General features: G+C 44.7%; 57 protein-coding genes and 2 pseudogenes (1 of these 59 running past the window's edge). 28 read left to right on the top strand and 31 right to left on the bottom strand.

Annotated features, from left to right (window positions below):
- On the bottom strand, positions 1-366 hold the 5' portion of the coding sequence (locus ACE1CD_RS16605; RefSeq protein WP_374825569.1) for a PRC-barrel domain-containing protein. The gene continues 48 nt to the left of window position 1, outside the view; 366 of the gene's 414 nt are visible here — the first part of the coding sequence; the start codon lies at positions 364-366; its stop codon lies off the left edge, out of view.
- 228 nt (positions 367-594) lie between these two features.
- Here ACE1CD_RS16605 and ACE1CD_RS16600 point away from each other — a divergent pair, with 228 nt between their 5' ends.
- From ACE1CD_RS16600 to ACE1CD_RS16590, 3 genes and pseudogenes are all read left to right on the top strand, one after another.
- Entirely contained in the window at positions 595-1,257 is a 663-nt protein-coding gene (locus ACE1CD_RS16600) for a bifunctional 4-hydroxy-2-oxoglutarate aldolase/2-dehydro-3-deoxy-phosphogluconate aldolase (RefSeq protein ID WP_374794016.1), read from the top strand.
- Positions 1,258-1,809: 552 nt separating this feature from the next.
- Positions 1,810-2,196: pseudogene (locus ACE1CD_RS16595) on the top strand (L,D-transpeptidase); the annotation flags it as partial.
- A gap of 142 nt (positions 2,197-2,338) precedes the next feature.
- Positions 2,339-2,914 (top strand): L,D-transpeptidase, encoded by a 576-nt coding sequence (locus ACE1CD_RS16590; protein ID WP_374794015.1) that lies wholly within the window; start codon positions 2,339-2,341, stop codon positions 2,912-2,914.
- Between the two features lie 217 nt (positions 2,915-3,131).
- Here the strand turns inward: ACE1CD_RS16590 and ACE1CD_RS16585 are convergent, their stop codons facing one another.
- The 4 genes from ACE1CD_RS16585 to ACE1CD_RS16570 all read right to left on the bottom strand — a co-directional run bounded on the left by ACE1CD_RS16585 (position 3,132) and on the right by ACE1CD_RS16570 (position 7,312).
- Positions 3,132-3,998, bottom strand: coding sequence for a hypothetical protein (locus ACE1CD_RS16585; protein WP_374825567.1), 867 nt, complete (start codon positions 3,996-3,998; stop codon positions 3,132-3,134).
- Between the two features lie 105 nt (positions 3,999-4,103).
- The gene (locus ACE1CD_RS16580; protein ID WP_374825565.1) at positions 4,104-5,702 is read right to left on the bottom strand and encodes an Hsp70 family protein; all 1,599 of its coding nucleotides are present in this window, start codon (positions 5,700-5,702) and stop codon (positions 4,104-4,106) included.
- A 225-nt stretch (positions 5,703-5,927) separates the two neighbouring features.
- Positions 5,928-6,527: a hypothetical protein gene (locus tag ACE1CD_RS16575; RefSeq protein WP_374825563.1), complete on the bottom strand. Its 600-nt coding sequence runs from the start codon at positions 6,525-6,527 to the stop codon at positions 5,928-5,930.
- A gap of 131 nt (positions 6,528-6,658) precedes the next feature.
- On the bottom strand, positions 6,659-7,312 hold the full coding sequence (locus tag ACE1CD_RS16570; RefSeq protein ID WP_374794011.1) for an alpha/beta hydrolase family protein: 654 nt from the start codon (positions 7,310-7,312) through the stop codon (positions 6,659-6,661).
- 507 nt (positions 7,313-7,819) lie between these two features.
- Here ACE1CD_RS16570 and ACE1CD_RS16565 point away from each other — a divergent pair.
- Entirely contained in the window at positions 7,820-8,047 is a 228-nt protein-coding gene (locus tag ACE1CD_RS16565; protein ID WP_374794010.1) for a hypothetical protein, read from the top strand.
- Here ACE1CD_RS16565 and ACE1CD_RS16560 read toward each other — a convergent pair.
- Positions 8,027-8,803, bottom strand: a complete 777-nt coding sequence (locus ACE1CD_RS16560) for a class I SAM-dependent methyltransferase (protein WP_374794009.1) — start codon at positions 8,801-8,803, stop codon at positions 8,027-8,029. The two genes, ACE1CD_RS16565 and ACE1CD_RS16560, sit on opposite strands and share 21 nt — an antisense overlap.
- A gap of 362 nt (positions 8,804-9,165) precedes the next feature.
- On the opposite strand from ACE1CD_RS16560, the gene iscB reads away from it, so the two are divergent.
- The 12 genes from iscB to ACE1CD_RS16500 all read left to right on the top strand — a co-directional run bounded on the left by iscB (position 9,166) and on the right by ACE1CD_RS16500 (position 22,660).
- Positions 9,166-10,440, top strand: a complete 1,275-nt coding sequence (gene iscB, locus ACE1CD_RS16555; protein ID WP_374794008.1) for an RNA-guided endonuclease IscB — start codon at positions 9,166-9,168, stop codon at positions 10,438-10,440.
- A gap of 330 nt (positions 10,441-10,770) precedes the next feature.
- Positions 10,771-11,025 carry a hypothetical protein gene (locus ACE1CD_RS16550; RefSeq protein ID WP_374794007.1) on the top strand — a complete coding sequence of 85 codons (255 nt, stop codon included), beginning with the start codon at positions 10,771-10,773 and terminating at the stop codon, positions 11,023-11,025.
- A 143-nt stretch (positions 11,026-11,168) separates the two neighbouring features.
- Positions 11,169-15,377, top strand: a complete 4,209-nt coding sequence (locus ACE1CD_RS16545; RefSeq protein ID WP_374825561.1) for a PAS domain S-box protein — start codon at positions 11,169-11,171, stop codon at positions 15,375-15,377.
- Between the two features lie 25 nt (positions 15,378-15,402).
- Positions 15,403-15,510 (top strand): zinc ribbon domain-containing protein, encoded by a 108-nt coding sequence (locus ACE1CD_RS16540; protein WP_374794005.1) that lies wholly within the window; start codon positions 15,403-15,405, stop codon positions 15,508-15,510.
- 301 nt (positions 15,511-15,811) lie between these two features.
- On the top strand, positions 15,812-16,555 hold the full coding sequence (locus ACE1CD_RS16535; protein ID WP_374825559.1) for an energy-coupling factor ABC transporter permease: 744 nt from the start codon (positions 15,812-15,814) through the stop codon (positions 16,553-16,555).
- A gap of 48 nt (positions 16,556-16,603) precedes the next feature.
- Positions 16,604-16,987, top strand: coding sequence for a PDGLE domain-containing protein (locus ACE1CD_RS16530; RefSeq protein WP_374794003.1), 384 nt, complete (start codon positions 16,604-16,606; stop codon positions 16,985-16,987).
- A gap of 40 nt (positions 16,988-17,027) precedes the next feature.
- On the top strand, positions 17,028-17,807 hold the full coding sequence (gene cbiQ / locus ACE1CD_RS16525; RefSeq protein ID WP_374794002.1) for a cobalt ECF transporter T component CbiQ: 780 nt from the start codon (positions 17,028-17,030) through the stop codon (positions 17,805-17,807).
- A gap of 53 nt (positions 17,808-17,860) precedes the next feature.
- Entirely contained in the window at positions 17,861-18,655 is a 795-nt protein-coding gene (locus ACE1CD_RS16520; protein ID WP_374794001.1) for an energy-coupling factor ABC transporter ATP-binding protein, read from the top strand.
- A 72-nt stretch (positions 18,656-18,727) separates the two neighbouring features.
- Positions 18,728-19,729: a multicopper oxidase domain-containing protein gene (locus tag ACE1CD_RS16515; protein ID WP_374794000.1), complete on the top strand. Its 1,002-nt coding sequence runs from the start codon at positions 18,728-18,730 to the stop codon at positions 19,727-19,729.
- A 290-nt stretch (positions 19,730-20,019) separates the two neighbouring features.
- Positions 20,020-21,063 carry a ComEA family DNA-binding protein gene (locus tag ACE1CD_RS16510; RefSeq protein ID WP_374793999.1) on the top strand — a complete coding sequence of 348 codons (1,044 nt, stop codon included), beginning with the start codon at positions 20,020-20,022 and terminating at the stop codon, positions 21,061-21,063.
- 78 nt (positions 21,064-21,141) lie between these two features.
- A complete protein-coding gene (locus ACE1CD_RS16505; protein WP_374793998.1) occupies positions 21,142-21,576 on the top strand; it encodes a bacterioferritin in 435 nt (144 codons plus the stop codon).
- Between the two features lie 112 nt (positions 21,577-21,688).
- Positions 21,689-22,660: an FTR1 family protein gene (locus tag ACE1CD_RS16500; RefSeq protein WP_374825557.1), complete on the top strand. Its 972-nt coding sequence runs from the start codon at positions 21,689-21,691 to the stop codon at positions 22,658-22,660.
- Between the two features lie 33 nt (positions 22,661-22,693).
- Here the strand turns inward: ACE1CD_RS16500 and ACE1CD_RS16495 are convergent, their stop codons facing one another.
- Positions 22,694-22,882, bottom strand: coding sequence for a CsbD family protein (locus ACE1CD_RS16495; protein WP_190465008.1), 189 nt, complete (start codon positions 22,880-22,882; stop codon positions 22,694-22,696).
- A 422-nt stretch (positions 22,883-23,304) separates the two neighbouring features.
- Entirely contained in the window at positions 23,305-23,418 is a 114-nt protein-coding gene (gene petG, locus ACE1CD_RS16490) for a cytochrome b6-f complex subunit V (RefSeq protein ID WP_190465007.1), read from the bottom strand.
- Positions 23,419-23,630: 212 nt separating this feature from the next.
- Between petG and ACE1CD_RS16485 the strand changes: the two genes are divergently transcribed.
- Complete coding sequence (locus tag ACE1CD_RS16485; RefSeq protein ID WP_374793996.1) at positions 23,631-24,035, top strand: c-type cytochrome; 405 nt, start codon at positions 23,631-23,633, stop codon at positions 24,033-24,035.
- A gap of 111 nt (positions 24,036-24,146) precedes the next feature.
- Here ACE1CD_RS16485 and ACE1CD_RS16480 read toward each other — a convergent pair whose 3' ends face one another.
- From ACE1CD_RS16480 to ACE1CD_RS16465, 4 genes are all read right to left on the bottom strand, one after another.
- Entirely contained in the window at positions 24,147-25,871 is a 1,725-nt protein-coding gene (locus ACE1CD_RS16480; RefSeq protein WP_374825555.1) for an ABC transporter ATP-binding protein, read from the bottom strand.
- A 350-nt stretch (positions 25,872-26,221) separates the two neighbouring features.
- Positions 26,222-26,596: a hypothetical protein gene (locus ACE1CD_RS16475; protein ID WP_374793994.1), complete on the bottom strand. Its 375-nt coding sequence runs from the start codon at positions 26,594-26,596 to the stop codon at positions 26,222-26,224.
- Positions 26,597-26,676: 80 nt separating this feature from the next.
- Complete coding sequence (locus ACE1CD_RS16470; RefSeq protein WP_374793993.1) at positions 26,677-26,943, bottom strand: hypothetical protein; 267 nt, start codon at positions 26,941-26,943, stop codon at positions 26,677-26,679.
- 35 nt (positions 26,944-26,978) lie between these two features.
- Positions 26,979-27,242 (bottom strand): hypothetical protein, encoded by a 264-nt coding sequence (locus ACE1CD_RS16465; RefSeq protein WP_374825553.1) that lies wholly within the window; start codon positions 27,240-27,242, stop codon positions 26,979-26,981.
- A gap of 70 nt (positions 27,243-27,312) precedes the next feature.
- On the opposite strand from ACE1CD_RS16465, the gene ahcY reads away from it, so the two are divergent.
- The 6 genes from ahcY to ACE1CD_RS16435 all read left to right on the top strand — a co-directional run bounded on the left by ahcY (position 27,313) and on the right by ACE1CD_RS16435 (position 35,812).
- Complete coding sequence (ahcY, locus tag ACE1CD_RS16460) at positions 27,313-28,590, top strand: adenosylhomocysteinase (RefSeq protein WP_374793991.1); 1,278 nt, start codon at positions 27,313-27,315, stop codon at positions 28,588-28,590.
- An 85-nt stretch (positions 28,591-28,675) separates the two neighbouring features.
- The gene (locus ACE1CD_RS16455; protein WP_374825551.1) at positions 28,676-29,353 is read left to right on the top strand and encodes a DedA family protein; all 678 of its coding nucleotides are present in this window, start codon (positions 28,676-28,678) and stop codon (positions 29,351-29,353) included.
- A gap of 86 nt (positions 29,354-29,439) precedes the next feature.
- Positions 29,440-32,178, top strand: coding sequence for a pentapeptide repeat-containing protein (locus tag ACE1CD_RS16450; protein WP_374825549.1), 2,739 nt, complete (start codon positions 29,440-29,442; stop codon positions 32,176-32,178).
- A 54-nt stretch (positions 32,179-32,232) separates the two neighbouring features.
- Complete coding sequence (locus ACE1CD_RS16445) at positions 32,233-33,513, top strand: DNA methyltransferase (protein WP_374793988.1); 1,281 nt, start codon at positions 32,233-32,235, stop codon at positions 33,511-33,513.
- Positions 33,497-34,567, top strand: a complete 1,071-nt coding sequence (locus tag ACE1CD_RS16440) for a hypothetical protein (protein WP_374825547.1) — start codon at positions 33,497-33,499, stop codon at positions 34,565-34,567. The genes ACE1CD_RS16445 and ACE1CD_RS16440 overlap by 17 nt, the downstream gene beginning before the upstream one ends.
- Before the next feature lie 81 nt (positions 34,568-34,648).
- Entirely contained in the window at positions 34,649-35,812 is a 1,164-nt protein-coding gene (locus tag ACE1CD_RS16435) for a DNA cytosine methyltransferase (protein WP_374793986.1), read from the top strand.
- Between the two features lie 132 nt (positions 35,813-35,944).
- Here the strand turns inward: ACE1CD_RS16435 and ACE1CD_RS16430 are convergent, their stop codons facing one another.
- The 9 genes and pseudogenes from ACE1CD_RS16430 to ACE1CD_RS16390 form a co-directional block, all read right to left on the bottom strand.
- Complete coding sequence (locus tag ACE1CD_RS16430; RefSeq protein WP_374825545.1) at positions 35,945-36,931, bottom strand: Rieske 2Fe-2S domain-containing protein; 987 nt, start codon at positions 36,929-36,931, stop codon at positions 35,945-35,947.
- A 469-nt stretch (positions 36,932-37,400) separates the two neighbouring features.
- The gene (locus tag ACE1CD_RS16425) at positions 37,401-38,588 is read right to left on the bottom strand and encodes a TRC40/GET3/ArsA family transport-energizing ATPase (RefSeq protein WP_374825543.1); all 1,188 of its coding nucleotides are present in this window, start codon (positions 38,586-38,588) and stop codon (positions 37,401-37,403) included.
- A 258-nt stretch (positions 38,589-38,846) separates the two neighbouring features.
- Complete coding sequence (locus ACE1CD_RS16420; RefSeq protein WP_374793983.1) at positions 38,847-39,236, bottom strand: DUF2358 domain-containing protein; 390 nt, start codon at positions 39,234-39,236, stop codon at positions 38,847-38,849.
- Positions 39,237-40,211 (bottom strand): FkbM family methyltransferase, encoded by a 975-nt coding sequence (locus tag ACE1CD_RS16415; RefSeq protein WP_374825541.1) that lies wholly within the window; start codon positions 40,209-40,211, stop codon positions 39,237-39,239.
- A 90-nt stretch (positions 40,212-40,301) separates the two neighbouring features.
- Positions 40,302-40,580, bottom strand: a complete 279-nt coding sequence (locus ACE1CD_RS16410; RefSeq protein ID WP_374825540.1) for a hypothetical protein — start codon at positions 40,578-40,580, stop codon at positions 40,302-40,304.
- Positions 40,581-41,555, bottom strand: a complete 975-nt coding sequence (locus ACE1CD_RS16405) for an FkbM family methyltransferase (RefSeq protein ID WP_374825538.1) — start codon at positions 41,553-41,555, stop codon at positions 40,581-40,583.
- Between the two features lie 146 nt (positions 41,556-41,701).
- On the bottom strand, positions 41,702-42,268 hold the full coding sequence (locus ACE1CD_RS16400) for a hypothetical protein (RefSeq protein ID WP_374793979.1): 567 nt from the start codon (positions 42,266-42,268) through the stop codon (positions 41,702-41,704).
- A 1,828-nt stretch (positions 42,269-44,096) separates the two neighbouring features.
- A pseudogene (locus ACE1CD_RS16395) lies at positions 44,097-44,939 on the bottom strand (DUF4912 domain-containing protein); the annotation flags it as partial.
- Between the two features lie 923 nt (positions 44,940-45,862).
- The gene (locus ACE1CD_RS16390) at positions 45,863-48,376 is read right to left on the bottom strand and encodes an IMS domain-containing protein (RefSeq protein WP_374825536.1); all 2,514 of its coding nucleotides are present in this window, start codon (positions 48,374-48,376) and stop codon (positions 45,863-45,865) included.
- Positions 48,377-49,023: 647 nt separating this feature from the next.
- Between ACE1CD_RS16390 and pdhA the strand changes: the two genes are divergently transcribed.
- A complete protein-coding gene (gene pdhA, locus ACE1CD_RS16385) occupies positions 49,024-50,058 on the top strand; it encodes a pyruvate dehydrogenase (acetyl-transferring) E1 component subunit alpha (protein WP_374825534.1) in 1,035 nt (344 codons plus the stop codon).
- Between the two features lie 580 nt (positions 50,059-50,638).
- On the opposite strand, the gene ACE1CD_RS16380 is transcribed toward pdhA, so the two are convergent.
- Positions 50,639-50,974: a hypothetical protein gene (locus ACE1CD_RS16380; RefSeq protein ID WP_374793975.1), complete on the bottom strand. Its 336-nt coding sequence runs from the start codon at positions 50,972-50,974 to the stop codon at positions 50,639-50,641.
- A 22-nt stretch (positions 50,975-50,996) separates the two neighbouring features.
- Entirely contained in the window at positions 50,997-51,188 is a 192-nt protein-coding gene (locus tag ACE1CD_RS16375; protein ID WP_374825532.1) for a hypothetical protein, read from the bottom strand.
- 139 nt (positions 51,189-51,327) lie between these two features.
- On the opposite strand from ACE1CD_RS16375, the gene ACE1CD_RS16370 reads away from it, so the two are divergent.
- Positions 51,328-51,597, top strand: coding sequence for a type II toxin-antitoxin system Phd/YefM family antitoxin (locus tag ACE1CD_RS16370; protein ID WP_374825530.1), 270 nt, complete (start codon positions 51,328-51,330; stop codon positions 51,595-51,597).
- Positions 51,584-51,862: a type II toxin-antitoxin system RelE/ParE family toxin gene (locus tag ACE1CD_RS16365; RefSeq protein WP_374793972.1), complete on the top strand. Its 279-nt coding sequence runs from the start codon at positions 51,584-51,586 to the stop codon at positions 51,860-51,862. Before ACE1CD_RS16370 ends, ACE1CD_RS16365 begins: the two co-directional genes overlap by 14 nt.
- A gap of 17 nt (positions 51,863-51,879) precedes the next feature.
- On the opposite strand, the gene ACE1CD_RS16360 is transcribed toward ACE1CD_RS16365, so the two are convergent.
- Positions 51,880-52,119 carry a type II toxin-antitoxin system HicA family toxin gene (locus ACE1CD_RS16360; RefSeq protein WP_374825528.1) on the bottom strand — a complete coding sequence of 80 codons (240 nt, stop codon included), beginning with the start codon at positions 52,117-52,119 and terminating at the stop codon, positions 51,880-51,882.
- The gene (locus ACE1CD_RS16355; protein ID WP_374793970.1) at positions 52,119-52,343 is read right to left on the bottom strand and encodes a type II toxin-antitoxin system HicB family antitoxin; all 225 of its coding nucleotides are present in this window, start codon (positions 52,341-52,343) and stop codon (positions 52,119-52,121) included. The genes ACE1CD_RS16360 and ACE1CD_RS16355 overlap by 1 nt, the downstream gene beginning before the upstream one ends.
- Positions 52,344-52,410: 67 nt before the next feature.
- Here ACE1CD_RS16355 and ACE1CD_RS16350 point away from each other — a divergent pair, with 67 nt between their 5' ends.
- Positions 52,411-52,623: a hypothetical protein gene (locus ACE1CD_RS16350; protein ID WP_374825526.1), complete on the top strand. Its 213-nt coding sequence runs from the start codon at positions 52,411-52,413 to the stop codon at positions 52,621-52,623.
- Here ACE1CD_RS16350 and ACE1CD_RS16345 read toward each other — a convergent pair.
- The 6 genes from ACE1CD_RS16345 to coaD form a co-directional block, all read right to left on the bottom strand.
- Entirely contained in the window at positions 52,620-52,829 is a 210-nt protein-coding gene (locus ACE1CD_RS16345; RefSeq protein WP_374825524.1) for a CopG family antitoxin, read from the bottom strand. The two genes, ACE1CD_RS16350 and ACE1CD_RS16345, sit on opposite strands and share 4 nt — an antisense overlap.
- Before the next feature lie 48 nt (positions 52,830-52,877).
- Positions 52,878-53,363: a hypothetical protein gene (locus ACE1CD_RS16340; RefSeq protein WP_374825522.1), complete on the bottom strand. Its 486-nt coding sequence runs from the start codon at positions 53,361-53,363 to the stop codon at positions 52,878-52,880.
- Positions 53,344-53,529, bottom strand: coding sequence for a hypothetical protein (locus ACE1CD_RS16335; protein ID WP_374825587.1), 186 nt, complete (start codon positions 53,527-53,529; stop codon positions 53,344-53,346). The genes ACE1CD_RS16340 and ACE1CD_RS16335 overlap by 20 nt, the downstream gene beginning before the upstream one ends.
- Positions 53,530-53,948: 419 nt before the next feature.
- The gene (locus tag ACE1CD_RS16330) at positions 53,949-55,229 is read right to left on the bottom strand and encodes a lipid-A-disaccharide synthase-related protein (protein WP_374794060.1); all 1,281 of its coding nucleotides are present in this window, start codon (positions 55,227-55,229) and stop codon (positions 53,949-53,951) included.
- A gap of 161 nt (positions 55,230-55,390) precedes the next feature.
- Entirely contained in the window at positions 55,391-56,098 is a 708-nt protein-coding gene (locus ACE1CD_RS16325; protein WP_374793964.1) for a DivIVA domain-containing protein, read from the bottom strand.
- Entirely contained in the window at positions 56,008-56,562 is a 555-nt protein-coding gene (gene coaD, locus ACE1CD_RS16320) for a pantetheine-phosphate adenylyltransferase (protein WP_374793963.1), read from the bottom strand. Before coaD ends, ACE1CD_RS16325 begins: the two co-directional genes overlap by 91 nt.
- A gap of 470 nt (positions 56,563-57,032) precedes the next feature.
- On the opposite strand from coaD, the gene ACE1CD_RS16315 reads away from it, so the two are divergent.
- On the top strand, positions 57,033-57,347 hold a 315-nt coding region (locus tag ACE1CD_RS16315; RefSeq protein ID WP_374825520.1), incomplete at its 3' end, for an RNA-guided endonuclease InsQ/TnpB family protein.

The following is a 57,347-nucleotide window of genomic DNA, read 5'->3' as shown; positions in this document are numbered from 1 at the left end:
AGCATTTGGCATCTCATAAATTAGCCTGACTTGCTGTTCGTAATCTTCATCCACCTGTGCGGTACTGTAGTAAGTTGGTAAGTACTGGACTTTTTGTTTGTTAATGCCATCGGCATAAACTCGTCGTTCTTCGTAATCGACAAGGCAACTATTTATGGGAAGTAAAACTTTCTTGGCGAAACCCCAACGGCTTGTGTCGATAACTAAATATTGGAAACGACCGTCCCAATCGACAAGAGCATCTAGTACTATGCCAATTTCACTATCAGTTCCACTTGCATAGACAGCAAGACCTTTGATATCATCGCCACCGAAAAGTTTTTTGCGGTAATTGGGATAAAACTCGTCTATGCGTAAAAATGCCATAAAATATTTCCTTGAATTCTTTCAGAAATAAGCTAACAAAATGCCTATGCCGAAGCCATCTTTCGGGAGAATGATTGCTCAAGGCCGGCATAATTAGCTCTGCTCCTTTGGCAACCAAAATGTCTTATATAAAAAGATATATTGTGCATTGTTTATGGTTTATGCTAAAAAAAACAATTAGCAATTAGCAAGTTCCCATAAGAATATGCCTAAACGTAGATGTGGAGAATGTCTAATCAGTATTGGATAAAGCTGTTGCAGCAACAGCGAGCGATCGCAGTCATTCGGGCCCAAGAGTTAGAATTAGGTCGCCAGATGGCGCTGGCGGTAGCCGCTGGGGGAATGAGTTCGATCGAGATTACGTGGAACAGCCACAAAGCACCGGAGCTAATTGCACAGTTGCGTTCGGAGCTGCCGGAGTGTACGATCGGCACCGGCACTCTGCTAAACTTGGAGCAAATGCAGCAGGCGATCGCATCTGGTGCCCAATTCCTCTTCACCCCACACGTTAACTTAACTTTAATTGAGGCGGCGGTGGATGCCGGAGTGCCCATCGTACCGGGGGCGCTTTCGCCAACAGAAATTGTTACCGCACACCAAGCAGGAGCTAGTTGTGTGAAAGTATTTCCGATTCAAGCAGTGGGAGGAGCAAGCTACATCCGCAGTTTGCAAGGGCCGCTGGGTCATATTCCCCTGATTCCCACCGGTGGCGTCACGCTGGAAAATGCGACAGAATTTTTACAGGCGGGTGCGATCGCAGTAGGACTTGCCGGCGAGCTATTTCCCCAGCAGCTAGTCGCCGCGAGAGATTGGGAAGGGATACGCGGTAAGGCATCCCGCTTGCGCGATCTTATAAAGAACTGGAAAGGTGCGGCAACAGTTACCAAATAACTCTACCAGCTGATATACCATTACTAAAAAGCGCTATATCTGCTGCTGCGATCGGCTAAAAATTTCATTTGCTAAAAGCAAACTTTCTGTCGTGAGGAGGATGCGATCGTGAATAAAATATTTTCTTCTTTTTGGTGGCGTTGTTCGGGAGCTTTATTGGTCAGTGTGGCAATCTCCCTAATTGCATTTTCTGCTTGGTCAAAACCAAAAGAGTCCGTTTCAAGACCGAGACAGTCTTTGACAACACCAAGACAGCCCTTAACTAGATCGAGACAGCCATTATCAAGACCAACTCAGTCCACCGTAAGATTGAGACAGCCTTCTTCTAGATTGAGACAGTCTTCTTCCACATTAAGACAATCCGCTTCCCGATTGAGACAGTCTTCTTCTACACAAAGACAATCCGCTTCCCGATCGAGACAATATTATCCCGCATCGAGACAATCCTCTTCCAGATTCAGGCAGCCCTATACAACACCAAGACAGTCATTCTCTAAACCAAGACAATTTAAACCCACACCCCCCGTCACTACAATTGTATTGCGGGATAAAATTGCCAATAAAATTTTAGAGATGCAAGAATCAGAAAAACGCTGGATTGAAATCGATCTTTCCAACCAAAGACTGATTGCTTGGGAAGGAAAAGAACCCGTGCGTGCTGTGATTGTTTCCACTGGCAAGCCATCAACTCCCACCCGCGTCGGTACTTTTGCCGTGCAAACTAAGTTCGCATCTACCCGCATGACCGGGCCGGGATATGATGTTACCAATGTACCTCACACTATGTATTATTCCGGGGGCTATGCCGTTCACGGCGCTTACTGGCATAACCGTTTTGGCACGCCAGTCAGCCACGGCTGCGTCAATGTAGCTCTCGATCATGCCGAATGGCTGTTCCAGTGGGCACCAGTGGGAACTCCCGTGATTGTGCATGAATAACGCCAAAAGTAATGGGTAGAAAGGCAAAATCAAAGATGAGAAAATTCTTTTTTTGCCTTTTCAATTTGTAACTTTAAATTTGAAAATTTTAACGGTTTTTGAGAAAGTTATGTTGTAACCTAGAGCCAGGAGGAAGTGAACTATGGAAACCATAATTCGTTCTGTTTTTTTACGTAGATCCGGAACTTTCTGGGCAGGTCTGGCGCTCGTACTGGTAACTTTATTTTCCTGGTCAATGCCAACAGAAGCGGCATCTAGGTCGGGAAGACAAGCGCAGTTACAGCGAAACGAAATTAGTAACTCAGTTGGGAAGTCCCGTTCTAAACGCTATAAAACCAAACGCGCTAAAGTGAGGAGCGCAGGCGGAAAGGGTCGCTGGATTGAAGTTAACTTAGCAAGCCAACGCTTAACTGCTTGGGAAAATGGCAGAGCGGTTTATTCCTCTCGCATTTCCAGTGGCAAGCGATCGACTCCCACTCGTCGGGGAACCTATGCTATTCAAAGAAAATACCGCGCTAAAACTATGCGAGGGCCGGGGTACGTAGCGCCTAATGTTCCTTATACAATGTTCTACTCTGGTGGGTATGCGATTCACGGCGCTTATTGGCACAACCGATTTGGCACGCCAGTCAGCCACGGTTGCGTTAACCTGCCTGTAGGAGTATCCCGCAACATATATAACTGGGCTTCCGTGGGGACAAGGGTCGTAGTCCGTTAAAAAGTCAAAAGTCAAAAGTCAAAAGTCAAAAGTCAAAATTAATATTTTCTTTTGGCTTTTAACTTTTGGCTTCTTCAGGACTTAGATCCTATGACACAAGCAGGTACTTTTACTCCTGGATGTAGAGTCAATTCATGAATTGACTCTACATCTGTAGTAACTCAAGTTGCTAGTTACGTGCGCGGGCAAAACAAATAGATCGAGGGGGTCAATTGCGTTAACTCCCCAAACCAGCTTCTCTTAGTGCTTGTGCGAGTGCCTCGGTCAGATTTAATGAAAGCGCCCATCTTTGGAGATACTCGAAATCGAGTCGTTCCCCTTGCAGCTTCAACACACCCAAAATATCTCGCCACTGTTTCTGGGATTCGTTGTTAGTCATCCGAAACCAAACGAGTTTTTGCAATATCGTGTCTTCGGGTGTGCAGACATAAAAAGATTTACTAATATCCCCGTCTGGATAGTGAAGCTGACGGCGAGACATTTTGGAACGGGAGAACTCGTCATCCTTCATCACAAAAATGTCTGCTTTTTCTGTTGTGGTCAGGTGGATAACATTAAACGATGAAGCCCTCCCACTCACGGCGTCTTCCACAGCCACTTCACTGATGTAAAACTGTTCTGCCAATGCGTTAATTAGTGGTATAATCTGGCTAGTTTGGATGTTTATTACTATATCCACGTCTTGAGTGAGTCTTACCTCCCCTTGTAGAGAGCTAGCAACAGAACCTCCTACATAATAAGGGATATTCAGTGAGGTCAAGACAGACGCTAGTTGGTTTGCTAGCCAAATTGGGTCTTCTATCATCAATTCTCCCAGGTATTTCCATCCAGATAAAAAATCAGCCCATTCTTGCCCTAAGCGTTTTCTGATGTAATGTTGTCTCACTGTATCTTTTGAAGCGTTAGGGAACTGACTTTTAATGCCCATCAAAGCTAATGTTGCCCCCCGTTTGGCCACCCGCTTGAAGAGAGCTTCTTTTTGCCCTGGTGTCATCTTTCGCCAGAGATTGAACTGCACTTGCTCAGCTTCGATCGAAGTATCTATAGACTGTGTTCGGTAGTCAAGTGCGGCAATAACTGCCATAGCGATCGCCTCCTTTAATTGTTCTAAGATTAGTTGTCGATTTTTATAAATAGTCCATATCTGGCGGTAATTCTACAAAGTGATTGAGTTGATTAGATTTAATGTTTAGTTCAGCTGCACTACAGGTCGATCGTCTAACAAAGTTTGCTTGCTGAGCATATCTTCGACGGTCATCCTCAGAAAGCGTCGGTCATCTACCTGAAACAGAACTTTGATGCGATCGTTCCCTGGATAGCCAGGGGGTGTCAACTGCGCGATCGTCCTGGCTCCTTCGCGATCGTTAAGAGGTTGCACTTGAGTTTGACCGCTGGCCATATTGCGAGTAATCAGACGATCGCCATCAAAATAAACTTCTGTAGCGCTGTTGCTTTCGGTTCCCAATTCGCCGATAATTAATTCTATGCTGGGTTGGTTTTCTACGGAAGCACCCAAGACTAATTCGACCGGTTCGCTCATCGGATAAGGTTGCCCAGCTTTTATTAAAGGGTGCCAATTGTGTCGTTTGTTGCGTCTATCCCAGTAGCGAATTCCGTAACTGTGATAGAGAAAGTCTTTGAGTTCGATCCCTTGAGCTAGTTGCAAAGCACCTTGCGCGATCGCTTCAAAAGGTTTTTCGCAGCGAATTTTGGTTGCCTGGAAATATTGCTGCACCCAAGTTTGCACAGATGGGATTTGTACCGTACCGCCAACTAATAAAACTGCATCGATATCCGCAACTTCTAAACCTTGCCGTCTTGCTTGCTGTAGCACTTGAGTCATTGACTCATCCAAGCGATCGAAAAACTTGTGTTCTTTGAGGATATCTTCAAAGCGATCGCGGTCTAATTGCAGATCGTAGGTTTCAAAAGTTTCATCATTAAAGTATACTTCACTTGCCTGTCTTTGTAAAGACAATTGCATTTTTAAGCGTTCTGCCAAACGAGTTGTCAGCGGTGTTGACACCAAACCTTGCGTTTTGGCAAAATAATCGACCAACCAGTTATCGATATCCGCACCGCCGAGATTTTGACCGGCTTTTGCTAGTACGCGAGCTGTTTTTACCTTTTGTCCGGAAGATTCAGCTAGGGATTTATCGCCCCATTTGAGAATAAAGCCTAGCGGTTTTTTCGTGGTGGAACTATCTAACCGGACAAGAGAAAGATCGAGCGTACCGCCGCCAAAATCTATAACTAGAATAACTTGTCGATCGGCCATCCCGTAACCCAAAGCCGCCGCCGTAGGTTCATCTACGATTCGCACTTGTTCGACGGGGAGAGATTGGCAAACTTGACCCAGCCAGTGACGATAAGCTTCAAAACTATCGACGGGAACGGTTAATATTAAAGATTGACCGACATCTGGCAAAGTCGCTTGCAGTTTTTCGATCGACTGCGAGAGGAACCATTCCCCCACTTGTTCAAAAGTAACGATTTTCCCATCCAGTTCTGGGAGAAATCCTTGGATAGCAGCGCCGATACCTCGTTTGAAACTGCGGAAAAAACGGGGGTCTGTTTTGAGGTCGAGACCGCGATCGCGCACAGCCTGTCCCACTACAACTTTACCGGAGGAAGCGTCCTCAACATAGAGCAAACTGGGTATCAGGGGCGGATTTTGCCCCTGCGTCACCGATAAGCCAGATAAGCTCAAGGTTTCTGGCTGCTGGGTAACTGGATTCCAGCGGGCGATTACTGTGTTGCTAGTTCCGAAATCAATTGCGATCGTCATTTACCCAGTTTACCGAAAAATTGGGGTTTGTAAGGGGGGAGGTTTGTCTTCCGCAAAATATCAATAGGTGCAGTTAAAATATGAGGAGGCACCGATCGCGATCCCGAATCGCTTCAATAGCAGATGATAAAAATTTATTGTCTGACTACTTTTCCAATCAAAAAATTATCTTTCAACCTCAGTGCATTCGCTCCTGAATCCTTCTTTTCCTTTTCTGCTAATTTGTCAGCCATCCCCATTTCGAGAAAATGAATCGTGGATAGCCCAAATCATCAAGAACGGCAAACCAAGCCCCAATATTAGATTTAATACCAGCCAAACCAGTGAATGAAAATAATTCCAACCAAATATTAAAAATCCCCGTTTCGTAGAGGATAGCATCGCATCCCAAATTAAGTGGGCGGACATCCCGACCGATAAACCAATCGCCGCATCTCTTGACCATTGCCACCAGCGGTGATTGGCTGGAGAATGGGAGAGGCTGCGCGTCATTCCCCACCAGCTAAATATCAGCAAACCAAGGGGAAGCAAAGCAGAATGAAATAACCAACTGCGATGGAGCAAAAATCTTAACCTCGTCCAGTTGTAGAGGGGAATATCCCAGTCTGGAACTGCCATATAGAAAAACTCGTTAGATAAGATAGGAATATGCAGTTTGCGGAAGAAGAATAAACCACTAGCTCCCCAAATCAACAAGACAAAGAACCAGATGGGGTTAATTCGTCTCGCTCCTTCTCTGGCGTAGCGTTCTAACAGCCACCAATAACCCGATCCTATTCCTAAACCAACCATAAAGTGAATGAATTTATCAGTAAAAAAATACATATTTTTATGCACCAGCCAGAAAATACTGAAGGAGGGAAAATTTACCCTATATTAGTGAATAGAGCTTTAGACCGATGAAAAAACAAATATTTCTTAATATTCTCTAGGGATAGGGCGGCAAATTTGTTTATTTAAAGTTGCTCGACAATCCAATCGCGTACTGCTCGATCGACTTCTTGAGAAACTTCGTTAAGATTGTGATCTGCACCTTCGTAAAGAATGAGGTGCTTGGGTGCTTGGGCGAGACTGTAAATATACTTAGAGCAGGTAGCCGGAAGTATGCGATCGACCTGACCGTGAATGAGCAAGATCGAGCATCGGGGTGCTAGGTTGGCTGCTGCTGCCGCACCGTAACTTTGTGTAGCGAGTGTTACTACGGTGCGTACAGTGTCGGCAATTGCACCCGCCTGAATAACGACAGCACCGCCGAAGGAGTGACCGATGAGAGCGATCGCATCAACACCTTCGCTTTCCAAATAACTAATTCCTGCCAGAACATCGAGGATAGCTTCTTCAAGAATAGTTGAATGGCGGAAGCGTAGCCGCACAGAGGCAATTCCCTCAGCCATCAACTCCTGGCAAAGTCGCGGATACAGTTTGTTTGCCGGCGTATCCCAGTCGCCGCCAATACCGCCTACCCAGATAGCACCGCGCTTAGCACCGGGAACTTTGTAGTAACGACACTCAACATTGCCACGGTTTGTCACCAACCTGACTGGATGGTAACTATCCCTCATCGCTTCTACTTCGAGGTTATTAATTACCATCCCTAATGGTATTGCCACAGCTAAGACTCCAGATTCTCGTCTTACGATCGATCCTCGTTTCTGCTAAGTCAGGTAGCCTCTATCATCGGATCTAAATTCTTCAAATTAGCAGCAGCAGAGAAACCAATATTGTATATATCTATACAAGCTGTCTTCACCGAGAATTTCAGATTTTCAATGGGAAAGGCTCTCCCGTACTTGTGGTGGAAAACCCGGTTTTTTGGGCATAGGGCAGATAAATGTCTTATCCAGCAAGTATTTGAGTCGATTAATAAGTTTTAGTTATCACCATAATTCCGGGAGAGCGCTTTCATTTCTGGAGATGTCTCATTCAGAATGGCCTCATATGTGTGCAAAGGTGATTTTTGCTACGTTTTTTAATGTATATCTGGGGAGTTATGGCAAGTATAAAAAATATTTCTTAACATTAAGATGGTCAAGAGAGTAGAAGGAAGTGAAAAAAAATCCTCTATCCCTCGAATGACTGTGGTTAATCGAGTTATGTGCAGCAAAGAGGCTGAACTTATGAATAACGACCAAGCTTCAGAAACTTCTACTTTTTTGGCAAATCTCAAAAGCGGTATCTGGCTTGTGGGAATCTCATCTTGGCTATTTGGAATCACCGATAGAAGTATCGCGGCTTTAGCTGATGGTTATCTGTCTGCCATAGATATCGCCCAGCTATTTACAGCCTTTTTCTTCTTTGTAAGTTGGTTGTTTCTGAAGCCGAAATCAACTAGGGTCAACAGTTAGAGTGCCGCGCAGGAGGACTGACCACAGGTGAAAAGAACGGCGTGGTAAGCCGACAATTGAAAAGGCCGATTTTGCTTCTGGCGAAGCGTTATCTAAAAGTTTTTCCAATTGTGCAATAGCTGCGGGCGGTGTTTTCTGGCGTGCTGTCCAGTCGGCGAAGTCAATTTGCAACTGCCAGGAGGAGATAACTTTGAGGTGCATCCCTACCTTTTCTCCAGAAGCCTGCCATTGAGAGATTTTCCAGTCGCAGCTGTGGGAAGGGTCGCGCAATTGTTCCACTCGATCGATAAAATCAGCAAGGGCTGCATCTTCCGGCGAAATAATATCTACCAAGAGAAATTGTCCATCCGGTTTGAGAACGCGCACAATTTCAGTGAGGGCGGGTGTCAAACTGGGGAAGTGATGGGCGACATAGCGACAGGTCACAATATCAAAGTGCTTGTCTGGGAAAGGAAGTGCTGTAGCGCTAGCTTCTCGGAAATGCACATTGGCTTTTGCTTTTGCATCTGCTAGCTGCTTTGCTTCTATCAGCATACCTTGGCTGAGGTCAACGCCGATCGCTTCTCGGACATAAGGTGCAAAAGCAAAAGCCGTATGACCCGCACCGCACCCCACATCGAGTAAAGTCATTTCTGATGTGGGCGCAGCTGCTTGCACCATCAGCGCCAGGTCATGTCCCTGTGCGAAAATAGGCGAAGTGCCGTAGGCGGCGGCGGCGTTGTCGAATTGCTGTCGAATGGCTTCTTCTGGTTGCATTTTCAATTTCTACTGCCTTTTGACCGATATCGAAATCTTGCGTAGCGGTTAAGATTTTCCCAACCGACGCGATCGCTATGATAGAACTGTGAGCTGTAGATTGTCTGCAAAGGAGGTTTGTTGTCACGAACCCACCGTTAATTGCTAACGCAATCTAACGGGGGCTTGAAAAAGTCCAATGTGACCAGACTAAGTTCTTCGAGAACTACGTTATCTGGGTCAAGACACCTAAGAATGCGTGCCAGTTTTTAGCTCTGTCGTCTAACTTTAAACATCTGTAACGGGTTAAGGAAGTGAGTTAGACCCAACAAGCCCAGATAACATTGTCAAGGCAAACTTTACCCAAGAAATTGGAGTTACCTATGTCTAATTATGTTTTCGTTATCGCTCCTGACAAACAGCCTTGTAATCCAGTTCATCCTGCCCATGCACGATTGTTACTGAATCAGAAAAAGGCGGCTGTTTTCCGTCGGTATCCTTTCACCATCATCCTCAAGGAGAAGCAAGAAGATGTAGAAATCAATCCGCTAACTCTTAAAATTGACCCAGGCTCTCAAACCACAGGGATTGCTACTCTCAGTGGAGAAAACGTCGTCTGGGGATCTGAACTAACTCACCGTGGTCAACAAATTAAATCCGACTTGGAATCCCGTCGGGCGATTCGTCGTCATCGGCGGAACCGCAAAACCCGTTATCGCCCTGCTCATTTTCTTAACCGAAAAACAGAAAAAGGTTGGTTAGCTCCCAGTCTCCAACATCGAGTAGATACCACGCTAACTTGGGTTAAGAAATTGATTCGTTACTGCCCTGTCACTAATATTGTTCAGGAGTTGGTTCGATTTGATTTACAGAAAATGGAAAACCCTGAAATCTCTGGCATTGAATACCAACAAGGAGAATTACAGGGTTACGAAGTGCGTGAATATCTTTTGGAGAAATGGAATCGTCAATGTGCCTATTGTGGTGCAAAAGATGTTCCTCTCCAAGTTGAACATATTCACCCTAAATCAAAGGGAGGAACTAATCGTATTTCCAATCTTTGTCTGGCTTGCGAACCCTGTAATCTTGCCAAGGGGACTCAGGATATTAAGGATTTTCTTTCAGGTAAACCCAATATCCTGAAACGGGTATTGAGTCAGGCGAAGTCTCCCTTAAAAGATGCGGCGGCTGTTAATTCTACTCGGTGGGCTTTACTTAATACCTTGAAGTCTATTGGATTACCTGTTTCTACGGGAACTGGTGGACAAACCAAGTTTAATCGCACTCGATTGAATTTACCTAAAACCCATTGGCTTGATGCCGCTTGTGTGGGAACGATTGAGTCTTTACGGATGATCACCACACAACCTTTATTAATTAAGGCAACAGGACATGGAACTCGTCAACGATGTCGTCCAAATAAGTTTGGTTTCCCTATTGCCCATGCGCCAAAAGAGAAATTCTTTCAAGGATTCCAAACAGGTGACATTGTAAAAGCTTGTATCCCAAAAGGGAAGTTCTCAGGGACTTTTGTTGGACGAATCGCTATTCGCTTTCGACCGTCTTTTGTTCTGCAACTTCCTGATAAAAAGTTTGATGTCCATCCCAAGTATCTTACTCATATCCACAGAAACGACGGTTACTCTTATGTCTTTTAATAAGGAAACGCTCGCGCTCAATTTGTTTGCTGGCGGCAATTCCCCGACCGCTAACCCGATAGGGTATAACGGGAGTCCCCTTGCCGCATCTCAGATGGGTAATCGCGAAAAAATAAGAGATTTTCATCTCTCAAACTTGACAAAAATCAAGCCAATCAATCAATTTAACATTTTTGGTTTTACATCGACCCCACTGGCAAATTTTGGACTGCCTTTGAGGGTGAGAGTTCTATAGAATGGACATACTGTATCGAATTTTTCTCCCCATCCAAAATGTAAAATCAAAAATGCAAAATTAGCTTCTTGAGAGATAGGGAACCTCAGCGTGCGATGGCCAGAAAAAAAAAAGATGCAATCCATCGTTATCTCCTGTCGCTTTGCATCTATTTTCTTCAAAAGACAGGGAGAGAGACTTTTCTTTCTCTCTGGCTTTCTCGTGAAGTAGAACAAGGGATTGCTGGTGGGCCAAAAATACTTCCTTTGCCGCAAAGACGTAAAAACCGGATAGCGATCGCCAGTCTATCGTCCCAGGCTACCTCAACGGCAATATTTCGCCTAAAAGCTGCCGATTGTAGCGATTTTTAACCTCAAGGACGATTTGCGATCGCTTCTAGCTTAAAATAATGCTACAAATCAATTTTACATGAAACTAATCCCATTTTAAGTTTAGCGTAAATTGTTTGCAGTTACTCAAAAACTTATTCATCTAAAAATTGAAACTTAGCCAAATGATAGCAATTCGCCAGAAAAAATTTACCCCAATTCTCGTCATACTGATAGCAGCAGGTTATCTAGGTAATTATTTTAACCTTTCAATGTTTTTTGGAGTAGATTTTCTCTTTGGCAGTATTCCAGTATTATTGGTAGTGAGACTGTTTGGCTTAGGCTGGGGTACACTAGCAGCTATCTTGGCTAGCTGGCATACAGTGGTACTATGGAACCATCCATATGCGGCAATTATTCTGATCTGCGAAGCTATTTTTATCAGCTTTTCGTTACACCGTTACAGCAAAAATATGCTGTTTTTGGATGGAATTTACTGGTTACTAATCGGTATGCCATTGGTGTGGATATTTTATGCAGGCGCATTGCAAGTCGATCCGACGCAAACATTACTGATCGCGCTCAAACAATCTGTAAATGGGATCTTTAACGCCTTAGTTGCCAGCCTGATATTGACCAAATTACCAATTCACAAATGGATCAATATAACCCAGACAAAAAATACTATATCATTTCAACAAACTTTATTAAATTTGTTGGTTGCTTTTGTATTTTTTCCATCTCTGACAATCATAATTTTGAACGGACATCACGTTTTTAGAGAGATAGAAACTGGTATTCAGATAGAAATTATATCTGCTACTCAAGAGGTAGTTGCCGATCTGGAATCTTGGTATCAGCGACGTGTAGACACACTAGAAGAATTAGCCAAAGTTGCTGCTGAGTCTGGTATGAATGTATCCGATCGCTTACAGCAAAGTACAGCGCTAATTCAGCGGATATCACCTGTTTTCGACAATGTGTATGTTACAGATGCAGAAGGTACTATAATTGCCGCTTATCCAATTATGAATGAGTTAGGAACATCAATGCTAGGTTTTAATATTGCCAATCAACCTGGTTTTCAAAAAGTCAAAACCGATTTAAAAGCATTAATGACTGATAGCCATATCCATCCAAATAGGGAAGATAAAACTTGTTTAAATGTCCCAGTTATTGCCAATAAAAAATTTCGTGGTTTGGTTAATGCGACAGTCGATATGAGCGACATGAGCGAGCGAATGAGGTCGCACATTTCCAGTCAAAATCTGCAAACATATCTAATTAATAAGACAGGACACATAATTGCTAACACCAACTTCGAGCGAGCAGCAAAGCAAGGTGTCGATCGCAGAGAAAGCGGGGAAATCCGCGATAAGAATAAAGCTATTTATCAGTGGCTACCTCCAAAGGGAAATTTGCCTCCTATAGTGAGATGGAAACAATCATTTTATAGACAGGAAACTTCTTTGGGTGAAAACTTACCCTGGCAGCTGGTTGTAGAAGTAGCTGCTGCCCCATATATTAGCGAATTACAAAATATCTATATCAAGAACCTAGCCATAATGCTTATAATTTCTGGTTTCGCATTTGGCTCGGCAATGCTTGTGAGTCGTAGGTTAGTTAGTCCTTTATCAAAATTAGCCACAGAAACTGTTAACTTGCCAGATAAAATTATGCAAGAAGAGAGGATTTATTGGCGAAAAAATTCAGTCACAGAGATAGAAGCTTTAATTGATAACTTTAAGCAGATGGAGATAGCACTGCATGAAAAATTCCAGGAAATAAAAAATGCCAAATCAACTCTCGAACAAAGAGTAGAAGAGCGCACAGCCAAGCTACTAAAGGCTAACAAAAAATTAAGGAACGAAATCAGGGAGCGGAAACGGGCAGAAAAATTACTGCGCCTGAAGGAAGCAGAATTGGCGCGGATTTTTGAGACAATGCCGGACGGGATTACTATTATGGACAGAGACGGACAAATTATATCTGCAAATGCCGCCGCAGAAAAAATTCTACGTTTGTCGCGCAGCCAAATCACAGAGCGAATTTACAACGATCCGGCATGGCGAATTGCAACAGTGGACGGAAAACTCTTTCCGGAAGAAGAACTTCCTTTTGTGCGAGTGATGCAAACCGGGGAATCGGTATACAATGTAGAACACGCGATCGAACATCCCGATGGCACTCGCACAATTTTATCTATTAATGCCGCACCACTTTATAATGCGGCAGGGACTGTCGTAAGTGCGATCGCAGCATTGATCGATATTACCGATCGCAAAGTAGCAGAACAAGCGCTGCGGGAAAGCGAACAAAGGTATCGTACCGTGATCGAGACAGTAGCTGAGGGGATCGTTTTACATCTGGCAGACGGTAGTATTCAAGCTTGCAATGCCAGCGCCGAGCGCATTCTGGGGCTTTCAGCAGATGAAATGATGGGACGTAATTCTTTCGATCCGCGCTGGTGTGCAATTCGCGAAGATGGTTCTCCTTTCCCCGGCGAAGAACACCCAGCGATGCTAACTTTGCGTATCGGTAAGCCGCAGTCCAATGTGGTTATGGGGCTTGCCAAAGCAGACGGAATGGTGACTTGGATTACTATCAATACGCGCCCCTTATTCCGCCGGGACGAAACCGCACCCTATGCGATCGTATCTTCGTTTTTCGACATTACCGATCGCAAGTTAGCAGAAGAAGCACTCCGCAAAAGTGAAGAAATGTATCGCACTTTGGCGAAAAACTTTCCTAACGGGGCAGTGATTTTATTCGATCGCGACTTGCGATATACGATCGCTGATGGAGAAGGTTTAGCAGCAGTCAGTCTGAAGAGAGAATTATTGGAAGGAAAAACTATTTGGGAATCATTTCCTTCCGAAACCTGTGCAATTATAGAACCAACCTATCGTGCTGCCCTTAGCGGTGAAGCAAGCATCACCGAAGTCACTTATGAAAACCATACTTATGTGATGCACGTAGTACCTGTCAGAAACGATCGCGGCGAAATTTTTGCCGGAATGGTGATGACGCAAGACATTACTGACCTCAAACAAGCAGAGGCAGAAATTCGCAAGCTAAATGCCGATCTCGAACAAAGAGTAATCGAACGAACTGCCCAACTAGAAGCAGCAAATCAGCTTAAAGATGAATTGCTCGTGCGCGAACAGATAGCCCGAACTCAAGCCCAAGCAAGCGAACAGCGTTTTCGCTTTCTCGCAGAAATTATGCCCCAACTTGTATGGACTGCCCGTCCGGATGGCGGATTGGATTACGTCAATCAGCGCACAGTTGATTATTTTGTCGTTTCTGCGGCAGAAATATTGGAATGGGGATGGCAGAATATGCTGTATCCAGATGATTTGCCACGGGCTGGGGAGCGCTGGCAAAAATCTCTCCACACAGGAGCGCCTTACGAAATAGAATTTCGTTTGCTGCGGGGTAGCGACAAAACTTATCGCTGGCATTTGGTGCGTGCATTACCCCTACAAGATCGAGAGAATAAAATTGTCAGTTGGTTTGGCACTTGTACGGATATCGACGATCGAAAACAGGCAGAGGAAATACTGCGGCAACAAGCGGAAGCATTAGAGCAAGCTAACCGTCTGAAAGATGAATTCCTGGCGGTAGTATCCCATGAGTTGCGTACTCCTCTTAATTCCGTACTGGGATGGGCGCAGCTGCTTCGGGCTCGCAAGTTTGACGAGCCTACTACCGATCGCGCCTTGGAAACGATCGAGCGCAACGCCAAGTTACAGGCACAATTAATCGATGATATTCTCGATATCTCCCGCATTATTAGAGGCAAGCTGCGTCTTTCTATGCGCCCGGTTGACCTTGTATCTGTTATGGCGGCGGCGATCGATTCTGTAGTGCCGACAGCCGCAGCTAAGAAGATACAACTTGAGTCTAAACTTGATGCGGTGGGTTTGGTTTGGGCTGATGTCGATCGCTTGCAGCAAGTTGTTTGGAATCTTGTCTCCAACGCCATCAAATTTACTCCCTCTGGCGGACGTGTTGAAGTGCGATTGCAGGAGTTACAGATTTCCGAAAAAAAATTACAAATTGAAGCTGAAAATTTTGCTTTCAATCTGCAATCGGAAATGGCAAATCTGAAATTAAATCAATGTGAAATTTCCTATGCCCAAATTACAGTAAATGATACCGGTAAGGGCATCACTCCCGATTTTCTTCCCTATGTGTTCGATCGCTTTCGCCAAGCCGATAGCTCAATTACGAGAACTTATGGCGGATTGGGACTGGGGTTGGCGATCGTGCGTCATTTAGTGGAACTCCACGGTGGTAGTGTTTGTGCAGCTAGCGATGGCGAAGGAAAAGGCGCGACTTTCATCGTGAGGTTACCTCTCTGGCAAGAAAACCGGAGAGAAGAAATTTGATATTTACATACTGCGTTCGGTTGTATTGCGATCGTCTACCCATGTTTGTTCGTGTGGGTTGATTCTGCAAAGGGATTGGAATGCGGCTATCAATATTTTGCTCAAAGCAAAATCTACGGTCGGGCAGACTTGAAGTAACGCTAACGGAGATGGGTCCTCTACTCTACTTGGTGCAAACCTAATAGAGCAAGTCCTGTCTATGAAGTTAGAATCCCCACGCATGACGGCAGGGGAGTGTCAAGCAAATTCAACTATTAACCGATCCGACAAAAAATCTATCTAATGGCGTATTTATAGCGATAGTTGTGGATTATTAGCTAAATAATAAATTTATCCTTAAAATACCCCCCTGTAGCATTGCATTTTTTAGGCAATACAGGTTTTATTAAAGGGTTACACCTCAGAAAACTGCCTTTAAGGGACGCTTGTTGATTATGGTGACAGTCCTGTTACCCAATATTTCTTTCTCAAGCTGGGTGCGCTGGGTAATACAGCCGCAGCTAGCATTGCATATTCCAGATGGCTTCTTGAACCTGCCAGTTAGCTTAGTAACGTGGGTACTGGCGATCGGTCTAATCGCACTCGCTCTCAATCGCGTGCAGGGAGACTACAAGGAACGGGCAGTCCCCCTGATGGGTGTTTGCGGAGCGTTTATTTTTGCTGCCCAAATGATTAATTTTCCGATTCCGGGAGGTACATCCGGTCACTTGCTAGGTGGAACGCTAGCTGGAGTTTTACTCGGCCCGTGGGCTGGGTCATTGGTAATGGCCGCAGTCTTCATCGTACAGGCTGTTTTGTTTCAGGATGGCGGTCTGACAGTCTTGGGAGCCAACATTACCAATATGGGATTAATTGGCACATTTCTCGGTTACTATCTATACAAAATAATTCGGTTTTCGCTAGGTCGAAATAGCTGGCGAGGAATGTTAGCCGGCACGGTAGTATCTGCTTGGACAAGTGTGTTTGTAGCTTCAATTTTGACTGCTGTGGAACTAGCTTTATCAGGTACTGTGCCGTTGGGGGTAGCTATATCGGCGATGGCTTTTTGGCACGTATTGATTGGCATCGGCGAAGCAATTATTACTGCGATCGCAGTTAGTTTTGTTTGGAAGAGTCGGCCTGATTTGTTCTTTGACCCGCCCCGACAAAGTTTTTCACGTACATTTCGTATTTTTTAACCCTCCAAATAGCGTGCATCTTGTAAAAAAAGGAAAGGGTGAATATTTATGAGTAGCAATCTCGATCGCGATCGCAACCGTGCTTTTGTTATTGCTGGTTTGGGAGTGGCACTGCTAATTGCAATTTTCATCTCTCCATTCGCCAGCTCAGATCCAGATGGATTAGACCGAGTTTCTCAGGATTTCAAATTTCAACATAAAGCAATTGCAGAAGCACCAGCCAAAAAATTACCCTTTTACGCTGTTTTTAAAGAATACGCGCTCCGAGGCGTACCCGAACAAGTTGCCACTCCCCTGGCAGGTTTGGTAGGAACATTAGCTACCTTTGGTTTAGCTTGGGGTATTGGCAAATTGGTAGTTCGCAATTCCGCTGCATCTTCGCCAGACGATATAACTCCCCACTCAAATGAAGTCGATCGATCCTTGGATTAAAAAATCCAAAATCCTCTCATCCAAAATCCAAAATTATTAGATGCTGCTGCACGTCAATGTCTTTCAACTAGATATCGATAGCAAACACGATACTTGGTGGCATTCATTAGCACCGCGTACTCGCATACTTTGTACCCTGCTAATTGTATTTGCCATTGCCCTAACACCAAACGGACGTTGGTGGACTTGGGCAATTTATGGAGTAGCCGTGTTGAGCTTTATTTTACTCAGTCGCGTGACTTTACCTGTGCTGCTGAAGCGAATCGCAATTGAATTTGCTTTTATCGGTGTCGTGCTGCTGGGTACTTTGTTTCGCGACGGCGGTCAGACTATTTGGTCTTGGGGGCCAATAAAAATTACTACAGCGGGATTGATTGTTTTGGGTAGCGTAACGAGTAAGGCATTGCTATCGCTGGTAATGCTAAATTTGCTAACTCTAACTACTTCTATTCCCGCGTTATTGAATGCCTTAGTAGCATTGCGAGTACCACCGCTACTGGTGGCAATTTTGGCATCAATGTATCGCTACATAAGCGTTTTAATGGGCGAATTTAATGCCATGCGTCGGGCAGCAGCGTCTCGCAATTTGATGGGCAACAACCGCTGGCAACGTTTTGTAATTGGCAATATGATGGGATCGCTATTTATTCGCACTTACGATCGCGGCGAGAGAATTTATCAGGCGATGCTGGCGCGGGGTTATCAGGGGTTACCCCCGGTCGAAAATGTTCCGCCTGGTGGACGACGCGATATTATAGCTATAACTTTAACATTCATTTGGGCACTGCTGGGACAAGCGATTTATTTGCCTTGGCAGTAGCAATGTAAAATCTAAAATCTAAAATCCAAAATCTAAAATCTAAAATCGTTTCGATGCACCACAATCCGATCTCAATTGAAAATCTTAGTTATACTTACCCTGATGGAACTCATGCTCTCAGGAATATCAATTTGTTTATTGGCGCTAATGAAAGAGTGGCGTTAATTGGGGCTAATGGTTCGGGAAAGTCTACATTGCAGTTACATTTGAACGGGATTATTCTGCCTCAAGAAGGAGAAGTTAAGATAGGCGAATGGGTTGTCAATTCGGAGAATTTGCGCCAAATTCGTAATTTTGTGGGGCTGGTATTTCAGAATCCAGATAATCAGCTATTTATGCCGACAGTGTGGTCAGATGTTGCTTTTGGCCCAATGAATCAAGGTTTGCGAGATGAGGAATTAAAAAAGCGAGTTGTGGAAGCAATGATATCTGTGGATATCGATCCTCAACATTACGGAAAACGAAATACGGATAATTTATCTGGAGGGGAAAAGAAACGAATTGCGATCGCAGGTGTTTTAGCTATGCAGCCGCAGGTATTGGTACTCGACGAACCTTCTGCACAGCTAGATCCCCGTTCTCGCCGTCATTTGATCGATTTGCTGCAAGGTTTGCCTTTGACGCAGTTGATTGCAACGCACGATTTGGATATGGCGCTGGAACTGTGCGATCGCACCATTGTTTTGAGTAAGGGTCAGGTGGTGTACGATGGTAAAACCGAGCCAGTTATGAGCGATCGCGATTTTTTACTTCAGCACTCTTTAGAATTACCCCTCAGCTACAGTCGCCCTTACTGTCTCCTGCAAGACGCTCCCGTTTTTTCTCTTCCGCAACACCATAAGCCCTGAAGTTAAAAGTCAAAAGTCAAGAAGTTTTTTAGAATTATTTGCAATAATGAACTGAGAACTCTTGACAATAAGATGGGTCATCACCTCATACCAGAGAAAGGAAAACCTTGGAGCCGACGGCAAATTTTGCAACTGGGATTGGCAGGCGGTATTGGTGTAACAGGTGCGGCGATCGCACTTTCTACACTGATGCCAAAACGAACATCGCAGGTAAGGATACCGCCAATCCCGAACGATACGCCTAACTTTGGCAACGGCATCAACCCAATGTTACTGCTGCGAGATTTTGACTACGGCACTGTCAAGCGAGAGAACGGACGCACGATCAGAGAATTTCGCCTCACGGCCAGTAATTCCACGCTGCAATTGAATAGCGCTGTCACTTTTAATACCTGGAATGTGAACAATCGCGTGCCGGGGCCAACGCTGCGAGCCAGGGAAGGCGATCGCGTGCGAGTCCTCTTCTATAACAAAGGCGGACATTCCCACTCCCTACACTTTCACGGCACCCACCCTTCTGAAATGGATGGAGTCAAACCGATCGCCAACGGTAAAGCCACAATTTACGAATTCGACGCCCAACCCTACGGCGTCCACCTTTACCACTGCCACGTCGAGCCAGTGACTCGGCACATCGGCAAAGGACTCTACGGTATGTTTATCGTCGATCCGCCCCGTCCGCGTCCGCCCGCTGATGAAATGGTGCTAATCATGGCAGGTTACGACGTAAATGATGACAACCGCAACGAACTTTATGCTTTTAATGGGTTGCCGCACTACTATATGCACCATGCCATTCCCATTTACACAAACCAGTTGGTGCGATTGTACGTCCTCAACATGATTGAGTTTGAAGCTGCTGTCACCTTTCATCTGCACGCCAACTTCTTTGATGTCTACCGCAGTGGGATGTCTCTCACTCCGAGCGAGAAAACCGACGTGATTACGATGGGTATAGCCGAACGTCACATTCTGGAATTCACCTATCGGTATCCGGGGAAATATATGTTTCATCCCCATCAGGATCAGATCGCCCAAGCCGGTTGTATGGGTCAGTTTGATGCGATCGGCTAGGGGAGCGGGGGAGCAGGGGAGCAGGGGCGCGGGGGAGCGGGGGAGCAGGGGAGCAGGAAGAAATTCTTAATTTTGACTTTTGACTTTTGACTTTTGACTTTTGACTTTTGACTCCTCGTAGTTGGTGAATAATTTATCCATTTACTTGACAAAATTTCTCACTAGCTGCAAGATAGTTAATTTGATTGCTTCAATAGAATCCGTCGTAAAACTCGGTTTAGAGGGCAGGTTATTGAACCAAATTGAAGGGTGCCTGCCAGTAATGCCTGCTTAAAATTTTGGGAATTAAGATGATGTTTCCTTTTCGTTCTCTGTCACTTGCAATTTCGATCGCCTGCCTAGTTGCCCTCGCCTCCTGTAGCGGTACTCAAAACACAGAGAGTGCCTCAACACCCGCTCCCACTGCCAGTCCTGCTGCTGCTACTGCCAGTCCTGTAACGACAGACATGGCGAGCCACAATATGAGCGGTAGCAAGGCGAAAATCAACATAAATTCGGCAATTTTGTCAGAATTAGATAAATTAGAAGCGAAATTGGGCGTTCCAGCATTATCCAACAAGATTCAAGCCAGTCGTCCCTACGGCAGCACTGAAGAACTGGTATCCAAAAAGGTGATTACCCAGGAACAGTTTGACCGAGTTAAAGATATGGTGACGATCGAAGATGTCGTCCTCACCGGAGAAACCAAAGATGTTGACTACATGACCAAACTGGGTTTAATGAAAGGACATCTTTTAGTTGCCAAAGAACTGCTGGATGTGCAACAACCAAAGCAAGCCGAACCTCACATCGGTCACCCGGTAGAAGAAATTTACGTTGATGTGGAAGAGCAACTCAACGAGCGCAAAGTTAAAGAATTCAAAACAAACCTCATCAGTTTGCAGGATTTAGTCAAATCCAAGCCAAAAGACGCCAAAATAACCCCAGAGTTTGCTACTTCTATGCAGGCGGTTGATGCTGCCATCGCCGGAATACCCGAAACACAAAGAAAATCGCCAGATTTTGTGCTAAAGGTAATTAACGGATTGCTGGATGCAGCTAACTCGGAGTACGGGGCAGCGATCGCAAATGGCAAAGTGACGGCAGCAATTGAGTATCAAGACTCTCGCGGCTTCGTCACCTACGCCAATAGTCTTTATCAGTCGATCGCCGATAAAATGGCTAAGGAACATCCCGAAGCCCACAAAGCGATCGAAAGTAGTATGGCCGAACTCACCAAAGTTTGGCCCTCCGCCACCCCGCCAGCCGCACCTGTCATGACTCCAGCGCAAGTGTCCCAGCTGATTAAGACAATTGAGCAGAACACTCAAAAAGTTACCACAAGTGCGTTATAGGTAATGGGTAATGGGAGCGAAAATAATTCCCATTACTCAATGCCCAATTCCCAATTACAATCACCAATCCCCAACAGAATGAGAGAACTCGACAACAAAAAGGCCACCGACATCCTCAATAAAATCATGGAATTTGAACTGGCAGGAGTAGTGCGTTATACTCACTACTCCCTGATGGTGACAGGCCCCAACCGAATTCCGATTGTAAATTTTTTCAAGTTGCAGGCGACCGAATCTTTAACTCATGCCCAACAAGTAGGAGAAATTCTCACAGGTTTAGAGGGGCACCCCACCCTGCGAATCGCTCCGATTGAAGAAACATACAAACATTCGGTGCGGGATATATTGGAGGAAAGCTTAGCTCACGAAAAGAAAGCTTTAGACCTTTATAAAGATCTTCTAGATACAGTTGAGAATGCCAGCATTTATCTGGAGGAATTTGCCCGCACAATGATTGGCACAGAAGAAATGCACAACATAGAAATAAAAAAGATGTTACGAGATTTTAGTTAATAGACATTAGTCATTAGTCATTAGTTAGCGGTAATTAGTTAGTTTTTGACTTTTGACTTTAAAATGAGTGACTTTCAAGTTTTGACTTTTGACTTTTAACTTTTGACTTACTATGGATTTTAGTTCAGCTTTACCCACATTTATAATCACCCTGCGAGAAGGGGTTGAAGCAGCTTTAGTCGTCGGAATTGTCCTGGCTTTGCTCAAAAAAGCAAAACGAAGCAAACTCAACTCTTGGGTTTATGCCGGTGTCGTTGTCGGACTTCTAGTCAGTGCGCTAGTAGGCATACTATTTGGCTGGATAATTCAATTGCTGGGCACATCAAATCAGCAGTATACTCCTGTAATAGAGCCACTGCTAGAGGCTGTTTTTGGTGTGGCGGCGATCGTCATGCTCAGCTGGATGCTAATTTGGATGACCCAGCAAGCGCGTACCCTCAAAGCGCAAGTCGAGGGAGCTGTCGCTAGTGCCCTCAAAGACGACGCCGCAGCCGGTTGGGGCGTTTTTAGCCTCATTTTAATCGCCGTTTTGCGAGAAGGCTTTGAAACCGTTCTGTTTATAGTTGCCAAATTTCAACAAGGTTTAATTCCGGCCATTGGCGCACTTAGCGGCATAGCGGTAGCTGCTGGTATTGGCGTTCTTCTTTTTAAATGGGGTATCAAGATCGACATCCGCCGCTTCTTCCAGATTATGGGAGTTTTATTGCTCCTAATTGTGGCAGGTTTAGTAGTTTCATCAATGGGAGATTTTGATGAAGCTGTCCGAAGTCTGTCACAGATGAATCGCGAGTCAGAATCTCTATGTTTTTACTACGAAAGGTTTGCCAAAAACCCCTCCTGTATCCTGGGGCCAATGGTTTGGAATGCTACGCAAGTTCTGCCACAAGACAAGTTCCCCGGCATTATCTTGCACACCCTGTTCGGCTATCCTGACAAGCTGTATATCGTGCAAGCAGTCGGTTATCTGCTGTTTTTAATTACGATTGGCGGTCTTTACTTCCGCAGTTTGGGAAGCAAAAATCCAGTATCTAGCAGAAATCGTAATATCGCTTCATCATCTGCTGAAAAATCGCTCGGTTCTTAAAAAGTAGGGTGGGCAATGCCCACCCTACTAAACTTAAGCTCTGTCGATCATTCCTTTGGCTCTGTCTTTGAGGTCTTCCTTAGCGTGCATAGCAGCTGCTTGCTCCTGCTTCATCTGACCTTCTACTTTATCTTTGGGGTTACCAGTAACTTCGCTCATGGCTTCTTGAACTTTGCCTTCAATATTTTTGGCAACTGCATTCAAACGATCTTCAACGCTCATATTAAACTCCTTTACAAAATTGAGGGAATCGTTACCAAAAAGTTGGTAATTTTTCAAGCTCTTCTGTAACCTAGTATGATATTTTTATCTGGCAAACAGGCTCTTTCGCTGGTAGGATTTAAGTGGCGATCGCACTCAATTAAAACTGCATCAAAAATTCTAACTTTAGTCTGATGCACAAAAGAGCTAAGTAGGAAAAAACCCGGTTTTTCTCAAAAACCGGGTTTATGGCGGAGTTCCACCCATCTTGCATCAATTTGGCGGACTGCTAGGGATTAGTTTTGTGCAATAGACATCTCCAAAAATTCTTGTGGGGTAGGCATCCTGCCTGCCTTTGAGATTCTTTTGGAGGAGATGTCTAATGAAGAATCAGTTTTCTTCCCGATACCCCAGTCTTCAGCCTCTTTTGACTTTTGACTTTTCTACAGACCCAGCTGGTTACCGCGCTTATACTGCATATATGCGGCGACAAACAGCCCAGCCAGGGTCACGAGTACCAAACCCAGCACAATTCCGGAAAGTAGGGGTTCTACCACGTCAGATCTCCTTGAATGTTAAAGTTTATTACCTCTTATTCATACTACTACTAGGGATAGCCGCAACAAGAAGCAATCCAGTAAGATGTTAAAACTTGCTTAAGTCTTGCCAGTTAAGGCGGTCGAACTCTGTGGGGCAAGATATTCCCCGTTCTCTCAGCTTGCCTGGATTGTCTAGAAATTTTAAGCTATGTATATGAATAAAAATTTCTTTGTACTTTCTCATCGTGCTGGGCAACCATGTGGAAAAGCAGGTAACTAAACTAGAAGTCGCGATCGGGCAACTTACCTTGATGGCTCTAGCAGTAGTGCTGGCAGTCCTCCTGGTGATGGTCGCCTATCATCAGTGGCAGATATCCGATCCTTATGTCAAGAATGTCTTATCTCTGCAAGGCGATGGAATTCGCGGTCATGCTATCTTCCAAATGAACTGTGCTGGATGTCACGGGTTGCAGGCAGATGGTAGAGTTGGCCCAAGCTTGCAAGGTGTCTCCAAACACAAATCTCAAGTTGGCCTGATTCACCAAGTCACAAGCGGCGACACACCACCTATGCCACAATTCCAACCCAGCCCGCAAGAAATGGCAGATTTGCTCAGCTATTTAAAGCAATTGTAGTCAAGGGAGCGGGGGAGCAGGGGAGCGGGGGAGCGGGGGAGCGAAAGAATTGATATTTGACCTTTTCTTTTTGACTTTTGACTTTTGACTTTTGACTTTCCCTAACCCCCTTTAACTAAATTGCTGAGCATAAAAACGCGCATAGCGCAAGCCCGCTGTCAACAATTCCTCGTGGGTTCCCGATTCCACTATTTGACCCTGCTCTAATACTAAAATTCGATCGGCCCGACGCACAGTAGCCAATCTATGGGCGATAATAAAAACAGTTCGGTCTTTCATTATTCGTTCTAGGGCTTCCTGTACCAAAGCTTCCGATTCCGAATCCAACGCGGAAGTCGCTTCGTCGAGGATGAGGATTCTGGGATTGTGCAATACAGCGCGTGCGATCGCGATCCTTTGGCGCTGTCCTCCCGATAAGTTTACACCCCTTTCTCCTACCCAAGTTTGATATCCTTGCGTTAACTGGGTAATAAATTGGTGCGCGTTGGCAATTTCTGCCGCAGCTTGCACATATTTGATGTCGAAATCGGTTTGACCGAAAGCGATATTTTGTGCGATCGTACCGGAAAAAAGTATCGTTTCTTGGGGAACTATACCGATTTGTCGCCGCAAACTTTTTAGCGTGACATTCTGGATATCGATACCGTCGATAAAAATTTCGCCGACTTGGGGGTCGTAAAAGCGCGGTAATAAGTTGAGGAGAGTCGTTTTACCCGCACCCGAAGCACCAACTAATGCGATCGTTTCTCCCGGAGTTACCAGCAAATTCATATTTTGCAACACTGGTTTATCGGGTGAATAGGCGAAACCGATCTGGCGATATTCTACTTTTCCGGTCACGGGAGGAAGTTCGATTGCATCCGACTTTTCCACAACTGAAGGTTGAATTACCAATAATTCAAAAATGCGATCGCTAGACGCCTGACCTTGTTTAAACTCATTATAATTGCTCGTTAAAAGCGAAATCGGATCGATTAATAATGCCACTGCTGCTACATAACTAACAAATTCCGCGCCAGTCAAATTACCTTGAGAAATTTGCCATCCTCCCAGGAAAAATAGCAAAATAACGCACATTGCTTCCAAAAAACCGACTACCACAAACTGAATTGCTTTCAGCCGTTCCGCCAAATATTTCGCCTGTCGGTTATGTTCCGCTTCTTGTGCAAATCGTTTCACTTCATATTCCTCAGCCGCGAAAGCTTGCACGAGGCGAATCCCGCTGAAAACTTCTGTCAGCAAAGCGGATAAATTGGAAATGCGATTTTGACTGCGGCGAGAAACAGTGAGTAGTTTTTCACCAAACCAGCCAATCAATAATGCCATCAGCGGTGCTAAAATAAAAGTTGCCAGCGTTAGTTGCCAGTTGAGATAAACCATGTATCCCAATACAACTATTAATTGCAATACGCAGGGCACAAATTGGTGAAAAACTTTGTTGACAACTTCGCCAATTCTATCGATATCTTCCGTGAGACGATAAGATAAATCTCCAGTTTTAGCAGTTTCAAAATAACTGAGATTGAGACGCTGCAAATGTGCGTAAACTTGCTTGCGGAGGTCGAGGGCAATTTTCAAAGCAGCTTTCGCCATCAGCGAATCTTGAGAGTATTGCACAATTCCCCGGATCAGGAAGATTATGGCACTGAATCCGGCGAGTTGCGCGATCGCACCCACATTTCCCTCACCGATGTATCCGGCGATACGACCCGCCAACCACGCCAGAATCGGCCAAAATACCGTAAATGCCAGAGTACAGGTTAATGCTTGCGCGATCGTTTTCCACTCTTGGCGGATGTAGGGGAGGAGTTGGTAGTAACTAGAACGAGTTTTCAAGGCAATATCCGGGATAAACTGTGCATTGAAATAGGCTATCAGGTTTTAGCACTATTCTTTGTCGCTCAATCGCGTTTGTTCTCCAAAAAAGCAGCTTCTTCAATTTCGATTCTTTCTCGGATAATGCGTTGCAGCCACATTTAGAGATTTGGTTCTCGATGTAATTTTGCCAGAAAATTTGCTCGTGCAGCAAGTTCAGATGGAATAGCTACAGTAGCTGGCTGTTTGTGAAGGACCTGAATAGGTTCTCAATTTATTCTACTGGACTGGCGGTCTAGCCCCTAACACAAAAAAGCAGTAGGACGAAAAGCCCTACCGCCAGTTAACCCAAAGGAGAAAACTTGCCCTAACTAAAAACCAATTAATTCTCGCGCTTCTAAGCCAGCAAGTTGTTGTGCGATCGCCAGTCTTGCTTCCAATTTGGCTACAGCAAACTGATTGCGGAGATATTCTAAGTGTGCGATCGCATTCGTCTTTTCAGTATTTAATTGCATCAAAAGATCGAGCGCCTTTTGATATTCCTGATTGAATTGCAGTAATTGAAAGCGATGCGCCCTGCGTTGAGATTCATTTTTTAGTTTGAAATTAGCCGCCACTAGCATATCCGCTCTACCTTCAAAGGCATTAATTAGCTGCCGCATAGCAGACAATTCATAATCTATTTCAGCGATTGTTTGGGCGGCTTGGCAAATAGCAAGGGGATAATCACTGAGTTCGATCGACAACACATTTCCTCACAAAAAAACGGCAGCCAAAAGTTAAAAGTCAATCATTCAAAAGTCAAAATTTTACCTTTTGACTTTTTTTAAGCGACGAGTTCCTGCCGTTGGGAATGGGCAGAAATATCCGGAATATTAAGAGGCAGTTGCTCAACTTGCGGTAAAGCCGCTTTTTCCAAAACTTCTACTTCAATACGCACAGAAACCAGGTAAGAACCGGCTTTTTCGCCAATCGCTTCGGCAATCAGCTTAGCGAGATCGGGACGCTTAGCGGTGAGAGGTTCTCGCAACGTGCAACGATCCCAGTCTTGCTTGGCGTTCGGATTGAGGCTGAGAATGTAGTGCTTATTCATGGGGCAAAAACCTAAATCCATCCTCTAAAAGGTCGCTAGTGAGCCATTTCCAAGGAAACTGGGCTCGATGACCGTACCCTTATATTATAGTACAATTGTACTGAAATAGCAACTGCTTGCGATCGCTTTGGCTCGATCGCCGTTTCAGGTAAGAAAGGTAGGGAAAGTAGGGAAGTTGGAGAAATTCTCTTTGAAATCCGCCATCGCTCGATCGAGTGTAACTGCTTTGTCAAGGCAATTTCGTGAGTTTTCCCCTGTGGCGATCGCACTCTTGATGTCCCAGCCGATCGGTATTCCAACCTACCCAGGCAGGCATAGAGTAATCTAGATTAGATCTGCAAGTTGAATCTTTCCCAAGCAACCAATTTCATGACTGCAACATACACCCAGCCAAAGCACGAAGTCAAAGACCTTTCCCTTGCCCCCCTCGGAAAGCAACGCATAGAATGGGCGGGACGGGAAATGCCCGTGTTGCGGCAAATTCGCGATCGCTTCGCCGTTGAAAAGCCCCTCGCTGGCATTCGCTTAGTCGCCTGCTGCCACGTTACCACCGAGACTGCTAATCTCGCCATTGCACTCAAAGCAGCCGGTGCAGACGCCGTACTGATCGCCAGCAATCCCCTCAGTACCCAAGATGACGTAGCTGCTTGTCTCGTCGCCGAATATGGCATCCCCGTATTCGCGATCAAAGGCGAAGATGCAGAAACCTATGTTCGCCACGTCCAAGTTGCCCTCGATCACCGTCCCAACATCATCATCGATGACGGTTGCGATGTGGTAGCGACTCTGGTAAAAGAACGCCAAGATCAACTTTCCGAAATCATCGGTACCACCGAAGAAACTACTACTGGTATCGTTCGTCTTCGCGCCATGTTCAAAGATGGCGTACTCACCTTCCCCGCCATCAACGTCAACGACGCCGACACCAAGCACTTCTTCGATAACCGCTACGGCACCGGTCAATCTACCCTCGATGGTATTATCCGCGCCACCAATATTCTGCTAGCCGGTAAAAATGTTGTCGTCGCCGGATACGGCTGGTGCGGTAAAGGCACCGCCCTCCGCGCACGAGGTCTGGGCGCTAACGTAATTGTGACAGAAATCGATCCGACTAAGGCGATCGAAGCAGTTATGGACGGCTTCCGCGTTATGCCAATGTCAGAAGCCGCACCCCAAGGCGATTTATTTATCACCGTCACCGGCAACAAACACGTCATTCGCAGCGAACATTTTGACGTGATGAAAGACGGCGCAATTGTTTGCAACTCCGGTCACTTCGATATCGAAATCGACCTCAAAGCGCTTGGTGCCAAAGCGAAAGAAGTCAGAACAGTACGGAACTTCACCGAAGAATACCGTCTGCAAAACGGCAAATCCGTTATCGTTTTGGGCGAAGGTCGTTTGGTCAACTTAGCAGCCGCAGAAGGACACCCCAGCGCCGTTATGGATATGAGCTTCGCTAACCAAGCTTTAGGTTGCGAATATCTGGTCAAGAACAAAGGCAAACTCGAACCGGGTATCCATTCCATACCAGTAGAAGTTGACAAACAAATTGCACGCTTGAAGTTGCAGGCAATGGGGATTTATATTGATAACCTCACCTCAGATCAAATCGAGTACATGAACTCCTGGACATCCGGAACATAAACAAGTAGTAAGATGTATAGAAACCCGGTTTCTCAGAGAAACCGGGTTTCTCACCATTTTACTCGTTCCCAGGTTCAACCTGGGAATGAAAAAAAGAGGCTCTGCCTCGCACTACATCCCCAACTATCAATTACCAATCGCCAAACTTATGCAGGAATGGATAACTAACACCATGACTTCCCTGGGCTACGTGGGAATCGGGCTGCTGATGTTTTTAGAAAACTTATTTCCCCCGATTCCCTCCGAACTAATCATGCCGCTAGCAGGGTTCACAATAGCTCAGAAACAGATGGCATTCTTCCCTGCAATTTTGGCGGGAGTAATCGGTACTATGTTGGGAGCGCTACCTTGGTACTATGTCGGCAAACTCGTCGGCGAAGAAAACTTGAAGCGCTTAGCTGACAAGTACGGCAAGTGGATTTCTATATCTAGTAGAGATATTGAAAAAGCAGATAATTGGTTTGATAGACACGGGGAGAAAGCCGTGTTTTTTTGTCGCTTAGTACCGGGGGTTCGTACCTTAATATCTCTGCCTGCCGGCATGAGTGGTATGCACTTAGTACCGTTTTTAATTTACTCCACTGTTGGCACAACATTGTGGGTGGGTTTTTTAACTTATGCCGGGTATATTTTGGGAGAAAAATACGAGCTTGTAGATGAATATCTGGGCCCGGTTTCCAAAATAGTATTTGTTGGTCTTGTTGTGGCTTTTGTGGTTTGGATAGTGAGGAAAAGACAAAAATCAAAAAGCAAAAATATGTAGTTTTGGTAAAGATTTGAATTACCAGACTTGATCGACAAAAGTCTGGTTTGAAAGCCTAGTTAAAATTTGATAATTTTTGAATTAAAATGGCGATTTATCGCCCAGAAGAAAACCGCAAATTCATTACTACCGAATCAATCGGTAAAAGCGGACAGAGGGGTGAAAGTAGGGTTTGGTCAGCCGTTAAAATTGCTTTTGCCAATCGCGAGTGTATTGCTTACTGGCGATATCCGATTTTTTCTCAGGTTGGTAAGACTCGCAAAGAACCTGATATTTTGATTGCCGATTTTGAACTCGGTCTAATTGTGATTGAGGTAAAATCGGTCAGAATTGACCAAATTGTTGCTATTAACGGACATCGCTGGGAATTTTGCAATTTTTACACCTCTGACGCGAGTCCTTATGCACAAGCAGAAAATCAGTTGTTCGCTTTGTTGGGATATTGCGATCGCGAACCTCTTCTTCGTCGTAAAGTAAATGGTAGAGTCATCATCGCTTTACCCTTAATTACCGAAAAACAATGGCGGGAAAAAGGTTTTCATCTACTTCCTTCTTGTCCTCCCATTCTTTTTAAAGAACATTTATTTAAGTTGACTTCTTCCCCAAGTTTTCACCCACATAGAGAAGCGAGTATTAATCCCCACTTTCCTGCAAAGGAAGAGGGGACGGGGGGGTTAGGTCTAATCATTCCACAAACAACTCCCATCATCAAAGGTGAAAATCTAAATGAGGAACAATGGAAATTATTGCTATCGGTATTAAGTGGAACACCAGTTTTTCGTCAATCTTCCAGCAAAATCATTCCCAAATTACAATTTCCTGAAGTTGTCTCCCCAATCCCAAAAAGTCGCGCCAGCATTTTAGCGAAAGCGCGACAGCACTTATCCGAATTTGATATCCAACAAGAACGTATCGGTAAACAAATTCCTCCCGGCGCACAAAGAATTCGCGGTATTGCAGGGTCGGGTAAAACAGTCCTGCTATGTCAAAAAGCTGCGAATATGCACCTAAAACATCCTGAATGGGATATTGCTTTAGTCTTTTTCAGTCGCAGTTTGTATGACCCTATCACCCAACAATTAGATAAGTGGTTGCGTCGGTTTAGTAGTGGCGAAATAAAATTCGATCGCACTAACCAAAAATTAAGAGTTCTTCACGCTTGGGGAGGAAAAAATCAACCCGGACTTTACAGCGTAATTTGTGAAGCCGCAGGTGTTCTACCTCTGACAGTTTACGATACCGACAGCAAACAACCCAACGCATCTTTAGCGGAAGCTTGCACTCTGCTATTGCAAAATGCAATGATTCCCCAAATATTTGATGCTATTCTCATCGATGAAGGTCAAGATTTAATTGTGGATGAGGAGTTGAAATTTGAGGGAAAGCAACCTTTTTATTGGCTGACATATCAATCTTTGCGACCAGTCGAACTCGAACATCCCGAACAGCGTCGCTTAATTTGGGCTTACGACGAAGCGCAAAGTTTGGAAAGTTTAAATCTGCCAACAGCGGGGGAATTGTTCGGCGATGAATTAGCGCTTATGGTGACTGGTGAATATGCCGACGGTATCAAAAAAAGTGAGATTTTGCAACGTTGTTATCGCACTCCCACCCCGATTTTAACAGTCGCACACGCGATTGGTATGGGATTGTTACGACCGGGGGGAATGCTATCGGGAATTACTCGGAGTGAAGATTGGAAAGCCCTCGGTTATGAAGTAACTGGTCGTTTTTCTCCCGGTCAGCAAATTACGCTGAAATGTGCGAACGATCGCGCTTTCAATATTATACCAGAATTTTGGAAAAAACCAGTATTGGAGTTTGATATTTATGACGATCGTCAATCGGAATTAACCGCTTTAGCTCATAACATTATATATAACCTTAAATGCGATAATTTGAAACCCAGTCGGGAGATATTGGTAATAGTTTTAGGTTGTTTTGGAGAAGCGATCGAACTCGAAACCCAAGTCGCAGAGTTTTTGATGTCGCAAGGTATTGATATCTTCATTCCCGGTACAAACAACTGCAATATTTTAACCCCATATCCAGAATATTCCAACCCCAACAAATTCTGGTGCGAAGGTGGCGTTACCGTCTCGCGCATTCACCGCGCCAAAGGCAACGAAGCCGATATGGTGTATCTAGTTGGTTTGGATAATATTGCCGAAAATGAGAGCAATGTCAAGCTACGCAATCAGTTATTTATCGCCTTAACCAGAACACGCGGTTGGTTGAAATTGAGCGGGATTGGCAACTATCCCATGTATGAGGAAATAAGAAGTGCGATCGCAAGTGGCGACACTTTCAATTTTACCTTCGATCGACCGCCAAAGCAAGCAATTAGCGTCACCGCTGCCGGAGAATTGCTCAACCTATATGCCGCAGGTGCGAGAAATTTTCAAAATGCAGATTGGCGAGGAATTTACTTAGCTGGTGCTAACTTGCAGGATACCAATTGTATCGCTACACAATTAAACAATGCCGATTTGCGAAACGCCCAATTAGATGGTATAAAATTAGTAATTGCCGATTTGGGTAACGCCGATTTAAGTAATGCCAGTTTGCGAAAAGCAAAAATGATGGGTGCGATTTTGCGAAATGCCAATTTGAGTTATTCTGATTTAAGTCGCGCCGATTTAAGCGATGCCGATTTGCGGAATGCAAAGTTAGTTGGCGCAAAGTTGGTAGGCGCTAACTTGAGTGGTGTCGATCTAAGAGGTGCTGATTTGACAGGTGCGGATATTGCGGGTGCTGACTTGAGTGATGTAAATTGGATGGGTACGATAATGCCGGATCGGAAAATTTATGGTTACGGCAATTAACCTGTATATAAATATCGTAAAAATATACAAAAGGTCACTTACCTAACATAACCAATGAAACAACTCAGCTTATTTGAAGATACGCTACCCACAGAAAAACTACCTACTAACCTCACAACTAACCGCCATCATATCCATAAATGGTATAACTTCATCGCGGGATTCTCTCCAGAGTTTGTCAGCAAGTGCATTCAAAATGCGGAATTAAAAGCAGACGAAATTATAATAGATCCTTTCGCAGGTTTATCAACAACGCTTGTGCAAGCAAATTTGGAGGGTGTCTGTTCGGTTGGATTTGAAGCTCACCCTTTTTTTTATGATATTTCATTAGCTAAAATATTCCCACCAAAACACGGACAGCAAGTAAAAGCGATCGAGAATTTCTGCCAATCTCTCCACCCATACGATCGAGAACTGAAAAATATTTGGGCGACCTCTGCTTTAACTTTCCTAGAAAAACTGATTCCAGAGTCAGAACTTCGCACTTTAGCATCAGCTGTTCTTGCCGAAAATCGGATTTCGCCAGATGAGCGATCGCTATATCGTTTAATTTTGTCTCGCGTGCTTGAACTAACAGCACATTCCCAAACCGATGGGATATATAAAGCTCCTACTACACAAAAATCATCTCTACCATATCACGATGCTGTCACGAAAGTTTGCGCTCAAATTAAAGACGATCTAGATGTTACACGAAATAGTTTCAATTCCCAAGCGAAATTACATTTAATGAGTGCCGAAAAAATGCTGCCATTGGCAAATGAAAGCGTTTCTATCTGCATTACATCTCCACCTTATTTAAACAATTTCGATTTTGCAGAAATGACACGAATGCAGCTTTATTTCTGGCGTTACGCTAGTTCATGGAAAGAAATTACAGAACGAGTGCGACGCCGACTTATTGTTAATACAACTACTGCTCCCACTGACTTAAAACGCAACCAAAATTTATTCTCGGAATCTTTATCTGAATGTTTTCACGCTGAAATACAACCACTTGTTGAGGCCCTAAAGCAACAAAAGCAGCTAAGAAAGGGGAAAAAAGATTATTACTTGTTAATATATCCTTATTTTGCACAAATGCAGTCAGTTATCCGTGAATTAAAAAGGGTACTTCGACCTCAAAGCCCCGTCCATTTTGTTGTAGCAGATGCGGCTCTTTATGGAGTTCATATACAAACTGATAAACTATTGGCACAACTTATGCAGGAAAATGGATTTCAGGTTTTCAACATCGAAACTCTGCGAACTAGAGGTAGCCGCTGGCTTCTCGAAAAACGACAGGGTACAGAAAAAGGTCTTGGGGAGTTTCACATTTATGCCAGAAGAATTTGATTTAAGTGCGGAAGTAAAAGAAAACAGGTTAGAAGAAGCAAGCACAGGCACACTTTATGGCATTGCCAAAGAAGCCATGAAAGATTACGTGCAAGTTTACCTGGATTTAACTCGCAAAACTAGCGGTTTAGCAAATATACTGCCAGAACACGTTCAGGAATTTGCCCAAAAACTGGTTGTTCTTAGCGGTATCGACAGCGCGATCGATCCGGGTTCTAGTAGTGCAGAACAAGTTGTACAGGAATGGCGACGCCGACAGGCTGTACCTTTTGATGTAGAATCTGCGATTACTAAAGGTGTATACATCCAGCTACGAAACCGAGTTGTAAATCTGTTAAACGAACTCGAACAAGCAACCAAAGGATTTTTAGAATTTGACTTTGGTTATATTCAATCTCATCCCTATATGCTGCCGATTCTTCAGCGTCTTGCCAATATTTCTAGTAAGGCAGAACTAAAGAAACGGATTGGCAATGTTTCAGACAATGCAATTTCAGAATCAGCAGCTAGAAAAATGTCCGCTTTGTTGAATCAATTCAAGCCAGGGCAAAATATGAATCGCGGACAGATTTTGCAGAGTATTGAACCAACTCTCGAAGGCATTGTTCGCGACTTGGTAGGCAGAATTCTTCTTGAAAGCATTGTTGCCAACGCTCTTGATGATGCTAATGTGCCGTATAAGCTAGAGTCTGAATACAGCTATTTGGAAGGTGTTATTTATAACTTCCGAGCCGATTTCGCGATCCCAGACGAGATAACACCGAAAGCTTTTATAGAGGTGAGAAAATCATCTTCAAGGCACGCATCGCTCTACGCCAAAGATAAAATGTTTTCAGCTATTAATTGGAAAGGTAAAAATCAGGATATGCTTGCGGTTATAGTGGTTGACGGCCCCTGGACAGCGGAAACCTTAAAGGTTATGGCAAAAGTTTTTGATTACGTTGTACCTCTTAACAGAGCATCCGATGTTGCAGAAGCCATTTCTGCATATATAGCAGGAGATAAGTCCCAACTAAAATGGATTGTTGAATTTTCGATTCGTCCAGCTAATTGAGGAAGAGAAAAGGTCAACAATACGCTTTCATTACTTCCCATCATAACGCTACAATTACTCCATCACTTTACAGCTAATTAAATGATCGATCGCCCCAAAATATTCTCCTTTTTCTCCGGTTCCGGTTTTCTCGATCTCGGTTTTGAATTGAACGGTTTTGACATAGTTTATGTCAACGAAATTTCTCTACCTTTTATGCAAGCATACCGTTATTCTAGGCAGTGTCTTAACCTACCTTCACCAGCATACGGATACCATGAGGGAGAACAAGCAGATGTGACTGAACTAACCGAAGGAGAACAAGCGCGAAGACTTCAGCAACTAATTGAGGATGCACGCAAAAGTAATGATATTATTGGTTTTATCGGTGGCCCTCCCTGTCCTGATTTTTCAGTAGGCGGTAAAAACAAAGGTGCGGAAGGAGATAACGGTAAGCTTTCTGCCGCTTATGTTGAATTGATTTGTCAACAAAAACCGGATTTCTTTTTATTTGAGAATGTCAAAGGACTGTGGAGAACCAAAAAACACCGTATTTTTTTTGAAAATCTTAAGGATCGACTTAATCAATTTGGATATCTATTAGTAGAGCGTCTAATTAATGCGATCGAATACGGCGTCCCCCAGGATAGAGACAGAATTATCCTCATCGGTTTCCATACCAACTTCATCAAAAATATCGGTATTAAAGTTAATTATAACCAAAAGCTACTTCCCGAAACAGCTTTTCCTTGGACAAAACATATTTTGTATCCCAGACAGCAAGCTTTCGCGTATCCTTGGCCTTCCACTGCGCCATTTAGGGAAGACTTTCTATTACCTTGTCCTGATGGTATACCACAACAGCTAACAGCAGAATACTGGTTCGGAAAAAACGATGTCCTCAATCATTCCAACGCACAACATTATTTTAAACCCAAAGCCGGTCTGAAAAGATTTGCTTCCGTTGATGAAGGAGATGATTCCAAAAAATCTTACAAGCGTCTTCATCGATGGCGCTACTCGCCAACAGCTTGCTACGGAAATAACGAAGTACACTTACATCCATATAAACTTCGCCGACTTACAGTAGCTGAAGCACTTGCGATTCAATCTTTGCCGAAAAACTTCGTTCTGCCATCAAATATGTCACTTACCAATATGTTTAAAACCATCGGGAACGGCGTTCCCTACCTCGCATCAAAAGGTATTGCCAAAACAATTCTCGACTTTTTCCAAATAAGCGAAGCCAAACCCTCACAGAAGTAAGCATTCAGCGATCGGCGATCGACGGGAAGCTTTTGAATCTCAATACAAGTTTCTGCTTATCTACCTCACCGATCGCTGATTGCTGAATGCGGAATGCTTAGTTTAGCTGATTTTCCTCACCCCGTTCGGTGATTAAATCGTACCAAAGGTAACACCAAGCTGTTTTAACCATTTACGATACGCAATCGAAGCGCGATCGTTCCGCAAATGCACTTCTGCACGCAAGTCCAAGGGTAAACGGCTAGGACGCTGGGACTCGATCATATCAATATCTTGTTTGCCTACCAGATCCTGAAAAGCGAGTAACTCCTCCTCCGATAGCTCATATCCGTAATTCATGGCAAGCCAAACCCACACCAAGCATTCATCTTCAGCAAATGGGGTAATGGTAATGAACAAAGTCAACTTGCCCACAACGGTTTCTTTGAACAAAGATAAAGTCAAAGGACGCCAAACTCGATAGTTGTAAGTCACAAAACCAGAGCTATTTGTCCCCTCCGGATTTGGTTGCCATAGTTGTGCATTTCGGATGGAGATGCCATCGGAATCAATTTCTACTGTGTAATTTGATACTTCTGGATGGGCACGATCGCCTAAAATTCCATCATGGACAAACATCGCATGGCCTGGATCTAGAAAATTTTCGATCACCCGCAGACCGCTAGCTCGATATAAACGAGGCCCCCAAAGAACTTTGCGATAACTGGGGTCATCCCATTCCGGAAACGGCGGAATCTGATGCTCAGTTTCCTCACCCTGTCTCGCCCCCAAACAAACCCAAACCAAGCCATAACGAACAGCACATTGATAAGTTTGTACTCGCATTCTGCCTGGTGGTTTCTGTTTGCTATCACTGGGAATCTGCACGCATTCACCAGCGCAGTTAAACACTAATCCATGATAAGGACAAACCAAGCTTTCTCCGCTTATTTGTCCCATTGATAAGCGAACGCCTCGGTGAGGGCAATAATTTGACCATGCCATAAAGCGATCGCCACCATTGCACCAAATAACCAAATCTTCACCTAACAAATGTTTTGTCACCATCTGCTGGCTTAACAATTCTGTTACTGTGGCTACAACGTACCAGTCATTCCCTGAAACTAGATCCTTTGACATAATTGTTAAATTTGTCTAAGATTACAAAACAACAATTAGGTAAGCCGGCATAAATAAACCCTAGATAATTTCGAGTTTGCAATGCCCACCATTATCTCTTTTCAACGCTGCCAGCGATTTTGGTAGCCAATGCTTAACCTAAGTTGAATTCTGCCTAAGCTAACTTAGCAATATACCAGATTAGTAAGTCTCAATAGTCAATGCAATTATATAAATTTTTATAAACAACCCGACAGGGCAGATTCTAGCACTTTCGGGTTAGCTACTCTCTTTTTTTGCCTCAGTGTCTTTCCTGATGGGAAGAGAGAAAGGGGCAAAAGGGAAAGAGAAAAGAAGGTAGCAGGCCCGGATTTGATATTACTAAGTAGAAAACCCCAAGCCAAAAACTAACCCAAAAACCATACAGAAACCCGCTAAATCAGAGTGAAAACGGGTTTCTGTGGTGGCGAAAAATTAGCCCGTTCAACTGCTAAACTTTTACAGCTTCACCAAAACGAATCTTAAGATAATCTTCCTCCATCTTCGCACCAGAGGGTTGCAAGGTCGCCAAAGCTTGAGGCAACACCAAATTGCGCCGATGATTGCCAATGCGGACATTTAATTCATCACCAGTTTTAGTTAGTTGAATTTGGTCTTTAGCAATACCAGGCAAGTACAATTCCAAAGTGTACTGATTTTTATCTTGTACCACTCTAACTGTAGTTTCCCGATAATAAACTTGCGTCGGGTCTTCCCCAGCATAAAGCGTTTCTTTCAAACGTTCCAACGCTGGTAACCCGCACATTTCTTCCGAAAATAGCGGCACTTCCTTCACCGGTAGCGGGAGAAAATTATCGTGAATTTCCTGGCGGTATTGCTGTTGGTTTTCCTTCCAACGTTGGAAGAATGGGTCGGTAACTTGCGGTGGAATAATTCGATTTGCAACTACCAAATCTGTGGCAACATTGTACAAACTCAAATAAGCATGAGCGCGTAAAGACTCTTTAATCACCATTTTTTCGGGATTTGTGACCAAACGCACCGATGTTTGGGAATTATCCGTTAATACCTTTTCCAAAGCTTCTATTTGTTCGTAAAATTCATAAGGAGCGTCCATTACTTCCTTATCAGGCAAAGAAAAACCCGCGATCGGCCTAAAAATCGGTTCGACCAAAGGTCTGAGCGCCACCGAAATACCTTGTAACGGCTTGTAGAACCGCCGCATATACCAGCCGCTGACTTCCGGTAAGCTCAGCAACCGCAGCGCTGTACCCGTGGGAGCCGAATCAATAATCAGCACATCATACTCACCCTCATCATAGTGGCGCTTCATACGTACCAAGCCAAAAATTTCATCCATCCCCGGTAAAATCGCCAATTCTTCAGCCTGCACCCCTTCCAGTCCCCGCGCTTGCAAAACCTGGGTGATGTAGCGCTTGACTGCGCCCCAATTCTGTTCCAGTTCCACCAAAGCATCCAGTTCCGCACCCCACAACTTCGGTCGCACCAGTCGCGCTTCGTGTCCGAGTTCCAAATCAAAACTATCTGCTAAAGAGTGAGCCGGGTCGGTACTGAGAACCAAGGTTTTATAACCGAGTTCGGCGCAACGCAGTCCTGTAGCCGCAGCAACGGAGGTTTTGCCAACTCCGCCTTTGCCGGTCATGAGTATTAAACGCATATTATGTCCTGCCTGAGAATTCTTTACATTTATTTACTTTATCGAAAATTTGGGTTTAAAACCTGTACTTCTAGGACGGCTTTTGATACATTTGTAAGAGGTTGCTAACCGCTTACACGACGAGGAAACAGGTAAAACGTCCTACTCCGTAAGTTAGAAATTCCTCACCGTCAATGGCAACAAAAATAGAACCAAACGGTAAGGACACAAAGGAAATTAAATAGGGTAGGGTATACCCTATTTTACGCTAGGGGAGTGTCAACGAGTCTTTAATGGAAATAGGTGCTGCTTGAGAACATCCAGGCGGGAACAGTTCCAGTAATCGATGTGAGAAACGATCGACCCCTCGGCGTTAAGTCGCAACTCGCTCCGACCTGAAATAGCGATGCGGGGTTTCCACGGTAGCGGTGTATTCCAACTTAACGTCCAGCGAGTTTCGATGACATCATCCAGGCGGCGAATATCGTGTAAATCGAGTTTGGGGTCAACAAACCAGGTGCGGATAAAAGCGATCGTCTGCTTGTAGCGATCGAGACCGCGAAACTTGTTGAGCGGGTCTTCAAAGTAAACATCTTCAGCGTAGATGCTGTAAGTTTGGTCAAACGGGAATCTTTGGTAGTCCTCTTTGAGGATTTCAATTATGTCCATTTAATTTATGTAATTCCTCATTTCGGTAATAATCGGTAGGGAATCTAATCCCTGTTGTATCGCTTCTGGTATTATGGATAGGGTATCAATAATATTTTTGGCAAAATTATAATTTTTGTCATCCCCATAATTACGAGTCAAATAAGCCAATAATTCCAAAGCATAATCGGGAAAATTCAACACATCAGCAATGCAAGCCAATTTCAAAATTCGATCGGGTGTACTTATGTTGTTAAACAAATCTTTTCTAATCGGGTCGCGAAAGTAAAACGCATCCGCCCACAATAAAAATCCAGGATGTAATTTATAAATAATTGGTGAGATTGTCCGGCAACCTCTTCCAGTCGTAATCGTCAAATCGCCCAGAGTAAATCCTTGCTTTCTCAAATATACATCTACATCGCTAAATAGGGGTTGATTTATATATAATTCGGTAAAGTTTACTTCAGTCACAATAGCTAAAACACTGCGTTCTAAAACGCTAGAAGCTCCTTGTAAAACCTGAAGTTCTGCCCCCTGCACATCAAGGTGTATAAAATCAATTTCCTCAATTCCTTCCGACGCACAAAAACTATCTAAAGTCGTGGTATCTATTTCTACGGTGGTAATTAATTTGAACAAATCTAAATATCCACTGAATCTCTCTACATAAGATTCATTAGGAGGATATAAAGAACTGCATCCGGTAAAATTAGTAACATACAGAGGAAAAGTACCCTCACAATTCCAAAGAGCCAGAGGAATATGCTTTTCAACCCAATTTATTTGTCTAGCTTCCACATCGGCGTTAGCATGGTCGCAAGCTTCTGGATCGGCGTCAAATCCGTAGATAGTTAGATTAGGTGCAAAAATATTCCAACCTTGAGTACCATAATCATCTTGGTTTTCCAGCTTACGCGAACCGACAATACATAAGGTCATGTGAATTCGATCTAAATGACCGCTTTTTTTTAAACTGGGAAGAAAGACTGACATATTAAAACTCGTTACTTTATCAATAATAAATTTTGAGTAGATTGCGATCGCTTGCGGCAGGTAGCAAGATATGAATATAGCATACCCCCATCAGCGCGATCGCAACCTTGGGATTTGGAAAACGGCACAGGATATCAAGGCTGTACTTGCGGCCACAAACATTCTAGCTGATATCGCCAAGCAGCCAGCGTTTCTTCGCGACAAGCCGAACCTTGCAATCAACCCATCAGTGTTAAGCTTTAGTTCGCTCCAACCAAAAATGGCAATTCGAGGTCTCCAAGGCAGGAGAGTATCCTCCGCATAGATGCTGTAAGCTCGGTCGGCGGGGAATCTTTGGTAGTCTTCTTTTAGAATTTCAATAATGTTCATTTACGTAAGGTAATTCTTCATTTCAACAATAATAGGTAGCGCATCTAATCCCTTTTCTATTAATGGGGGAATTTGAGATAAACTTTCAACAATTTCTCTGGCAAAATTATAATTTTCATCATTTCCATAATTACGAGTCAAATATGCCAATATTTCCAAAGCATAGTCAGTAAATTCCAACATATCGGCAATACAAGCCAATTTGAACATCTTTTCAGGGGTGTTCGGGTTATTTGCCACATTACCTTGAACTAAATCCCGGAAGTAAAAAGCATTTCCCACAAATAGCGTTCCCGGATGTATAGATGAAGAAATCAGGGAATCTTTACGAACAGCACGTCCTTCTAAAGACAAATCAAAAAGCCTAAACCCTTTATCCCTTAGATAGATATCTATGTCACTAAAAAGTGGTTGACCGACGTACAAATAATTAAATTCTACTTCTGTTTTCAAGGAAATAATACTTTTTTCTAAAATTTTAATTCCTCCTTCTAAAACCTGCTTTTCTGCTCCCTGCACGTCTAGTTGGAGGAAATCAATTTCATTAATTCCTTCTGTTGCACAAAAATTGTCTAAAGTAGTCGTTTCTATTTCCACTGTGGCAACTAACTTATGCCAATCTAAATTTTGTGATTGGAAACGCTCTAAGTAAGATTCATTAGGGGGATATAAAGAGCTGCACCCAGGAAAGTTGGTAACATAAATCGGAAAACTTCCTTCACAATTCCAAAGAGCTAACGGAATATGTTTTTCTGTCCAATTTACTTGTCGAGCTTCAATATCCGCGTTAGCTTGTTCGCAAGCTTCTGGATCGGCATCAAATCCATAAATACTGAGATTGGGTGCAAAAATGTCCCATCCTTGAGAGCCATAGTCATCTCGTCCTTCGATTTTACGAGAGCCAACAATACAGACTGTAATATGAATTCGCTCTAAATGACCGTTTTGTTTTAAGCTGGGAAGGAAGGCTGGCATATTAAATTTCTTTACTTTAATAGATAGTAAAGCTTAGCCGATCGCTTTTCATTTGCACCGGATAAGACATGAATTTAGCATAACAGCCTGGAGTTCGATCGCCATCCAGCGCTTGCCCCAACTGCGATATCAGCAACTAGAACGAGTTACGGCTGTACTTCCGGCCACAAACGTTCCAGCTGATATCGCCAAGCAGCGATCGTCTCCTCGCGAGATGCAGCCCCTTGTTCCATATCGCCCATCAAACCTTCTTGGTAGAAGCGCTCCAAAGTTTGCATAGTTGCTTCCAGAGATTGTCCTTGCAACTTCGCAGCTTTAATAATTTGACGGACGCGATTTTCAACCAGATTATTGAAACAATCAGAGAAACCCCGTTCGTGTAGGGACAAGAGTCGGGCGCAAGCAGTGGAAAAATCGCTTTGTACCAAACTCGAACAGCTGTGCTGAAATACACCCCACAGAACCCCTTGCATCAGAGCGTAACGGGCTTCCTGAGTTCGATCGAAGTTCGCTTCCAGTAACTGTTCCAGAAAAGGCTCAGCTTCTTGAGCAGATGCGATCGGGATGAGAATTCGCAGCCACGATAAATCGTCTGAAAGTAAAACCAACAGTCGATAATTTGGCGTCTCCACCTGCCACGAACCGGGTGGGATAGCTCGAACAGCCGGCCCAAACAGTTCTTCTAGTGACAGGGCAATCTCTTCTGGTGTCATATTTCCTCAGAAAATAAGCCCCCGACTTCAGCCGGGGGAGATATTTATCTTTTAGTCACAAGTCAACTTAAAACTGATAACTTGCAACTTGCTAAGCGCCAATCCATTCTAGAACAGCTTCTTCCTTCGTATTGGTATTCCGAGTTGGCGTCTCGCGAGTGAACTTCATGTGAATCGATCGCATTTGTTCTCCATCAGCCGCCACCGCCATAATCGGATAGTCTACCAAACCATCTTGGAAAGATATCTGGAAGCGGAAAGTACCATCTGGATTCAGCTTAATCGGACGTCCGCCGATCGTTACTGTAGCATCCGGCTCAGTTGCCCCATAAACAATCAGCTCCGCATCGGCAATTAACCAGAACTGGCGAGGACGGATGGGAGGCATAGAAGCCGCAAAGCCGATACCCGACATACCGATACCAGACTCAGTAGGAAGCGCCCACATTCCCACCCCAGAGGGTATGACGTAAGAGCTCAGAGCGTAGGAACTCACAGCTTGTTCGTAAGAGCTCACACCGTAAGAACTGACAGCATACGAACTGACTGCCGGTACATAGGAACTAACCGCATAGGAACTCACAGCCGGAACGTAAGAGCTCAGCGCATAGGAACTCACAGCCTGTTCGTAAGAGCTCACAGCGTAAGAACTCACAGCATACGAACTCACAGCATACGAACTGACTGTCGGTACATAGGAACTCAGTGCGTAAGAACTCAGCGCCTGTTCGTATGAACTCAAACCGTAAGAACTGACAGCCGGAACGTAGGAACTCAGCGCGTAAGAACTCAGCGCCTGTTCGTATGAACTCAAACCGTAAGAACTGACAGCGTAAGAACTCACCGCCGGAACATAGGAACTGACAGCGTAAGAACTGACAGCCGGAACGTAGGAACTCAGCGCGTAAGAACTCAGCGCCTGTTCGTATGAACTCAAACCGTAAGAACTGACTGCATACGAACTTACCGCCGGAACGTAGGAACTGACAGCGTAAGAACTCAGCGCTTGTTCGTATGAACTCAAACCGTAAGAACTGACGCCGTAAGAACTCACCGCCGGAACATAGGAACTGACAGCGTAAGAACTCAGCGCTTGTTCGTATGAACTCAAACCGTAAGAACTCACCGCCGGAATGTAAGAACTGACGCCGTAAGAACTCACCGCCGGAACATAAGAACTGACAGCGTAAGAACTCAGCGCTTGTTCGTATGAACTCAAACCGTAAGAACTCACCGCCGGAACGTAGGAACTGACGCCGTAAGAACTCACCGCCGGAACATAGGAACTGACAGCGTAAGAACTCAGCGCTTGTTCGTATGAACTCAAACCGTAAGAACTCACCGCCGGAACGTAAGAACTGACAGCGTAAGAACTCAGCGCTTGTTCGTATGAACTCAAACCGTAAGAACTAACAGACGGTACATAAGAACTAACACCGTAAGAACTAACAGACGGTACATAGGAACTAACACCGTAGGAACTGATTCCCGCAACGAAAGAGCTAACCCCGTAAGAACTCAGCGCTTGTTCGTATGAACTTACACCGTAGGAACTGACGGACGGTACATAGGAACTAACACCGTAGGAACTGATTCCCGCAACGGAAGAGCTAACCCCGTAAGAACTCAGCCCCTGTCCGTATGAACTTACACCGTAGGAACTGACGGACGGTAGATAGGAACTAACACCGTAGGAACTAACGCTGTAGGAACTGATTGCTGGGGCGTAGGAACTGACGCTGTAGGAACTGATTGCTGGGGCGTAGGAACTAACGCTATAGGAACTAACTGCTGGGGCGTAGGAACTGACACTGTAGGAACTTACCCCATAGGAACTTACCCCGTATGAGCTTACTGGGGGTACGGAGCCAGGTACTTGCTGTATGGAGCCGAATACAGAACCAGCAACCGGTTGAGCTTCAGCTTCTTTAGGCAAATCAAAAATCTTTTCTTTGCTGGCAACTTCTACCATTCGCTTGCCAGGAGGAACTAGCTCCAAGAACTGCTTGCCTCGTAGGTCTTCTTCCCAAGAAACGGTAATGAATTTCTCTTCTATCCAATTGCTGGGATAGATAGGGGGCATATGTACAGCAGCCGAACGAGCCAAGAGGAGCCAGCGGCCATCAGCAGTTCGGTAGCCGATATCGACTACGTAGTCGCGATCGCTCACGGGTATGGGCAGATACCATTCCCGCGCCAACTCATCGCTGGGATATTCTTGAATGCTGTGCGGACTTTGGTAGTCCAAATTGATATCGGTGACATCGTAAAGCCGCAAGGCAATTTGCTGTCCCCCTTGGCGACGTAGTTCTTCTTTGTCTTCATTTGGAATATCCCAGTAGGCGTAAGCCCATTGCGGATCGCGAGGCATCAAAACAATGCGGCATTCTCCATAACCACCTGGGAGATCGGCTAACCCCTCATCCACAGATGACAGAGTATCAGCAAAGCTGTCTTCCTGACCGAGTTCAAATTTTGCTGCTTCCACTGCTTCTTGTGCCTCCAATGTACGAGTTTGTTCGTTGTTACCTCTAACTCTTTGCGCTTCCAAAATCGACGCTAACAGTTGCTCTTTACGCATTCTGCTGTAGCGAGAAATGCCGTATTCGCTGGCAACTTTTCGCAGTTGCCGCAAAGTCATTTCTTCTAAAGGTGGGCGTTCTTTTGCCATATGTTGTGGTCTCCAGTAGTTTGAACGACTCTAATGTGGCTCCTGACCTTTTTCACTTGTTCCCAGTCCAAACACAGCAAGCTAGGAAATCTCGATCCTCCTGGTGGTTTTTCTATCGATTTTTATCTGCGGCTATATCTGCCTTTGTTTTATTTGAAAGTTCTGCAAATACACAACTTTCAGGGAAACACTTTTTCATTCGAGACTGCCTATAAGTAACACCATTTGAGTCACAGACTCGGCATTAGCTTTGTTTTGGGATCGTGGGGGATCGCTTGGTTATGAATATGTTGCAGAAAATTTACACAGAAGGTCAAGTGGTTTCGCTAGCGATTATGAGTACTTTTACGCATTTATAGGGAACCTGGTGCAATTATGTCATGGTTTCTTGACATTAACCGGATCTGGGACTGCTAATTATGTCATGGTTTCTTGACATTTGGTTCTAAGAGCCTGGGAGAGGCAGGCGGAGGCTGGGAAGGGCTAATATAGCTAGGGCGTCGGGACTAGGGGAAGAATGGCGTCGAATCAAGGGTTTCAGGAATTAAGAATGTCCTAACACGGGCGGTTGCTATACCAAATCGGCTTCAATTACCCCCGTTATGGTTGGGGGAAAGGGAGAAAGGCGATCTGATGGAAGCCTAGAGTAGGAGTTGGAGTAACATTGAGGCCCAAAAAGGGGCAGGGCTAATTCGTTGTCGTCAAAGAAAATTGATGGGCAGGGGAGCGGGGGGGCAGGGGGGCAGGGGGGCAAGAAAGTTTGACGATTTTTCTACACCCCACCAACCTAAAATAATTTTCTTCCGCGAACATGAATTAGCCCTGCAAAAAGGGGGTAGCTAAGCCGGATTTGGTATAAAAGCGAAAGGGGAAAGAGAAAAAACCTTTTCCCTTTCCCCTTTCACCTAAATAATTCGGAAGCGTTATGGCAAGACCCGCATATCACGTATGCGCCACTGACCGTTTTGGCGTACTAACTCATAACGGACGCGCAGGTTAGAATCGTAGGATTCGCTGCGATTGAGTTTGTTACCCTGAAAGTATTGTGCTGATTCGCTCACTTGTGCTTCCACTCTGGCTTTGTTGGGATCGAGCTGACGGATGTCGATCGAATCAACATCAAGGTTGTGCTTATACTCTCGATGCCTGTTTTGTCTCCTCAGCGTTTCCCCCAAGGTTTGCGATCGAGACAAAGCTGGATTGGCTAAAATTTCCTTTAACCGATCGACTTGATGGTCTGGCCCGAAAGCTTTTGTTTTCGTCGATAACCAAGTTTCGATCGCTTGTTGGGCAACTTCTTTTGTCACAGGGCCAGGTTGGTTTAGCAAAGAAGCATCATTTGTGGGAGTAGGTGAAGGCGACGGCTCAACTTGCACCACAGGCTGCGGTGCTGGCTGTGGCTGTTGTGAGAAAATGGTGTTGCGAGCCCAAACAATGAAAAGCACAAACACTCCAAACCCCAGCACACCAGCAAGCAACCACTTTAGCGGTATCTGTTTACCAGCTGCCGACTTGCCGGCAGCTGACTGAGAACTGCTGTTTTGCCAGAAAAACAAATTCCGCAGATTTAACTTAGACCAGCGATTCCCGCGTGTAGTTCGCTTCGTTCCTGAACTTTGTCTGGGAGGATAGCCTGGACTGGCAAACTCCCTGACTCCCACCGGAGATTCGCCTGGGTCGTTTGCCGCCGACTCAGAAACAGCTTGGCGCGTCGAAGCACGACCCGGAACAGTCGTTGCTGCGTATGACTGCATCTCTGGTAAAGAAGTAGAGTTGCGTTCCGTCACTTTCGGCTCGACCCGCTCAGCTTCTGGCAAGGTTTGAACGCTGCTGGAAGTAGTATTTTGTAAAGTAGTCGGATGGGATGCTTTCAGGTTCGATCGTTCTGCAATCGGCGTAGGGCGAGGAATTCCATTCAAATTAGCTGCCGATTCTTGAACCGATTTTGATGCGATGATATCTTTAGTTCGCTGGATCTGGCTTTGTAGACCCCAGACAGTTTCGTTTTGCGATTCTATACCCCCATCTGTCGGGGTATCCTCAAAATTGGGTGAGCCAGCTGTTGATGTCGGCGACGGTCGAGAAGATCCCATCACTTCCCACTCCGTTGCATCTGTAGCGGGCAGTGCTTCCAGGCTAGTTTGCAACTGCTCGTCAGCGAAGTAATCCTTCAGGGACACCTTTTCCTTCGCCAAGTCGCGGAAATGCGGAAAAACTTCTGTTTGCAACCAGCGTTCGCTGTACAAACAAAGTCCTGGCAACAAATCCGGAGACCCTTGAGAATGTTCCCGAATGAAGGCTAACGATTCGTATTCTCCAGAAAATTCCAGGGCATGAGAAGCTTCTTGAGTTTGTCCCAGCAGTAGCGCACAAACAGCTTGTTCCAGATGCACGTCCTGGCGCTTGCCCAGACGCATCAGCATTAGCTTGGCTCGCCGGATCAGGGTTGGTTGTCGCTGCATGAACCCGCGTGCCAATAGGGCATAAACTGCCAGATAAGTAGCTACAGCGGAGGGACGACGGGCTTCTTCTTCAAACAGAGTCTGCTGCTCGGCTGAAGTAAGATAGGGACGCAGTTGCTGGATAAAGCGAAGAAAGTCATCAACGCTCAGTCCGGATCGATCGTCGCCTGTGCCATCCATGCCGCCTCTTTCTTGCAGCATTTCTCGCAATAACAGCAATCCTTGGCGTCGCGGTTGTATTTTTTCTTCCGGCAGCCCCAATAACTCTAACACTCGATAGGGCCGCAGTTTGTAGAGGTCGGCTTGGATTTCTCCCCGCACTAGCGCAAATACGCCGTGGCGCAACAGCAATTCTTGACCTTCGTTGAGAGTGTTGGCTGCATCTTCGTATCGACGTTGCTGCCATTGTTCTCGGCCCAATTCCAAACAAGCTAGGGCGAAGGTTAAGACTATATCCTGTCCGATGATTTTGGGGTCTCCAAATCGGCTTTTTTCGAGTTCGACGTAGCCATTGTTGAGATAGGAGCGGCCCAGCTTCAATACCAGTTCGTATTCTCCCAACTCTTGCAAAATGAGTAGGGCACCGATGAATTCGTCTTCTTCAATTTCAATAGTAGGAGCGGGGTAAGGGCTCCCAACCGTAGAGACAGATGAAGCCGTTAGTGGTGGCTCTGCCTGTTGTTCTAATGAAATACTTTTTACCGACGAGTCTGTGGCAGTGGCCGATGGCGGATTAAATCCGCCAGGAGTGTAGGTGTTGGCGAGGAAACTAGCATCGTAAGCCCGACGCTCTTCTGGATCGCGGAGGACGGCGTAGGCTTCGTCCAGCAGTTGTTTGCGGGCAGCGATCGCCATCTCCGAATATTCGCGTCTTGGCATTTGCTGGATGCGATCGCCATAAGCTTGCTGCAATTGTTCCGCAGAAGCCTGTATCGGCACACCCAAAATCCGGTAATAGTCCAGTGGAATACGCACGAGCCTCTAACCCTAGCGGCGAACTACTAAATTAGCTTATGTTATCGAATAGTTACAGGTTTTATCGACAAATATACCACTTGTCTTACCAACCATTTTGTAAGGCGTTACCCTCACCGGACGTACTACCACGCCCTGTTTTCCCTTGGCAAATGCGTTGGGAAATATTTTCCCGATTACCCTTTGACAAGTTTGTGCCCAACACGGTGACAGTCTGATTCAGCTTCCACAGGTTTGACTGGAAATCATCCCCCCTTAAGCGTCATCACACTTGAAAGTGCGATCCTGACAGCAGCCAGGGTTCCCAAGACCGAAAACCTATTTATTTGTAAGGATTCCGGTGGAGGTTTTCCCAAATTTGGAGAGGGAATCTTTTTTTCCCCGATTCGCGCTGCTAGTTACTCAGAAGAACTGCGACACGAATGCTGTCAGCCAGTCGGGTGGGAATTTCAACCGCTTTTATTCTAGTACAGAACTTTGGTTTGTCAGTTCTGTTTCAGTCTAGGAGTGCGACGGGGCATAATAGCCGAGCTGGTTAACTGCTTCTGGAAAGGCAATTAGCTTCCAGAATACACTTTCGATCGCGATCGACCCGGATACTGAGACAATGATAAATTTGGTTCTTGCTGCGAGGATACAACAAGTTAATGGTTATGGAACGAACTGCACCTGTTTTTGACTCTTCACAAGTACAAATAACTAAGGAAGAAGGACTGCGGCTTTACGAGGATATGGTTTTGGGGCGCTTGTTTGAGGATAAGTGCGCCGAAATGTACTATCGGGGCAAAATGTTTGGTTTTGTTCACTTGTACAACGGTCAAGAAGCTGTGTCTACTGGTGTGATCAAATCTTTACGCCAAGATCGCGATTTTGTTTCCAGCACTTATCGCGATCACGTCCACGCTTTGAGTGCTGGTGTACCTGCGCGTGAGGTGATGGCAGAATTGTTCGGTAAGGCGACTGGTTGCTCGAAAGGTCGCGGCGGTTCGATGCACATGTTCTCTGGGGAACATAATTTATTGGGCGGTTATGCTTTTGTGGCGGAAGGCATTCCTGTGGCGACTGGTGCGGCGTTTCAATCTAAGTATCGCCGAGAAATGATGGGTGATGCCAGTGCTGACCAGGTGACGGCTTGTTTTTTTGGAGATGGTGCTGCTAATAACGGTCAGTTTTTTGAGTGCTTGAATATGGCGGCTCTGTGGAAGCTGCCGATTCTCTATGTGGTGGAAAATAATAAGTGGGCGATCGGTATGGCTCACGAGCGAGCAACTTCTGTTCCGGAAATTTATACCAAAGCTGCTGCTTTCGGTATGGCGGGTGTGGAAGTTGACGGGATGGATGTGTTGGCGGTACGACAAGTTGCACAGGAAGCGATCGCTCGCGCTCGTGCTGGTGAAGGCCCAACTGTCATTGAAGCCCTTACTTATCGTTTCCGGGGTCACTCTCTGGCCGATCCTGATGAACTTCGCGCTAAGGAGGAGAAGGAATTCTGGTTTACCCGCGATCCTATTAAGAAGTTGGCGGTTTATTTGACTGAGAAAAATTTGGCTTCTGAGGATGAATTGAAGGCGATCGACAAGAAGATTCAAGCTGTAATTGATGATGCTGTGAAGTTTGCTGAAGAAAGTCCCGAACCCGATCCGAGCGAGTTATATCGTTTCATTTTTGCTGAAGATGAATAGGGATTAGTCATTGGTCACTGGTCTTTGGTTATTGGGATAAGTTCTGTTCTAATTGTGGGAGTCGCCTTTTGTAGATCGGGTATGTTGTTGCTCTTTAGCGAGTGCAACAACATACCTACATAATTGATGAATAGGTAAAAACAATCTATTTTTGCGGTAAATTGAATGAAGGTGCGGGAGGTGAAAAATTAGAAATCGAGTCAATGGCTTCGATTGTAGATATTGCGGATAAAAAGCGCGATCGCTTCTTGACTCACTTCCCTTTTTGGTGTATTATTTAAATAATCGAAATATTTCTATTTTTCACATCAACACGATAGTTCTTCCTCATAGAAATCATCATAACATAAAATTTTAACGCTGTCAAGTGGTTTAGCTTTTTTTTTGCGAATCTATAACCAACAACAGATTATGTTGCGACGTACTTGACTCGACGGGGGTTCAAACCCCCGTCTAATAACGAAAGTCGGTTTTAACCGACTGAAAACCAAGAACCAAAACAAATCCAAAACCAAATATAATGTTTTAGTTTATCGAAACCGCGAAAAATATCCCCAAAACCGATATTGACGCCAAAATCTTATATCCCCACCACATTAAACCGATTGGCGGCGATAAATTGGTGAGCTACTTCTTCTATAATATTATCTCTCCATGACCGTATCTCCGGCATTGGTAATTGACCGGATGAAGATTTCCTCGATCTGATTTTCGGCAAGGGTAACATTTTACTTCCCCAAGCGGCGGGTTTTTTGGCTTTTGGTTGGGGTTTATATCTTTGACAGAAACCACGATATTTTTTCGCACATTCGTCTAAAGATTTACCCAAAGCGAGAAAGGCGGGATGCCATTGGGTGAGTGGGGGATTCCCAAGGATCTCATTTACTATTCTGAAGCGGCGTATATATGAGCGCACATTTTCCCACTCCTACATCCTATCACCTAGAACTAAATTTGTCAAGAGTGCGATCGTATGACCGATTCCAGAGCAAAATCAAAATGCGATCGCATTCCAAATCCCAGTTCCTTTTCATGCGTGCGATCGCGCTCAATCTTTTCTTTGTATGTAGTTGCGCTTTAGCGCTAATCGATATTTCCTTTTTTGAAGCGGCGTATATATGAGCGCACATTTTTCCACTCTTACATCCTACCACCTAGAACTAAATTTGTCAAGAGTGCGATCGCATGACCGATTCCAGTTCCTTTTCATGCGTGCGATCGTACTTATAATAGACATAATGTACAAAAAAGTCAAAATTAACTGTCTCTATGCGTAATTACACTTTGACAGAAGCCCGTAACCAACACGGGAAAGTTTTTGACCAAGCTGCTGTTGAGCCAGTTTTACTCACCAAGCAATCCCGACCCAGCCATGTAATTATGTCTTTCGATACTTATAAACGCTTGATAGAAAGGCTGACAAAATTAGAAGATATGGCTTTAGGTAAAGCAGCAGAAGCGGCGCTAAGTCAGTCGCAGATGGTAGGTACAAAAACCTTTGTAGAAACACTCAATCAACTGGCTAATGGCGAAGCTTGATGGTTTACAAACAGTTCTTGATTTTCTCAAAGGTTTGCAACCGAAGATTGCCGCTCAAATTGCTAAAAAAGTGTTGGCGCTGAATGTCGATCCTTTGCCTGCTGATAGCAAAGAATTAATTGGTTATCCTGGTTATTATCGGGTAGATAGTGGCGAATATCGGATCGTTTATCGATTTAATGCCGATGAAGACTTGGTAGAGATAATTTTGGTTGGCAAGCGCAATGATGATGAAGTGTATAAAAAACTGGATCGTCTTTTCTGAGGCAGCTAGACCACATTTTAACTTTGCTCATACGCCGTTAAAAATTCCTCTCGTGAGATACCTGATTGGGTACAAATAGATCTAAGTGTTGAGCCTTTAATTTGTGAATGATTCGGCATAGTTAATGGGGTGCTAGTTCCATCAGGATTTTGTCGCACCATCACAATATGTTCTCGTTCTCGAAGAATCACAAAGCCAAGTAATTCCAATGTCCGAATAACTTTAGCTTTGGGAACATCTACGGGAAATTTATCCATTAGATAGCTACCTCTGTTTCTGCAACAAAAGCTTCGATGACCGGAGATTCTTCAGAGAGAATTGAATTGCCAAAAGCCTCGATATGACAGCGGATAGCAGATTTAACATCAGCTAAAGCTTCTTCGTAGGTGTCCCCTTGTCCAACTACAACACCTTTGATGCCAAGGGGATAGGCGATGTAGCCATCCTCATGTTTTTCGACAATTATTTTGATTTGTTTCATCACTAGCACTCCAAATCCAAAACAGCCTCAATTAAAATAATGATATTTTTACTTTTTAGGGTTGACTGTGAGCCAAAAAATTATCACTTTTAGCCTGGATACCGAGAAAAGAAAGGCACTTGATGAGATTTGCATCAGTGTGCGATCGCGTTGGCGTAGCCTGTGCGTAGCGCGTATCGCTCTGACCTACTCAACAAAGCGATCGACTCTTACCGGTCTACTCAAATTTCCCTCCTTACCCAGTTTAGCATTGGATCGCCTATATTTTCCTTTAGGCTAATTGACAGATAATTTACGCCCAGAAGTGACACAATCTTGCAAATAAAGATTAATTAGCTCCTGGTAAGATATTCCTTGTTCTTGAGCCATCATTTCAAAATATTCTATCACATCAATCCCCAGAGAAATCGTGACTTGTTTTTTCAACTGTTTTGCAAAAGGATTAGGTCTTCTCTTCATTTTTGAAAGATTGTATTCTGATTCCATTGGTTTATCTCCTATATTCTTCACACTCACCATAGCGATCGCCTAACTTCAAATGTTCCGAAAATTGCCTGATTCTTCTAGATACCCAACTATTTGGGCAGAGTTGGTGCGATCGCTAAAATTTACCTCTTCTATTTCTCGTTGTAAATTAATAGCGTTGCTTTCATTTTTACTTACAAAAATCGTTACTATGCTAACTTTTTCCAGGGATTTTTCCTTAGTTGTATCGGTAATTAAATGTTCTATAAACGGCTTTTGAGTAGGCAATGAAGCTGTCATACTTTGAATTTTTATCAACTTTTGATGATTGTTTGAATCTGTCATAATAAACTTAGAAGATGTTTCCGGTACTTTGACGATCGCTACCTGGGGATACTGATGCTGTAGCCACTCAATAACTGCTGCATTTAATGCCGCATTTTCTTCGTATGTTTTATCTGCGTAAGCATAGAAAGCATCGTCGTCATCTCGATGAGCAAGCACATAAGCACGCAATTCTTTTTTGGACATGGATTTAAAATTCGGTTTCGTCATTTTTCACAAACTCCCCATTACGGTCAATTACTACTTCGATTTCTTCACCAGCTAAAATAAATACATTACCCGTGCGTTCGTCGAGGCGTACTAGAAAAATAGGTAGATACATCCTTGTTATATCGCAACAAACAAGGAAAGATTTTAAGGTCTGTGCTGCTGTCAGAATAATCGATACCTCTTCACACCCTTCATTCTATAGTTTACACTGGAGTTGCTTCGCTCAGATTGCTATGGCAAATTACTAGAGATTGACGAATAAACATCACCAAAAATTCTTGTGGGGTAGGCATCCTGCCCTTTGAGATTCTTTTGGCGGAGATGTCTAATATAATCGCAATACAGATGCACCTATGGGAAGATTTTTGCTTTCCTATTCCTGTATCTGTGTCTATTTCTGGAATCTCATCTGAAATATTAAAAAATATTTAATCTTTAATGAAGGGGAGGGTTTTTGATGATTTTTTTGGCTGTTTGTGATATTATTGTTTTATAATGGGAATATATTAATATTTTTTATTTTGGAAAATATTCCCATTATAAAGAAGTATACACCAAAATTATAGCGGACGCAAGAGCCTAGCCCTAAGCGAGCAATTTTTCCATCAGACAATCGGCGATGCGCTGGGCGGCTCCAGGCTTACCCATACGAAGGGGTCCGTTTTCTGCAATCATTTGTAAGCGATCGGGATCGCGCAGCAATAACTGTATCGTTTTGGCTACTTCGGGAGGCTGTTCCAGCAAAATTAAAGATGGCCCCAAAAGCCTAGTTTGCGCTTCTGCGAAGGCGGGCGTAAATTGTGGGCCTTTGCCTGGGATAGAGATCGCCGGTTTACCCAAACCCACAAATTGTTCTGTAGCGGTTCCTGCCATCGCGATCGCAAAATCTCCTTGTTGCAAGCAATCAGCAAAAGCTCGTTGGGTGAGAATGAGAGTGCATTTGCACTGGGTAAACACCGATGCTGTAGGGTCAGAAATCGGCAACGAAGATTCGCTTTCTTGGGGAGATTGCCAACGCCAGCCTTGAGCTTCCAAAGTTTCGCGCAAAGAATCTAAACTGAGTGTCGGTGAGATCGCGGCCAGAAACAGCACACCTTTACGAGCGAAAGCATCCATCACCCCAGCGACAGCTTGTAAAATTTGTTGCCAATTGGCGTAAGCTTCCGGCGGTCTAGAACCTGGGAGAAGAGTAATGACGAGCGATCGTTCCTGTTCCTGTTTCTCCGCATCTCCAGCATAAAAAGCCGCCTTTGCAGTCTCAGATTCCAGGTCATCCATCATCGGATTCCCCATATCGAAAGCTGGGATTGACCATTTCAGCAGCGTTTCTGTCGTCAGCTTATCCCGTGGAAACACAGCCTTACAACGCTTCCGGCTCATCAGCCATCTTTCCCAAGGCAGATATACAGATCCCGACCACCCTTCCCAGCGCTGCATACGGGATTTTCTTACCAGCGGGCCCGTTTCATCCCGCAGATAATATTCTGACTTAGCAGTACCGACGAAAGCATAGGGAGATCCGCTCAACCAGGCAAACAATAAAGGGACAATATCTCCGACCGCCAAGACAGATCCTCCCTGTTGTTTCCAAGCCTGCACAGCCCTAAACTGCCACCAGAGCAGTTGGAACAAGCCACTACGGATATCTCGCCAGAAATGACCGCCATCCATATATATAAAGCCACCGGAGGGCATTTTCCGGGTTGGAGCGATGATGGGAATTCCCAGAGCGGTGTAGGCTTGGCCCTCGCCAACTATGGGTAAGGCTGCTAATTTGGGGGCGTTGGGATGCTGCTGTAGTCTCTGCAATATGCGGACAGCGATCGCATCCTCGCCGTGACCGTTGCTCAAACAAAGTAACTTCATCAAGGGAAGGGGCTAGGGGCTAGGGGCTAGGGCAGGGGGGCAGGGGGGCAGGGGAGCAGGGGGGCAGGGAGAAATTGTGACTTTTGACTTTTGACTTTTGACTTTTGACTTTTGACTTTTGACTTTTGACTTTTGACTTTTGACTTTTGACTTTTGACTTTTTACTTCTTAGGTGGTAATTGGGAAGATTGGCGAGGAAATGGGGGAATGGGAGACGTTTTTTGTGTCGGCGAGGGAGATTCCCCAGGTTGCAGTTGCTGGCGTCCGTTGCGTACCACACGCAGCATTTCATTCAAATGCTGCTCGATGTTGGTGAGCATCTTTTCGGCGTAATCATCAGCGCCGTTTTGGATAGCATTGGCTTCTGCGATCGCTTTAGCGCGGAGTTCCTCCAGTTCCTGCTGAGCTTCTCGGTGCATCCGCTCGATTTCAGCCAGAGTTTGTTCTTGTGCAGCCTCGCACTCCTGCTGAACCATTTGCCAAAGTTGTTGCGCCTCCTGTTTTGCCTGCCGGACAATGCCCGTTTCATCCAAAATCTGGGCAGCGCGTTGCTCGGCGGCCTCAATCATTTTATGGGCGTACTGTTCCGCTTGCAGAAGCAACTCTTCCTTCTCGCGGATAATTGCTTCTGCTTCTTCAAAAGCATTAGGCAAATTCAATCTGATCAGATCCAATTGCTCCAGTAACTGTTCTTCATCGATTACGGTGCGACGAGTTAGCGGGATGCGCGGACTATCGAGAATCATTTCCTCTAGGCGGTTGAGTTCTCGCTGAATATCTACGCCTGTTTCTCCACGCTGGGACAGTTCATCTTGGGTTCTGGGTTCGTCGCTGTCGGGGCTGATTCGGGGTAAGTCTTGGCGTAACATTTTTTGTAAATATCTAAAGCAACGTGCTTGGGGACAAGATGATCGACAGAGCCGCCAAATCTTGCTATCTCTTTTACCACGCTACTACTTAAGAAACCATATTCAGTAGAGGTAGCCAGAAAAACTGTCTCAATTCGATCTAAGAGGGTCTTATTAGTATGCGCCATCTGCAACTCTTTTTCAAAGTCAGAAAGCACCCGCAGACCCCGGATGATGACAGTGGCTTGCCGCATTTGGGCATAGTTTACGGTCAGGCCGTCAAAGCTGTCTACCTCCACATTGGGTAGGTGTTGCGTGGATAAGCGAATCTGTTCCAGCCGCTCTTGCACAGTAAACATGGGCATTTTATTGGGATTGCGTAGCACTGCCACGACCACTCGATCGAATAGCCTAGACCCTCGCTGTATGACATCGAGGTGTCCGAGAGTAATGGGATCGAAGCTGCCGGGATAGATTGCAATCACAAATAAAAGGTTTTAAGGTCACTGACGCGATTATAAGTGTAGTCTAGACAAATTGCAGCAGCCGATGGTAACCGAATATCAACGATCGACCTCATCAGGCTACTGGGAAATTTTGTGATTGCGATCGCATCTGAGTTAAGTTGGCAGTACCAAGTCCTTATCTACCACCACTTCCGGAAATTTATATACCATCGACCCTGTTCCGGAAGAGGCGGTAGGGGAGAACCACCTCGCAATATTGTCCAGGTAATCCGGTCTACTATTCCGTTATCTTTTAACAAAATCGGCTTATATCCCCACCTATACGAATGTTAGGTGGGGATATAAGCCGGACGACGGCGAAAGCATCTCCGACCAAAATCAACCATTAGGTTGATGGGGGAGTGGGGTGCTTGAGGAATGGTCAACTTCTTGACAAATTACTGCAAATAAAATATATTAGTAACAGGTCGATATTTGGAGAAGTTGAGATGAGAAGACAAGCTGTAAAAGTCAGACTGTACCCTAGCGATGAGCAAGTGCAAATACTTGCTCAGCATTTTGGCTGTGTCAGATGGTGGTGGAATTATGGGTTGAACAAATGTATTGAAACCTATAAGGAAACTGGAAAAGGCTTGTCTCAATCAGGACTCAACTCTTTATTACCATCGCTCAAAAAAAATAAAGAAACTGAATGGCTAAGTGAATGCTACTCACAGGTTTTGCAGTCTGTAAGTCTCAACCTAAGTCGTGCGTATCAAAACTATTTTGATGGTCGAGCAAAATACCCAAAGTTCAAATCAAAA

Origin of the sequence: Aerosakkonema sp. BLCC-F183, assembly GCF_041929145.1 — a bacterium.
In the GTDB taxonomy this organism is placed as follows: Bacteria; Cyanobacteriota; Cyanobacteriia; order Cyanobacteriales; family Aerosakkonemataceae; genus Aerosakkonema.
This window is presented reverse-complemented; position numbering and strand designations above follow the sequence as displayed.

Bases quoted from the DNA above. Each gene is read 5' to 3' on its own strand.
- ACE1CD_RS16530 (WP_374794003.1), top strand. From the start codon at position 16,604: ATGAGTAGCAATCTCGATCGCGATCGCAACCGTGCTTTTGTTATTGCT.
- ACE1CD_RS16410 (WP_374825540.1), bottom strand. From the start codon at position 40,580: ATGAACATTATTGAAATTCTAAAAGAAGACTACCAAAGATTCCCCGCC.
- ACE1CD_RS16585 (WP_374825567.1), bottom strand. From the start codon at position 3,998: ATGGCAGTTATTGCCGCACTTGACTACCGAACACAGTCTATAGATACT.
- ACE1CD_RS16590 (WP_374794015.1), top strand. From the start codon at position 2,339: ATGGAAACCATAATTCGTTCTGTTTTTTTACGTAGATCCGGAACTTTC.
- ACE1CD_RS16415 (WP_374825541.1), bottom strand. From the start codon at position 40,211: ATGTCAGTCTTTCTTCCCAGTTTAAAAAAAAGCGGTCATTTAGATCGA.
- ACE1CD_RS16435 (WP_374793986.1), top strand. From the start codon at position 34,649: ATGATCGATCGCCCCAAAATATTCTCCTTTTTCTCCGGTTCCGGTTTT.
- ACE1CD_RS16370 (WP_374825530.1), top strand. From the start codon at position 51,328: ATGCGTAATTACACTTTGACAGAAGCCCGTAACCAACACGGGAAAGTT.
- ACE1CD_RS16400 (WP_374793979.1), bottom strand. From the start codon at position 42,268: ATGACACCAGAAGAGATTGCCCTGTCACTAGAAGAACTGTTTGGGCCG.
- ACE1CD_RS16330 (WP_374794060.1), bottom strand. From the start codon at position 55,229: ATGAAGTTACTTTGTTTGAGCAACGGTCACGGCGAGGATGCGATCGCT.
- ACE1CD_RS16575 (WP_374825563.1), bottom strand. From the start codon at position 6,527: ATGTATTTTTTTACTGATAAATTCATTCACTTTATGGTTGGTTTAGGA.
- ACE1CD_RS16495 (WP_190465008.1), bottom strand. From the start codon at position 22,882: ATGAGCGTTGAAGATCGTTTGAATGCAGTTGCCAAAAATATTGAAGGC.
- ACE1CD_RS16445 (WP_374793988.1), top strand. From the start codon at position 32,233: ATGAAACAACTCAGCTTATTTGAAGATACGCTACCCACAGAAAAACTA.
- ACE1CD_RS16430 (WP_374825545.1), bottom strand. From the start codon at position 36,931: ATGTCAAAGGATCTAGTTTCAGGGAATGACTGGTACGTTGTAGCCACA.
- ACE1CD_RS16515 (WP_374794000.1), top strand. From the start codon at position 18,728: ATGGGTCATCACCTCATACCAGAGAAAGGAAAACCTTGGAGCCGACGG.
- ACE1CD_RS16425 (WP_374825543.1), bottom strand. From the start codon at position 38,588: ATGCGTTTAATACTCATGACCGGCAAAGGCGGAGTTGGCAAAACCTCC.
- ACE1CD_RS16545 (WP_374825561.1), top strand. From the start codon at position 11,169: ATGATAGCAATTCGCCAGAAAAAATTTACCCCAATTCTCGTCATACTG.
- cbiQ (WP_374794002.1), top strand. From the start codon at position 17,028: ATGCTGCTGCACGTCAATGTCTTTCAACTAGATATCGATAGCAAACAC.
- ACE1CD_RS16580 (WP_374825565.1), bottom strand. From the start codon at position 5,702: ATGACGATCGCAATTGATTTCGGAACTAGCAACACAGTAATCGCCCGC.
- ACE1CD_RS16500 (WP_374825557.1), top strand. From the start codon at position 21,689: ATGGATTTTAGTTCAGCTTTACCCACATTTATAATCACCCTGCGAGAA.
- ACE1CD_RS16505 (WP_374793998.1), top strand. From the start codon at position 21,142: ATGAGAGAACTCGACAACAAAAAGGCCACCGACATCCTCAATAAAATC.
- ACE1CD_RS16405 (WP_374825538.1), bottom strand. From the start codon at position 41,555: ATGCCAGCCTTCCTTCCCAGCTTAAAACAAAACGGTCATTTAGAGCGA.
- ACE1CD_RS16360 (WP_374825528.1), bottom strand. From the start codon at position 52,119: ATGGATAAATTTCCCGTAGATGTTCCCAAAGCTAAAGTTATTCGGACA.
- ACE1CD_RS16325 (WP_374793964.1), bottom strand. From the start codon at position 56,098: ATGTTACGCCAAGACTTACCCCGAATCAGCCCCGACAGCGACGAACCC.
- ACE1CD_RS16535 (WP_374825559.1), top strand. From the start codon at position 15,812: ATGGTGACAGTCCTGTTACCCAATATTTCTTTCTCAAGCTGGGTGCGC.
- ACE1CD_RS16520 (WP_374794001.1), top strand. From the start codon at position 17,861: ATGCACCACAATCCGATCTCAATTGAAAATCTTAGTTATACTTACCCT.
- ACE1CD_RS16420 (WP_374793983.1), bottom strand. From the start codon at position 39,236: ATGGACATAATTGAAATCCTCAAAGAGGACTACCAAAGATTCCCGTTT.
- ACE1CD_RS16565 (WP_374794010.1), top strand. From the start codon at position 7,820: ATGAATAACGACCAAGCTTCAGAAACTTCTACTTTTTTGGCAAATCTC.
- ACE1CD_RS16510 (WP_374793999.1), top strand. From the start codon at position 20,020: ATGATGTTTCCTTTTCGTTCTCTGTCACTTGCAATTTCGATCGCCTGC.
- iscB (WP_374794008.1), top strand. From the start codon at position 9,166: ATGTCTAATTATGTTTTCGTTATCGCTCCTGACAAACAGCCTTGTAAT.
- ACE1CD_RS16600 (WP_374794016.1), top strand. From the start codon at position 595: ATGTCTAATCAGTATTGGATAAAGCTGTTGCAGCAACAGCGAGCGATC.
- ahcY (WP_374793991.1), top strand. From the start codon at position 27,313: ATGACTGCAACATACACCCAGCCAAAGCACGAAGTCAAAGACCTTTCC.
- ACE1CD_RS16470 (WP_374793993.1), bottom strand. From the start codon at position 26,943: ATGAATAAGCACTACATTCTCAGCCTCAATCCGAACGCCAAGCAAGAC.
- ACE1CD_RS16355 (WP_374793970.1), bottom strand. From the start codon at position 52,343: ATGAAACAAATCAAAATAATTGTCGAAAAACATGAGGATGGCTACATC.
- ACE1CD_RS16440 (WP_374825547.1), top strand. From the start codon at position 33,497: ATGCCAGAAGAATTTGATTTAAGTGCGGAAGTAAAAGAAAACAGGTTA.
- ACE1CD_RS16455 (WP_374825551.1), top strand. From the start codon at position 28,676: ATGAAAAAAAGAGGCTCTGCCTCGCACTACATCCCCAACTATCAATTA.
- ACE1CD_RS16375 (WP_374825532.1), bottom strand. From the start codon at position 51,188: ATGTGCGCTCATATATACGCCGCTTCAAAAAAGGAAATATCGATTAGC.
- ACE1CD_RS16560 (WP_374794009.1), bottom strand. From the start codon at position 8,803: ATGCAACCAGAAGAAGCCATTCGACAGCAATTCGACAACGCCGCCGCC.
- ACE1CD_RS16345 (WP_374825524.1), bottom strand. From the start codon at position 52,829: ATGGAATCAGAATACAATCTTTCAAAAATGAAGAGAAGACCTAATCCT.
- ACE1CD_RS16365 (WP_374793972.1), top strand. From the start codon at position 51,584: ATGGCGAAGCTTGATGGTTTACAAACAGTTCTTGATTTTCTCAAAGGT.
- pdhA (WP_374825534.1), top strand. From the start codon at position 49,024: ATGGTTATGGAACGAACTGCACCTGTTTTTGACTCTTCACAAGTACAA.
- ACE1CD_RS16340 (WP_374825522.1), bottom strand. From the start codon at position 53,363: ATGACGAAACCGAATTTTAAATCCATGTCCAAAAAAGAATTGCGTGCT.
- ACE1CD_RS16550 (WP_374794007.1), top strand. From the start codon at position 10,771: ATGGCCAGAAAAAAAAAAGATGCAATCCATCGTTATCTCCTGTCGCTT.
- ACE1CD_RS16450 (WP_374825549.1), top strand. From the start codon at position 29,440: ATGGCGATTTATCGCCCAGAAGAAAACCGCAAATTCATTACTACCGAA.